Source organism: Clavibacter michiganensis, assembly GCF_016907085.1.
GTDB lineage: Bacteria > Actinomycetota > Actinomycetes > Actinomycetales > Microbacteriaceae > Clavibacter > Clavibacter michiganensis_O.
The window spans coordinates 568,990-625,516 of sequence record NZ_JAFBBJ010000001.1 but is presented as its reverse complement, the minus strand read 5'-3'; the positions used below and the strand labels follow the sequence as shown (position 1 = coordinate 625,516).

The 56,527-nt window shown below is 74.0% G+C and carries 53 protein-coding genes (2 of these 53 running past the window's edge); 21 read left to right on the top strand and 32 right to left on the bottom strand.

Translation table 11 applies throughout. The features are described 5' to 3' along the window. Positions 1 to 64 carry the 5' portion of a radical SAM family heme chaperone HemW gene (gene hemW, locus JOE38_RS02845; RefSeq protein ID WP_204574772.1) on the bottom strand. Its footprint begins 1,160 nt before the window's first position, so 64 of the gene's 1,224 nt are visible here — the first part of the coding sequence; the start codon lies at positions 62 to 64; the stop codon falls past the left edge of the window. A gap of 79 nt (positions 65 to 143) precedes the next feature. On the opposite strand from hemW, the gene JOE38_RS02840 reads away from it, so the two are divergent. After that, on the top strand, positions 144 to 845 hold the full coding sequence (locus JOE38_RS02840; protein ID WP_204574771.1) for an HAD family hydrolase: 702 nt from the start codon (positions 144 to 146) through the stop codon (positions 843 to 845). A gap of 21 nt (positions 846 to 866) precedes the next feature. Here the strand turns inward: JOE38_RS02840 and JOE38_RS02835 are convergent, their stop codons facing one another. Next, positions 867 to 1,520: a DUF1990 family protein gene (locus JOE38_RS02835; RefSeq protein WP_015490238.1), complete on the bottom strand. Its 654-nt coding sequence runs from the start codon at positions 1,518 to 1,520 to the stop codon at positions 867 to 869. A gap of 413 nt (positions 1,521 to 1,933) precedes the next feature. Between JOE38_RS02835 and JOE38_RS02830 the strand changes: the two genes are divergently transcribed. The 3 genes from JOE38_RS02830 (at position 1,934) to JOE38_RS02820 (ending at position 4,646) form a co-directional block, all read left to right on the top strand. Next, positions 1,934 to 2,704 (top strand): hypothetical protein, encoded by a 771-nt coding sequence (locus tag JOE38_RS02830; RefSeq protein WP_204574770.1) that lies wholly within the window; start codon positions 1,934 to 1,936, stop codon positions 2,702 to 2,704. A gap of 91 nt (positions 2,705 to 2,795) precedes the next feature. After that, complete coding sequence (locus JOE38_RS02825; protein WP_204574769.1) at positions 2,796 to 3,566, top strand: hypothetical protein; 771 nt, start codon at positions 2,796 to 2,798, stop codon at positions 3,564 to 3,566. A 261-nt stretch (positions 3,567 to 3,827) separates the two neighbouring features. Continuing rightward, positions 3,828 to 4,646: a hypothetical protein gene (locus JOE38_RS02820; RefSeq protein WP_204574768.1), complete on the top strand. Its 819-nt coding sequence runs from the start codon at positions 3,828 to 3,830 to the stop codon at positions 4,644 to 4,646. Positions 4,647 to 4,677: 31 nt separating this feature from the next. On the opposite strand, the gene lepA is transcribed toward JOE38_RS02820, so the two are convergent. The 3 genes from lepA to JOE38_RS02805 form a co-directional block, all read right to left on the bottom strand. Next, the gene (gene lepA, locus JOE38_RS02815; protein WP_204574767.1) at positions 4,678 to 6,525 is read right to left on the bottom strand and encodes a translation elongation factor 4; all 1,848 of its coding nucleotides are present in this window, start codon (positions 6,523 to 6,525) and stop codon (positions 4,678 to 4,680) included. Positions 6,526 to 6,648: 123 nt separating this feature from the next. Continuing rightward, a complete protein-coding gene (locus JOE38_RS02810) occupies positions 6,649 to 7,626 on the bottom strand; it encodes an epimerase (protein ID WP_204574766.1) in 978 nt (325 codons plus the stop codon). Beyond that, positions 7,623 to 8,882 carry an amidohydrolase gene (locus JOE38_RS02805; protein WP_204574765.1) on the bottom strand — a complete coding sequence of 420 codons (1,260 nt, stop codon included), beginning with the start codon at positions 8,880 to 8,882 and terminating at the stop codon, positions 7,623 to 7,625. The genes JOE38_RS02810 and JOE38_RS02805 overlap by 4 nt, the downstream gene beginning before the upstream one ends. A gap of 104 nt (positions 8,883 to 8,986) precedes the next feature. Here JOE38_RS02805 and JOE38_RS02800 point away from each other — a divergent pair, with 104 nt between their 5' ends. Continuing rightward, a complete protein-coding gene (locus JOE38_RS02800) occupies positions 8,987 to 9,505 on the top strand; it encodes an NUDIX hydrolase (RefSeq protein ID WP_204574764.1) in 519 nt (172 codons plus the stop codon). Positions 9,506 to 9,640: 135 nt separating this feature from the next. Continuing rightward, positions 9,641 to 9,904, top strand: coding sequence for a 30S ribosomal protein S20 (gene rpsT, locus JOE38_RS02795; protein WP_012038238.1), 264 nt, complete (start codon positions 9,641 to 9,643; stop codon positions 9,902 to 9,904). 118 nt (positions 9,905 to 10,022) lie between these two features. On the opposite strand, the gene holA is transcribed toward rpsT, so the two are convergent. The 5 genes from holA to JOE38_RS02770 all read right to left on the bottom strand — a co-directional run bounded on the left by holA (position 10,023) and on the right by JOE38_RS02770 (position 18,133). Further along, on the bottom strand, positions 10,023 to 11,051 hold the full coding sequence (gene holA / locus JOE38_RS02790; RefSeq protein ID WP_204574763.1) for a DNA polymerase III subunit delta: 1,029 nt from the start codon (positions 11,049 to 11,051) through the stop codon (positions 10,023 to 10,025). An 85-nt stretch (positions 11,052 to 11,136) separates the two neighbouring features. Then, entirely contained in the window at positions 11,137 to 12,792 is a 1,656-nt protein-coding gene (locus tag JOE38_RS02785) for a ComEC/Rec2 family competence protein (RefSeq protein ID WP_239544733.1), read from the bottom strand. 80 nt (positions 12,793 to 12,872) lie between these two features. Next, on the bottom strand, positions 12,873 to 13,619 hold the full coding sequence (locus tag JOE38_RS02780; protein ID WP_307838827.1) for a ComEA family DNA-binding protein: 747 nt from the start codon (positions 13,617 to 13,619) through the stop codon (positions 12,873 to 12,875). Positions 13,620 to 13,972: 353 nt separating this feature from the next. Next, positions 13,973 to 16,531, bottom strand: a complete 2,559-nt coding sequence (gene leuS / locus JOE38_RS02775; RefSeq protein WP_204574761.1) for a leucine--tRNA ligase — start codon at positions 16,529 to 16,531, stop codon at positions 13,973 to 13,975. 51 nt (positions 16,532 to 16,582) lie between these two features. After that, positions 16,583 to 18,133 (bottom strand): anthranilate synthase component I family protein, encoded by a 1,551-nt coding sequence (locus JOE38_RS02770; protein WP_204574760.1) that lies wholly within the window; start codon positions 18,131 to 18,133, stop codon positions 16,583 to 16,585. Between the two features lie 53 nt (positions 18,134 to 18,186). Between JOE38_RS02770 and JOE38_RS02765 the strand changes: the two genes are divergently transcribed. Further along, positions 18,187 to 19,005, top strand: coding sequence for an aminotransferase class IV (locus JOE38_RS02765; RefSeq protein ID WP_204574759.1), 819 nt, complete (start codon positions 18,187 to 18,189; stop codon positions 19,003 to 19,005). Positions 19,006 to 19,031: 26 nt separating this feature from the next. Here the strand turns inward: JOE38_RS02765 and cydC are convergent, their stop codons facing one another. From cydC to JOE38_RS02745, 4 genes are read right to left on the bottom strand one after another with little or no spacing between them, the layout of a single operon-like run. Beyond that, on the bottom strand, positions 19,032 to 20,717 hold the full coding sequence (gene cydC, locus JOE38_RS02760) for a thiol reductant ABC exporter subunit CydC (protein WP_204574758.1): 1,686 nt from the start codon (positions 20,715 to 20,717) through the stop codon (positions 19,032 to 19,034). Next, a complete protein-coding gene (gene cydD / locus JOE38_RS02755) occupies positions 20,714 to 22,465 on the bottom strand; it encodes a thiol reductant ABC exporter subunit CydD (protein WP_204574757.1) in 1,752 nt (583 codons plus the stop codon). Before cydD ends, cydC begins: the two co-directional genes overlap by 4 nt. Before the next feature lie 7 nt (positions 22,466 to 22,472). Continuing rightward, positions 22,473 to 23,477, bottom strand: coding sequence for a cytochrome d ubiquinol oxidase subunit II (gene cydB / locus JOE38_RS02750; RefSeq protein WP_204574756.1), 1,005 nt, complete (start codon positions 23,475 to 23,477; stop codon positions 22,473 to 22,475). Continuing rightward, positions 23,477 to 24,889: a cytochrome ubiquinol oxidase subunit I gene (locus tag JOE38_RS02745; RefSeq protein ID WP_204574755.1), complete on the bottom strand. Its 1,413-nt coding sequence runs from the start codon at positions 24,887 to 24,889 to the stop codon at positions 23,477 to 23,479. The genes cydB and JOE38_RS02745 overlap by 1 nt, the downstream gene beginning before the upstream one ends. A gap of 373 nt (positions 24,890 to 25,262) precedes the next feature. On the opposite strand from JOE38_RS02745, the gene JOE38_RS02740 reads away from it, so the two are divergent. Next, positions 25,263 to 25,706 (top strand): hypothetical protein, encoded by a 444-nt coding sequence (locus tag JOE38_RS02740; protein ID WP_204574754.1) that lies wholly within the window; start codon positions 25,263 to 25,265, stop codon positions 25,704 to 25,706. Positions 25,707 to 26,029: 323 nt separating this feature from the next. On the opposite strand, the gene JOE38_RS02735 is transcribed toward JOE38_RS02740, so the two are convergent. Further along, on the bottom strand, positions 26,030 to 26,563 hold the full coding sequence (locus JOE38_RS02735) for a GNAT family N-acetyltransferase (RefSeq protein ID WP_204574753.1): 534 nt from the start codon (positions 26,561 to 26,563) through the stop codon (positions 26,030 to 26,032). A 51-nt stretch (positions 26,564 to 26,614) separates the two neighbouring features. Between JOE38_RS02735 and JOE38_RS02730 the strand changes: the two genes are divergently transcribed. Next, entirely contained in the window at positions 26,615 to 27,085 is a 471-nt protein-coding gene (locus JOE38_RS02730; protein WP_204574752.1) for a GNAT family N-acetyltransferase, read from the top strand. Then, a complete protein-coding gene (locus JOE38_RS02725) occupies positions 27,082 to 27,927 on the top strand; it encodes a UbiA family prenyltransferase (RefSeq protein WP_204574751.1) in 846 nt (281 codons plus the stop codon). Before JOE38_RS02730 ends, JOE38_RS02725 begins: the two co-directional genes overlap by 4 nt. Here the strand turns inward: JOE38_RS02725 and JOE38_RS02720 are convergent. From JOE38_RS02720 to JOE38_RS02685, 8 genes are all read right to left on the bottom strand, one after another. Further along, complete coding sequence (locus JOE38_RS02720; protein WP_204574750.1) at positions 27,920 to 29,110, bottom strand: FAD-dependent oxidoreductase; 1,191 nt, start codon at positions 29,108 to 29,110, stop codon at positions 27,920 to 27,922. The genes JOE38_RS02725 and JOE38_RS02720 overlap by 8 nt on opposite strands. After that, a complete protein-coding gene (locus JOE38_RS02715) occupies positions 29,107 to 29,847 on the bottom strand; it encodes a class I SAM-dependent methyltransferase (protein ID WP_204574749.1) in 741 nt (246 codons plus the stop codon). Before JOE38_RS02715 ends, JOE38_RS02720 begins: the two co-directional genes overlap by 4 nt. Next, a complete protein-coding gene (locus JOE38_RS02710) occupies positions 29,847 to 31,064 on the bottom strand; it encodes a type III polyketide synthase (protein WP_204577114.1) in 1,218 nt (405 codons plus the stop codon). The genes JOE38_RS02715 and JOE38_RS02710 overlap by 1 nt, the downstream gene beginning before the upstream one ends. Continuing rightward, positions 31,061 to 31,510 carry a DUF3618 domain-containing protein gene (locus JOE38_RS02705; protein WP_234424634.1) on the bottom strand — a complete coding sequence of 150 codons (450 nt, stop codon included), beginning with the start codon at positions 31,508 to 31,510 and terminating at the stop codon, positions 31,061 to 31,063. The genes JOE38_RS02710 and JOE38_RS02705 overlap by 4 nt, the downstream gene beginning before the upstream one ends. Before the next feature lie 149 nt (positions 31,511 to 31,659). Then, a complete protein-coding gene (locus tag JOE38_RS02700) occupies positions 31,660 to 32,586 on the bottom strand; it encodes an ABC transporter substrate-binding protein (RefSeq protein ID WP_204574748.1) in 927 nt (308 codons plus the stop codon). Between the two features lie 14 nt (positions 32,587 to 32,600). After that, the gene (locus JOE38_RS02695) at positions 32,601 to 33,326 is read right to left on the bottom strand and encodes an ABC transporter permease (protein ID WP_204574747.1); all 726 of its coding nucleotides are present in this window, start codon (positions 33,324 to 33,326) and stop codon (positions 32,601 to 32,603) included. After that, positions 33,323 to 34,021: an ABC transporter permease gene (locus JOE38_RS02690; protein ID WP_204574746.1), complete on the bottom strand. Its 699-nt coding sequence runs from the start codon at positions 34,019 to 34,021 to the stop codon at positions 33,323 to 33,325. Before JOE38_RS02690 ends, JOE38_RS02695 begins: the two co-directional genes overlap by 4 nt. Then, the gene (locus JOE38_RS02685; RefSeq protein WP_204574745.1) at positions 34,018 to 34,923 is read right to left on the bottom strand and encodes an ABC transporter ATP-binding protein; all 906 of its coding nucleotides are present in this window, start codon (positions 34,921 to 34,923) and stop codon (positions 34,018 to 34,020) included. Before JOE38_RS02685 ends, JOE38_RS02690 begins: the two co-directional genes overlap by 4 nt. Positions 34,924 to 35,114: 191 nt before the next feature. Here JOE38_RS02685 and JOE38_RS02680 point away from each other — a divergent pair, with 191 nt between their 5' ends. Continuing rightward, complete coding sequence (locus JOE38_RS02680) at positions 35,115 to 35,846, top strand: SOS response-associated peptidase (RefSeq protein WP_204574744.1); 732 nt, start codon at positions 35,115 to 35,117, stop codon at positions 35,844 to 35,846. Between the two features lie 37 nt (positions 35,847 to 35,883). After that, positions 35,884 to 36,981 (top strand): App1 family protein, encoded by a 1,098-nt coding sequence (locus tag JOE38_RS02675; RefSeq protein WP_307838826.1) that lies wholly within the window; start codon positions 35,884 to 35,886, stop codon positions 36,979 to 36,981. Between the two features lie 71 nt (positions 36,982 to 37,052). Here the strand turns inward: JOE38_RS02675 and JOE38_RS02670 are convergent, their stop codons facing one another. Beyond that, complete coding sequence (locus JOE38_RS02670; RefSeq protein ID WP_204574743.1) at positions 37,053 to 37,922, bottom strand: aldo/keto reductase; 870 nt, start codon at positions 37,920 to 37,922, stop codon at positions 37,053 to 37,055. Positions 37,923 to 38,175: 253 nt separating this feature from the next. Between JOE38_RS02670 and JOE38_RS02665 the strand changes: the two genes are divergently transcribed. Together JOE38_RS02665 and pnuC are read left to right on the top strand one after the other, a co-directional pair. Then, positions 38,176 to 38,499, top strand: coding sequence for a DUF6504 family protein (locus JOE38_RS02665; RefSeq protein ID WP_204574742.1), 324 nt, complete (start codon positions 38,176 to 38,178; stop codon positions 38,497 to 38,499). A 155-nt stretch (positions 38,500 to 38,654) separates the two neighbouring features. Beyond that, the gene (gene pnuC / locus JOE38_RS02660; protein ID WP_204574741.1) at positions 38,655 to 39,353 is read left to right on the top strand and encodes a nicotinamide riboside transporter PnuC; all 699 of its coding nucleotides are present in this window, start codon (positions 38,655 to 38,657) and stop codon (positions 39,351 to 39,353) included. A gap of 8 nt (positions 39,354 to 39,361) precedes the next feature. On the opposite strand, the gene JOE38_RS02655 is transcribed toward pnuC, so the two are convergent. Then, positions 39,362 to 39,904 carry a GNAT family N-acetyltransferase gene (locus tag JOE38_RS02655; protein ID WP_204574740.1) on the bottom strand — a complete coding sequence of 181 codons (543 nt, stop codon included), beginning with the start codon at positions 39,902 to 39,904 and terminating at the stop codon, positions 39,362 to 39,364. Positions 39,905 to 39,972: 68 nt separating this feature from the next. On the opposite strand from JOE38_RS02655, the gene JOE38_RS02650 reads away from it, so the two are divergent. Further along, positions 39,973 to 40,893 (top strand): LysR family transcriptional regulator, encoded by a 921-nt coding sequence (locus JOE38_RS02650; RefSeq protein WP_204574739.1) that lies wholly within the window; start codon positions 39,973 to 39,975, stop codon positions 40,891 to 40,893. Positions 40,894 to 40,921: 28 nt separating this feature from the next. Here the strand turns inward: JOE38_RS02650 and JOE38_RS02645 are convergent, their stop codons facing one another. From JOE38_RS02645 to JOE38_RS02635, 3 genes are all read right to left on the bottom strand, one after another. After that, positions 40,922 to 42,184 (bottom strand): LCP family protein, encoded by a 1,263-nt coding sequence (locus JOE38_RS02645; RefSeq protein ID WP_204574738.1) that lies wholly within the window; start codon positions 42,182 to 42,184, stop codon positions 40,922 to 40,924. 108 nt (positions 42,185 to 42,292) lie between these two features. Beyond that, positions 42,293 to 43,042 carry a dienelactone hydrolase family protein gene (locus tag JOE38_RS02640; protein ID WP_204574737.1) on the bottom strand — a complete coding sequence of 250 codons (750 nt, stop codon included), beginning with the start codon at positions 43,040 to 43,042 and terminating at the stop codon, positions 42,293 to 42,295. Positions 43,043 to 43,138: 96 nt separating this feature from the next. Next, the gene (locus JOE38_RS02635) at positions 43,139 to 44,506 is read right to left on the bottom strand and encodes a glucose-6-phosphate dehydrogenase (protein ID WP_204574736.1); all 1,368 of its coding nucleotides are present in this window, start codon (positions 44,504 to 44,506) and stop codon (positions 43,139 to 43,141) included. 112 nt (positions 44,507 to 44,618) lie between these two features. Here JOE38_RS02635 and JOE38_RS02630 point away from each other — a divergent pair, with 112 nt between their 5' ends. From JOE38_RS02630 to JOE38_RS02615, 4 genes are all read left to right on the top strand, one after another. After that, positions 44,619 to 48,041, top strand: coding sequence for a DNA polymerase III subunit alpha (locus JOE38_RS02630; protein WP_204574735.1), 3,423 nt, complete (start codon positions 44,619 to 44,621; stop codon positions 48,039 to 48,041). Between the two features lie 55 nt (positions 48,042 to 48,096). Next, positions 48,097 to 49,143, top strand: coding sequence for an FUSC family protein (locus tag JOE38_RS02625; protein WP_204574734.1), 1,047 nt, complete (start codon positions 48,097 to 48,099; stop codon positions 49,141 to 49,143). Beyond that, on the top strand, positions 49,140 to 50,072 hold the full coding sequence (locus JOE38_RS02620) for an alpha/beta hydrolase (RefSeq protein WP_204574733.1): 933 nt from the start codon (positions 49,140 to 49,142) through the stop codon (positions 50,070 to 50,072). The genes JOE38_RS02625 and JOE38_RS02620 overlap by 4 nt, the downstream gene beginning before the upstream one ends. 132 nt (positions 50,073 to 50,204) lie before the next feature. After that, positions 50,205 to 51,212 (top strand): alpha/beta fold hydrolase, encoded by a 1,008-nt coding sequence (locus tag JOE38_RS02615; RefSeq protein WP_307838825.1) that lies wholly within the window; start codon positions 50,205 to 50,207, stop codon positions 51,210 to 51,212. 102 nt (positions 51,213 to 51,314) lie between these two features. On the opposite strand, the gene JOE38_RS02610 is transcribed toward JOE38_RS02615, so the two are convergent. Then, positions 51,315 to 51,881 (bottom strand): YceI family protein, encoded by a 567-nt coding sequence (locus JOE38_RS02610; protein WP_204574731.1) that lies wholly within the window; start codon positions 51,879 to 51,881, stop codon positions 51,315 to 51,317. A gap of 154 nt (positions 51,882 to 52,035) precedes the next feature. Here JOE38_RS02610 and JOE38_RS02605 point away from each other — a divergent pair, with 154 nt between their 5' ends. Beyond that, complete coding sequence (locus JOE38_RS02605; protein ID WP_204574730.1) at positions 52,036 to 53,013, top strand: NAD(P)H-quinone oxidoreductase; 978 nt, start codon at positions 52,036 to 52,038, stop codon at positions 53,011 to 53,013. On the opposite strand, the gene JOE38_RS02600 is transcribed toward JOE38_RS02605, so the two are convergent. From JOE38_RS02600 to JOE38_RS02590, 3 genes are all read right to left on the bottom strand, one after another. Further along, positions 53,010 to 54,425: an MFS transporter gene (locus tag JOE38_RS02600; protein WP_204574729.1), complete on the bottom strand. Its 1,416-nt coding sequence runs from the start codon at positions 54,423 to 54,425 to the stop codon at positions 53,010 to 53,012. The genes JOE38_RS02605 and JOE38_RS02600 overlap by 4 nt on opposite strands. A gap of 31 nt (positions 54,426 to 54,456) precedes the next feature. Then, the gene (locus tag JOE38_RS02595; protein WP_204574728.1) at positions 54,457 to 55,191 is read right to left on the bottom strand and encodes an esterase/lipase family protein; all 735 of its coding nucleotides are present in this window, start codon (positions 55,189 to 55,191) and stop codon (positions 54,457 to 54,459) included. Between the two features lie 68 nt (positions 55,192 to 55,259). After that, the gene (locus tag JOE38_RS02590; protein WP_204574727.1) at positions 55,260 to 56,189 is read right to left on the bottom strand and encodes an alpha/beta fold hydrolase; all 930 of its coding nucleotides are present in this window, start codon (positions 56,187 to 56,189) and stop codon (positions 55,260 to 55,262) included. An 89-nt stretch (positions 56,190 to 56,278) separates the two neighbouring features. On the opposite strand from JOE38_RS02590, the gene JOE38_RS02585 reads away from it, so the two are divergent. Beyond that, on the top strand, positions 56,279 to 56,527 hold the 5' end (the start) of the coding sequence (locus tag JOE38_RS02585) for a histidinol-phosphate transaminase (protein ID WP_204574726.1). Its footprint extends 870 nt past the window's final position; 249 of the gene's 1,119 nt are visible here — the first part of the coding sequence; its start codon is at positions 56,279 to 56,281; its stop codon lies off the right edge, out of view.

Here is a 56,527-nt window from a genome sequence, read left to right as displayed (position 1 = left end):
ACGCCGAGGCGGGGAGCAGGCCGTCGGCGGGGGCGGGATCGGCGAGGGGCAGGGCGGACGGCATCCGTCCATCATCCCCCGGCCGGGAGGCGCCCGGGTCCGCCGCCGGCGGGGGCGGCCCCGTCCTCCGGCAGGATGGGGGCATGACCGACGCCCCCTCGCCCCGGCCCCTGCACGTCCTCTGGGACGTCGACGGCACGCTCCTCCTCAACGGCCCGCGCGCCGGCAGCATGTACCACCGCGCCATCGAGCTCGCCGCGGGCGAGGAGCTCCCGGACCGCACCGTGCACGCGCACGGGAAGACGGACGGCCAGATCATCTGGGAGACGCTCGACCTGTACGGCCTGCCGGAGTCGCTGCACGCGGCGGTCCGCGAGCAGCTCGAGGGCATGTCGCGCGTCGAGCACTACGGCGCGGGCCGGCGCGAGGTGCCGGTCGGCGTGCCGCGGCTCGTCGCCGACGTCGCCGGGCGCGGCTGGGTGAACGCCCTGCTCACCGGGAACTCGCCGCTCCGCGCGCGGTACAAGCTGGACGGCGCAGGGCTCGACGTCGACCTCTTCGACTGGGACGCGTCGTTCTTCGGGCACGAGGCGCGGATCCGCAGCGACCTCACGCGCCGCGCCGCGGAGGCGCTGGCCGGGGCGACCGTCGTGATCATCGGCGACACCCCCGCCGACGGCGTCGCGGCCGAGGCCGCCGGCTTCCCGTTCGTCGCCGTCGCCACGGGCGCCTACGACGTCGCGCAGCTCCGGTCGCCGGACGCGCACGCGGCCGTCGTGGTGCCCGATCTCGCGACGGGCCACGACGAGGTCATGGCGTACCTGGACGGGCTCTCCGCGCGCTGACGCGGCTCGGCGGACGGCGGATCAGGCGGACGCGACCGCCGGGTGCAGCGACCGCAGGTACCGGCGCATGAACACGCCCTGCACGATGCGCAGGACCGGGCTCGCGAGCCGCATCGGCCACGACGCCGGTCGCGAGAAGACACGGAGGGTGAGCCACACGCTGCCGTCGGGCTCCCGGGAGACGAGGAACGCCTCCTCGCCGCTCAGCGGGTGCCCGTGCACCGTGCCGTACGCGAAGCCGACGCGGTCGGTCTCCTGCACGGTGTACACGACGCGGACCGGCGCCTCGGGATGGAACGGGCCGAACGGCATGCGCAGCACGGCCGAGGTCCCCGACGTGATCCATGCGGTGCCGTCGTCGCCGTACAGCGTCTCCCGCGGGCGGTCGACCGGCACCTGGGGCACCCCGTCCTCGTCGAACTCGAGGCCGGTGTAGCCGGGGTCGTCCGGCACCTCCTGCTCGATGCGGGTGACCTCGATGCCGCTGCCGCGCTGCACGCCCCACGTCATGAGGAGGGCGACGGCCTGCTCGAAGCGCTCGTCGCCGCTGCCGAGCCGGGCGCTCGCCTCCGCGGGACGGTAGCCCTCGGGCGGGTAGGTCATGAGGTCGACGGCCTGGGTGCCGCCGACGGAGCCGTACGTGACGGCGGTCGCGGTGTAGGTGCTGCGGCGCATGACGTCAAGACTACGGCGTGTCGCTGCGCGCTCCCCCGACGTGGGCGGGCTCGCCTCATCGCGCCGTGCGGCGCCGCCCGCGACGAGGCCCGCGGAGCACGCTCGCCCCCTGCTCGGGGGTGCCGGACGGCCCCGTCTCATCCGTGCGGATGACGACGAGGGCGGGTCCCTCATCCCCGCGCCGTAGCGCGGATCGAAGCGTTATCCGTCCGTGACCCGGGGTTCTCCTTCGCGCCTCCCGGGGCCGATAGCTTTCAGCCACGGCCGGTCGGACCGGCCCAGGGGAACGTCATCTCGGGTGCACTCGTCCCGGTCCGCATCGCGGTCCGGTCGTCGTACGCGCCTCGATCCGCCGTACCCCCGCATCCACTCCCGCACCTCTCGACCATCGCGTCGACCATCGGAAGGCCATCGTGAACCGCTCCATCCCCGCCCTCGCCATCGCCGGAGCCCTCGTGCTCGGCAGCGCCCTCGTCGCCACGCCGGCGCAGGCGGCACCCGGCGACGGCACCTACTACTCGGTCCCCTTCAGCGGCGACCTCTACACGACCGGCGAGGGCGAGGGGGTCTTCTACCTCCAGATCGCCACCTTCGACGAGTGGGCCTCGGACGGGCTGCCGAAGCCGGTGCCGAGCCGGGTCGCCTACCGCTCCTACACGTGGTCCCCGACGATCTACGCCGACGTGCAGACCGACGCCGCGGCCGCGTCGTTCGCCCTCACGTACGGGCAGTGGCGCGCTGCGGGATCGCCGAAGGCCACCAGCGACCGCCTCGCGGTGGACGGCCAGGCCTTCCGCTACGGATACTCCTCCGAGGTCTTCGTCGGTCAGGGCAGCTACGGCGACGACCTCCCGGTCAACCACAAGCTGACCTTCGCCGAATTCGCTCACCTCGGCTACCCCGCTCCCGACGTCCTGGACTACGCGTTCAGCAAGCTGTCCTGGCTCCCCTCGATCGTCGGCCCCGACACGGGGACGGGCGAGGACGAGGCGCTCGACTTCGCCACCTGGGACTACTACGCCCGTCCCACCCCGCGGATCGTGAAGTCGTTCGACGGCGACAGGTTCTGCCAGGCCGCGGGCTCCGCGGACATCCGCTACGTCGGCATCGCGGCACCGGACGGCGTGAAGCTCGACTTCGGCCAGTGGGTCGCGGCCGGTTCCCCGCAGCCCGCGCGCTGCTGATGCCACCCCGCCACCCCGACACCCCGGTGTCTCCCCCGGCACTCGCGCCATCCGGCCGCATGACCATCAGCTACCCGCCACGAAAGGCATCATGAACCGCACGATCCGCTCCCTCATCGCGGCCGCCGTCGTCTTCGGCAGCGCCGCCGTCGCCCTGCCCGCCCACGCCGCGATCGGCGCCGGGCAGTACTACTCCGTTCCGTACAGCGCCGACCTCTTCGTCGACGTGGACTCCCCCGACGGCCCGACCGTCGTGCCCGCGACCTTCGATGACTGGAAGCAGGACGGTTTCCCGAAGCCGCGGCCCGCCTCCATGGACTACGTGAAGTACACGTGGGACTCGACGATCTTCGCCGACGCCACCGCAGGCCGCGTCACGTTCTCGGCGTACCTCGACTACGCGTCCTGGACGAAGCTGGGTGCGCCGACGCCGCGCACCGACCGTCTCGCCGCGGACTCCACCGTGTACAAGTACCGCGGTTCCGACGAGCTCTTCGTCTCCGCCGGCGTCGCCTTCGCGGACGAGCCCGCCCAGCACAAGCTGACGTTCCCCGAGTATCGCCACCTCGGGTACCCCGCCGTCGTCGGGCCCCAGGAGGAGCCCTACCGCAAGCTGTCGTGGAGCGACAGCATCGTGGGAAGGGAGCTCTACACCGGCCAGGTCGCGCGGATCGACTTCGCGACGTGGACCTACCTCGCGCAGCCCACGCCGCAGGTCGTCGCCTCCTTCGACGGCGACCGATACTGCCAGGCCGCCGGCTCGGCGGACGTCCGCTACTCGGGTCTGGCGGCGCCGGACGGCGTGACCCTCACCTTCGGTCAGTGGGTGGCCGCCGGTTCCCCGCGTCCGACGACCTGCTGACGGACTCCGCCTGCCGGTCGACGCGCCCCCTGCCCCTCGAGGCAGGGGGCGCGTCGTGCACGGCGGGCTCGGACCGACCCACCGGCCAGGTGTCACCCTGACGGCTACGCGATGGACGCCCGTCCGGCCAGCCGTCCAGGTGGTGGTCCGGAAGCACGCGCGGCGGCGGACGGATGCACGCCATGCTCGGACAGGACCGCCTCGCGGTCTTCCGTCTCCACCCGTCTCCCCACCCTCATCCCCATCGCCCGAGAGGCCTCCATGAACCGTTCCCTCACCGCGCTCGCCCTCGTCGGCGCGCTCCTCGTCGGCGGCGCCGTCGCGGCCGCCCCCGCCAGCGCCGCCGAGGCCCGGACACGCTCGTACCACTCCGTGCCGTTCCTCGACGATCTGATCCTCGTCGACGGAGACGGCAACCCGGAGGACACCGTCACCACGATCGCGACGTTCTCGGAGTGGCGAGCCGATGGGTTCCCGGCTCCCACCCGGGAGTCCGCCACGTTCTTCGGATCCACGTGGTCGCCCGTCGTGTACGCCGAGATCGCCCTCCCCGACTATCCCGTCTCGCTGCCGATCAGCTACGGCGAATGGCAGCGCGCCGGTTCCCCGCGCCCCGTCACCACGCGCCTGTCCTCGACGGCCGGCGTGTACAAGTGGGCCTCGTCCAGCGAGGTCTTCTCGAGCATCGCCTCGCTGTCGCGTTCGGTCGGACGCACCGAGTTCACCGACCACAAGCTCACCTTCGACGAGTACCGGCACCTCGGCTCGCCGGCCCTCGCGGAGCAGCCCGGCGAGGGGAACGTCTTCTACGCCAGCTCCTACGTGCGCAAGCTGCCGTGGCTGCCCTCCATCGTGATCGAGGACACGAGGAACGTGCAGGGCGAGCTGCTCTCCTACGACTCGTGGGCCTCGTACGCGTATCCCACGCCCCAGGTCGTGAAGTCGTTCCCCGGGGACCGGTACTGCATGGCAGCCGGATCTCCCGACATCACGTACTCCGGCTACGCGGCGCCCGACGGCGTGAAGATGACCTACTCCCAGTGGGTGGCCGCGGGCTCCCCGCGACCGACGACCTGCTGAGGGCCGCTCCCTCCGCGCACGGAGGGAGGCGCTACTTGGCCTTCTTCTCCGTGTCGCCCGAGAGCGCGGCGATGAACGCCTCCTGGGGGACCTCGACGCGGCCGACCATCTTCATGCGCTTCTTGCCCTCCTTCTGCTTCTCGAGCAGCTTGCGCTTGCGGGTGATGTCGCCGCCGTAGCACTTGGCGAGCACGTCCTTCCGCATGGCGCGGATGGACTCGCGGGCGATGATCCGCGCGCCGATGGCCGCCTGGATCGGCACCTCGAACTGCTGGCGCGGGATGAGCTCGCGGAGGCGGCCCGTCATGAGCACGCCGTAGGCGTACGCCTTGTCGCGGTGCACGATGGCGCTGAACGCGTCGACCTGCTCGCCCTGCAGCAGGATGTCGACCTTCACGAGGTCGGAGTCCTGCGACCCCGCGGGCTCGTAGTCGAGCGACGCGTAGCCGGCCGTCTTGCTCTTGAGGTTGTCGAAGAAGTCGAACACGATCTCGCCGAGCGGCATCGTGTAGCGGATCTCCACCCGGTCCTCGCCGAGGTACTCCATGCCGAGCAGGATCCCGCGCCGCGACTGGCACAGCTCCATGATCGTGCCGACGCAGTCCTTGGGCGCGAGGATCGCGGCCTTCACGACGGGCTCGGAGACGCTGACGATCTTGCCGCCGGGGAACTCGCTCGGGTTGGTGACGGTGACCGTCTTCTTGTCCTCGCTCGTGACCTCGTAGATCACCGACGGAGCGGTGGTGATGAGGTCGAGGCCGAACTCGCGCGAGAGGCGCTCGGTGATGATCTCGAGGTGCAGGAGCCCGAGGAACCCGCAGCGGAAGCCGAAGCCCAGCGCGACCGAGGTCTCGGGCTCGTAGACGAGCGCCGCATCGGAGAGCTTGAGCTTGTCGAGCGCGTCGCGGAGGTCGGGGTAGTCGGATCCGTCGATCGGGTAGAGGCCCGAGAAGACCATGGGCAGCGGCTCGGTGTAGCCGGGCAGCGCCTCCGTCGCGGGGCGCGCGGCCGTCGTGACGGTGTCGCCGACCTTCGACTGGCGCACGTCCTTCACGCCCGTGATGAGGTAGCCGACCTCGCCGACCCCGAGGCCGTCGGACGGCGTGGGCTCGGGCGAGCTGACGCCGATCTCGAGGATCTCGTGGGTGGCGCGCGTCGACATCATCGAGATCTTCTCTCGCGGGCTGAGCTTGCCGTCGATCATGCGGACGTAGGTGACCACGCCGCGGTAGGCGTCGTAGACCGAGTCGAAGATCATGGCGCGCGCGGCGGCGTCGGGGTCGCCTACGGGCGCGGGGATGGTGCGCGAGACGCGGTCGAGGAGGTCCTCGACGCCGGCGCCCGTCTTGCCGGAGACGCGCAGCACGTCGGACGGGTCGCCGCCGATGAGCGAGGCGAGCTCGGCGGCGTACTTGTCGGGATCCGCCGCGGGCAGGTCGATCTTGTTGAGCACCGGGATGATCGTCAGGTCGTTCTCGAGCGCGAGGTAGAGGTTCGCGAGCGTCTGCGCCTCGATGCCCTGCGCCGCGTCGACGAGGAGGATGGCGCCCTCGCATGCGGCGAGCGAGCGGGAGACCTCGTAGGAGAAGTCGACGTGGCCCGGGGTGTCGATCATGTTCAGGGCGTACGTCTGCCCGTCCAGCTCCCAGGGCATGCGCACGGCCTGGCTCTTGATCGTGATGCCGCGCTCGCGCTCGATGTCCATGCGGTCGAGGTACTGGGCGCGCATGGAGCGCGAGTCGACCACGCCCGTCATCTGCAGCATGCGGTCGGCCAGCGTGGACTTGCCGTGGTCGATGTGGGCGATGATGCAGAAGTTGCGGATGGACGCGGGGTCGGTCGCGGCGGGCCGGAGGGCCTTCGTTGCTAGGGGGCTCACGCGTTCCTTACGGGTCTCTTCGGTGGAGCGGAACCACGATCATCCCATGGGACGCCCGCCTGGCCGCCCGCCGGGGCATCCCCGCGGCGCGCAGCCGGCCGGCCAGAGCGCGCCGCGGGACGGTCAGCGGCGGACGATGTCGTCGACCGCCGCGTCGAGCTCCGGCCAGCGGAAGCGGTATCCCGCGGCCTCGAGCGTCTCCGGGACGACCCAGCGGCTCTTGAGGACGAGCTCCGGCTCGGTGCGGAACAGCCACATGCCGACCTCGAGCATCCACCGGTTCGCGGCGAGCCCGACGGGCATGCCGACGGCGCGGCGGAGGACCTTCATCAGCCGGCGGTTCGTGACGGGCGCGGGGCTCGACGCGTTGACCGGGCCCTCAAGCGACGGGGTGTCGCGCACGAAGCGGATGATGCCGACGAGGTCGTCGATGTGCAGCCAGCTGAAGACCTGGCGTCCCTTCGTCGGCTGGAAGACGTGGTGCGCGCCGGCGCGGATCCGGGACGGGCGTCCGGGGAACCGGCCGTCGAGCTGCGGGCCGCCGAGGCCGAAGCGCGCGAGGCCGAGCAGGGGCTGGAGCGCGCCGTCGCGGCCGAGCACGATCGCGATCCGGAGCGCCACGCGGCGGGTGGCGGGCAGCTCGGGCGCGAAGAACGCCCGCTCCCACGCCCGGCCCACCGACGGCGAGAAGTCGTCGCCGAGCTCCCCCGTCGACTCGGTCTGCGGGCGGTCGGTCGCGTGCCGGTAGACGGTGGCGGTCGAGGCGTTGATCCAGACCGGCACGGGCCGCGCGCTGTCCGCGACGGCGCGCGCGAGCTCGCCGGTCGTCTCGACGCGCGAGCGCAGGATCTCCCGGCGGTTCGCCACGCCGTAGCGGCAGTTCACGCTCTTGCCGGCCAGGTTCACGAGGAGGTCGGCACCGTCGACGATGCGGCGGATCCCGTCCTCATCGCCCCAGCGCGCATCCGCGCCGGACCGGCCGATCGTGAGCACGCGGTAGCCCTCGTCGGCGAGCTCGCGCACGAGCACCTGCCCGATGAAGCCGGACGCGCCCGCGACGACGGCCGTGCGCGGGGCGGCCGCCCCCGATGCGCCGCTCATGCGCCGAAGCGCGTGCCGCGCTCGACCGTGGTCCCCGTGCCGCCGGCCCAGGTGTAGACCGTGTCGCCGCCGATGATGACGTGCTCGGCGCGGGACTGGACGTCGAGCGGGTCGCCCGACCAGATGACGACGTCGGCGTCGAGGCCGGGGGTGAGCGCGCCGACGCGGTGGTCGAGGCGGAGGATCGCGGCGGGGTTCGCCGTGATGGCGCGGATCGCGATGTCGGCGGGCAGGCCGTCCTTCACCGCGAAGGACGCCTGGTGCACGAGGAAGTCGATGGGCACGACGGGCGCGTCGGTCGTGATCGCGACGAGGACCCCGGCGCGGTGCAGCGCGGCGAGGTTCGCGACGGCGCGGTCGCGCAGCTCGACCTTGGAGCGCGAGGTGATCATCGGACCGAAGATCACCGGGATGCCGCGCTCGGCCAGCACGTCCGCGATCTTGTCGCCCTCGGTGCCGTGGTTGACGACGAGGCGGTAGCCGAACTCGTCGGCCAGGCGGATCGCGGTGGCGATGTCGTCGTGGCGGTGCGTGTGCTGGTCCCAGGCGAGCTCGCCGTCGAGGACGCGGACGAGGGTCTCCTTGCCGAGGTCGCGGGAGAAGGGCTTGCCCTCCTTCTCGGCGTGGTCGCGGGCGGCGCGGTAGTCCTCGGCGTCGCGGAAGGCGCGGCGGATGACCATCGCGACGCCCAGGCGCGTCGACGGCGTGCGGTCCTTGGCGCCGTAGACGCGCTTCGGGTTCTCGCCGAGCGCGCTCTTGACGCTCACCGAGTCGCTGACGAGCTGCTCGTCGATCGTGCGGCCGCCCCACGACTTGATCGCGACCGACTGGCCGCCGATCGGGTTGCCGGAGCCGGGCTTCACGACGATGGTCGTGACGCCGCCCTTGAGCGCGTCCCGGAAGCCCTCGTCGTCGATGTCGATGGCGTCGATCGCGCGCACCGAGCTCATGTCGGGGTCGGTCATCTCGTTGGTGTCGTTGCCCGCGGGGCCGTTGGCCTCCTCGTGGATGCCGACGTGGCCGTGCGCCTCGACGAAGCCGGGGAGCACCCAGCGACCGCTCGCGTCGATGACGGTCGCTCCCTCGGGCACCTCGACGTCGGTGCCCTGGCCGACCGCGGCCACGAGGCCGTCGCGGAGGAGGACGGTGCCACCCGGGATCGGGGCGCCGTCGACGGGGACGACGTGGCCGCCGACGATCGCGGTGACGGAGGAGGCGGAGGCGCGGACGGGTGCGGTGCTGTCGGAGAGGGGCATGCTCCGAGCCTAGGACGCGGGCGGGACGGGGCGGGCGGCGCGGGGCGTGCGCCGCTCCTCCGCGGCCGCCGGAGGGCGTCGCGGTGTGTCGGTACGCTCGCGGGATGGGCATCCCCGACTTCATCGTCTCCCTCCGCGAGCGGATCGGCACCGCTCCCCTCTGGCTCTCGGGCGTCACCGCGGTGATCCTGGACGGCCCGCGCGTCCTCCTCGTCCGACGCAGCGACACCGGCGAGTGGGCGCCCGTGACGGGGATCCTCGATCCCGGCGAGGAGCCGGCCGTGGCCGCCTCGCGCGAGGCCGAGGAGGAGACCGGCGTGACCGTGGAGGTGCAGCGGCTGGTCGCGGTGGGGACGACGGGCGAGGTCACCTACCCGAACGGCGACCGCGCGAGCTACCTCGACCTCACCTTCCGCTGCCGCTACGTCTCGGGCGAGGCGCGCGTCAACGACGACGAGTCGCTCGAGGTGGCGTGGTGGCCGGTGGACGCGCTGCCGGACATGTCCGCCGACTTCCGCGCGCGGATCCGGAACGCGCTCGACGACGAGCCCGAGACCCGCTTCGTGCGTCCCGGCGACGACCTCCCCCGCCACGACCGCGACGCGCGGGGCCCCGCGGCCTGATTTCCGGGCCCGGACCTGGTATCGTCGCCTGTTGGCTTGCGTGTGATCCTCCCCGATCACGCGGTATCGCCGCAGGCGCCCTCTCTCGCTGAGCGGCAACTCATACGACGACAATTCGAACGGAAGACATAACACGTGGCAAACATCAAGTCGCAGATCAAGCGCATCGGCACCAACAAGAAGGCCCAGGAGCGCAACAAGGCCGTCAAGAGCGAGCTGAAGACGGCCATCCGCTCCGTCAAGACCGCCATCACCGCGGGCGACAAGGACGCGGCCGTCAAGGCCGTCAGCCTCGCCGGCAAGAAGCTCGACAAGGCCGCCAGCAAGGGCGTCATCCACAAGAACCAGGCCGCGAACCGCAAGGGCGCGATCGCCAAGCAGGTCGCCAAGATCGGCTGACCTCCCCTGGTGTGACGACGGGCCCCGCGCATCGCGCGGGGCCCGTCGTCGTATCCGGGGCGGGTCGCGTCGTCGCGTGCAGGGGCGGAGCGGGTCGGCGGGCGTGGTGGACCCGGCGTCAGTCCCGGCCGCGGGAGGCGACGGTGCGCACCATGCGCTCGAGCGAGTAGACGGGGTCGCGTCCGCCGCCCTTGACCTGCGCGTCCGCCTCGGCGAGGGCCTCGATGGCCCGCCCGAGACCCGCGTCGTCCCACAGCTGCAGGTCGCGCCGAGCGCGGTCGACCTGCCACGGCGCCATGCCCAGCTTCGACGCCAGCTGGCCCGAGGCTCCCGAGACGCCCGACACCTTCGCCATGGTGCGGATCTTCATGGCGAAGGCGGCGATGAGGGGCACCGGGTCCGCGCCCGAGGTGAGCGCGTGCCGGAGCAGCACCAGCGCTTCGCCGCTGCGGCCGGCGATCGCGGAGTCCGCGACCGCGAAGGAGTTGATCTCGACGCGCCCGCCGTAGTACTGGTCGACGGTGACCTCGGTGATCTCGTGGGCGGTGTCGGAGATGAGCTGCTGGCACGCCGAGGCGAGCTCGCTCACGTCGTCCTGGAACGCCGCGACGAGCTGCCGCACGGCGCCCGGCGTGATGGAGCGCTTCGCCGCGCGGAACTCGGCGACGGCGAAGTCGTGCTTCTCGCTGTCCTTCTTGAGCTCCGCGCACACGATCTCGATGCCGCCGCCGGTGCCCGCGCGCACGGCGTCGAGCAGCTTCTTGCCGCGCACTCCCCCGGCGTGGCGGAGCACCACGTAGGTGTCGTCGGCCGGCGAGTCGAGGTAGGCCACGGCGTCGAGCAGGAACTGGTCGGAGCACTTCTCCACGTTGACGACGCGGATGAGCCGCGGCTCCGCGAAGAGGGACGGGCTCGCCAGCGTGATGAGCTCCCCCGGCGCGTAGGAGTCGGCCTCGATGTCGGAGACCTCGATGCGGGGGTCCTCCGCCGTGAGGATGTCGCGGAGGCGTCGCATCGCCCGGTCGGCGAGGAGGGCCTCGGTGCCGGACACGAGGACGATGGGCGCCGGCCGCACCGCGTCCCACGGGAGCTGCGGGATGGCCGCGGAGGGCTTCGCGGCCGTGCTGCGGGACGTCCTGGTCGCCATGCGGGTCCTTCCGGGAGGTGCGGGGTGCGGGGTGCGGGGGTGCGGGATCGTCTGCCGGGCGAGCCGGCGGTCGGGCGGCTCCAGGTTAGCCGTCGGGTGCGACGTCGCCCGGCCCGGTGACGGCGGCCGGAGGGTGCGGGGGTGCCGTCGGTCGGCCGAGCGCGACCACCGCGACGACCAGGGCGATCGCGACCGCGAGGGCGATGACGCCGGCCGGCCCCGCCGCCCACGGCACACGGCCCGCCGGGAGGCGGGACGTGACGGAGGCGACCGCGGCGATCCAGGATGCGGGCAGCCACGCGAGCCGCAGCACGAGGACGCCCGCCGACGGCCACACCGGGAGGACGACGCACGCGACGAGCCCGCCGATGGTGGCGGGCGCGGCGGCGGGCTCGGCGAGCACGTTGGCGAGCACGCCGTGCACGGGTAGGCCGGGTTGCAGCACGAGGAGCACCGGCTGGCACGCCACCTGCGCGGCGACGGGGATCGCCAGCGCCTCGGCCAGGCGGCGCGGCACGCGGCGCGACAGGCGGTCCGCGAGCGGGGGCGCCAGCACGAGGAGCCCGGCGGTCGCCAGCACGCTCAGGGCGAAGCCGAGGTCGCGCGCGAGCCAGGGATCCCCCGTGAGCAGGATGACCACGGCCACGGAGAGGGCGGGCAGGCCGCGGGAGGGCCGGCCGGACGCGGTGGAGACGATGAGCACGGCGGCCATGACGGCGGCGCGCAGCACGCTGGGCTGCGGGGTCACCAGGATCACGAACGCGCCGAGCGCCGCCAGCGCCGCGACCGCCCGCGCCGGTCGTCGGAGCCCGACCGCGGCCGCCAGCGTGAGCACGAGCCCCACGATCACCGCGCAGTTCGCCCCCGAGACCGCCGTGAGGTGCGTGAGCGAGCTGTCCTTCATGGTCTGCGCGAGGGCGGGCGTCACCGCCGACACGTCCCCGATCGCGAGCCCGGGCAGCAGCTGCGCCCCGGGTCCGCGGAGGTGGGACGCGGCGTCGGCGAGGCCGGAGCGGAGGTCGTCGGCGATGCCGAGCGGGCCGACGGGACCGCCTGGGGGCTCGGGGGCGCCGCGCGCGAGGAGGAGGTACGCCGCGCGATCACCCGGATCCCCGGGCCGGACGGCGGCGCTCAGACGCACGACGGCGCCCACGCCCGGGCGCCCGCGCCCGGATCCGTCGCCTCGGTCGCCGGCGCCCGTGGCGAAGATCACGACGGGCACCGGCGCCGGCAGCTGCACGTCGTCGTCGGTCCGTCCGCGCGCCTCGCGGCCGACGTGGATGGAGATGAGGTGGGCGACGATCCGCACCCGGTCGGGGCGCCCGGAGCCGCTCCCGGAGCGCGAGGCGACCGGGGCAGGGGGCTCGTCGACGACGGCGTCCGCGACCACCATGCCGTCCGCGTGCACGGCGATCTCCAGGATCCGCGGGTGGCGCGACGGCTCCCGCGCCGCCGCGGCGCCGAGGAGCATGGCCGTCACCCCGGCGGCGACCGCGAGCGCGGCCGCACCGCTGCGCACGGGCGAGGCCGACGCCTCCGCTCCGCGCCGTAAGCGGCGCGGTCCGGCGTGGGCTGATCCCGTCGCGGCGGCACGCGCCCGCGCGCGGACGGCCGATCGGACGGCGATCCCGGCGGAGACCACCGCCAGCGACGCGGCGGCGACGGCCGACGGCGCGGACGCACCGCGGATGCCGATCGCGACCGCCGTGGTCGTCCAGCCGACGGCTGCGGGGATCGCCAAGCGGAGATCGACGTGCGGCGCCGCGCCCGACGACCCTCGCGACGGTCTGCCCGAGCGGCCGGCGGCTCCTGACCTGCGGGTCACACGCGCACCAGCGGCGTGAGCGACGCGAGAGTGCGATCGCCGATGCCCGGGACCCGCCCCAGGTCGGCCACACGCGCGAAGCGACCGTGCGCGGATCGCCACGCGATGATGCGCGCGGCGAGGGACGGGCCGACGCGCGGGAGCGTCTCGAGCTGCTCCGCCGTGGCGGTGTTGAGGTCGACCGGCGCGGATGGGCTCGCGCTCCCGGCGACGCCGCCGGCCGAACCCGCCGGTGCGGCCGAGGCTGTCGGCGCCTCCCCCTGACGCGGGACGACGAGCTGCTCGCCGTCGGAGAGGACGCGCGCGAGGTTCACCCCCGCGGTGTCCGCCCCGGCGGCGAAGCCGTGCGCGGCGGCGAGGGCGTCGACGACGCGGCTCCCCGGCGCGAGGGGGTAGAGGCCCGGGGAGGCGACCGCGCCGACCACGTGCACGTAGATGGGCGTCCGTGCGCCGTCCGCGGATCCGGAGCCCCCGCCGTCCGCGTCGCCCGCGCCGGCTGCGTCCTCGTCCCCGGCGGCTGCGTCCTCGTCCCCGGCGTCGCCGGCCGCATCACCGTGCGCGGGCTCGTCCGACGCGTCGACACCCGTGCCCGCGTGCGCGGCGGAGCTCGGACGCGCGGCGGCGGGCGCCGTCGGGGAGGCCTCGCCGGCCGACTGGACGGCGGTGACGAGGATCGTCACCACGAGCGCGGCGCCGACCAGCACGGCCGCCGCCCCGACGCCGACGCGCAGTCGGACGCGCACCCGCTGACCGGGCAGCGGACGCGCGTCGGCGGGGGCGCGGGGCGCCAGGACGACGTCGGCCGGATCCCCGTCGACAGGTTCTCGCCATGACGGCGCTGCCTGCGAGGGCCACGCCGAGTCGGGCTCCTCCCCGCCGTCAGCCCATCCCGGCTGCTCGGCGGCGCCGGGGCCTGGGCCGGGACGGGGACGGCGGAGGGGGCGCATGCGGGCAACGTAGGCGGAGGTCAGCGACCCGCGGCCCGCGCGGCACGGTCCTGGGGATCGCGGACGCGGATCCGCCCTGGGATGGAGCGAGGGCGGCCCGTCGCCGGACCGCCCTCGTCTCACCGCGACGTCGTGTCGCTGTCCGCCCCTCAGGGAGCGGGCGTGGTGGTGATGCTCACGATCTTCGGCGCGCGGACGATGACCTTGTCGATCGTGCGTCCGGCGGTGGACCGCTTGACGCCCGCGGTCTCGCGCGCGAGCGCCTCGAGCTCGTCGGCGCCGATCTTCGCGTCGACCTCGAGCTTGTCGCGCACCTTGCCGTCGACCTGCACGACGGCCGTGACCGTGTTCACGACGAGCAGGTTGCGGTCGGCCTTGCGCCAGCCCGCGAACGCGACCGAGCCCTCGCGGCCGAGGCGCTTCCACATGTCCTCCGCCGTGTACGGCGCGAACAGGCTGAGCGCGATGGCGACGACCTCCGTCGCCTCCCGCACGGCCGCGTCGCCGCCGCCCGGACCCTGGTCGATGGTCTTGCGGATGGCGTTGACGAGCTCCATGGTGCGCGCGATGACGACGTTGAACTTGAAGGCCTCGAGCATGCCGGGCGCCTCCGCGAGGAAGCGGTGGGTGACGCGGCGGAGCGCCTCGTCCCCCGTCTTCCACTCGACCTCGGGCGCGCTCGTGACGTCGCCCGTGAGGCGCCACGCGCGCGCCAGGAACTTCGCGGAGCCCGACGGGGAGACGTCCTCCCAGTCGATGTCGTCCTCCGGCGGGCCGGCGAACGCCATGGTCAGGCGGATGGCGTCGACGCCGTGCCGGTCGATCTCGCTCCCGAGGTCGACCCCGCCCTTGCTCTTCGACATCTTGCTGCCGCCGGAGAGCACCATGCCCTGGTTGAGCAGCGCGCTGAACGGCTCGGTGAAGGTGACGTAGCCGAGGTCGAACAGGACCTTGGTGATGAAGCGCGAGTACAGCAGGTGCAGGATCGCGTGCTCCACGCCGCCCACGTACTGGTCGACGGGCGCCCAGCGGTCGGCGTCGGCCGGGTCGAACGCCTTGGTGGCGTCATTCGGCGACAGGAAGCGGAGCCAGTACCAGGAGCTGTCCATGAACGTGTCCATGGTGTCGGGGTCGCGCGTGGCCGGGCTGCCGTCCACCGGGCTCGGCACGTTCGACCACTCCGTGGCGGCGGCGAGCGGCGACTTGCCCTTCGGCGTGAGGTCGAGGCCCTCGGTGTCCGGCAGGCGGACGGGCAGCTGGTCTTCCGGCACCCGGATCTCGTTGCCCTCGGCGTCGTAGACGATGGGGATGGGCGTGCCCCAGAAGCGCTGGCGCGAGATGAGCCAGTCGCGCAGGCGGTAGCTCTTGGCGGCGCGCCCGCGGCCCTCCGCCTCCAGCTGCTCGATGACGCGCTTGATGGCCGGCTGCTTGCTCAGGCCGTTCAGCGACCCGGAGTTGATGAGGCGGCCCTCGCCGGGGAGCGCCACGCCCGTGCGACCGGGCAGCACCTCCTCGAGGTCGGGCAGCTCGCCGTCCTCGGGGATGATGCGGATCGCGCCCGTGACGGGCTGCGTCGTGTCGACGACGACGCGCACGGGCAGGTCGAAGGCGCGCGCGAAGTCGAGGTCGCGCTGGTCGTGCGCGGGGACGGCCATGACCGCGCCCGTGCCGTAGTCGGCGAGCACGTAGTCGGCGGCCCAGACGGGGATCCGCTCGCCGTTGACCGGGTTGATCGCCGTGCGGCCGAGCGGGATGCCGGTCTTCGGGCGGTCGGTGGTGGAGCGCTCGATCTCGTTGAGGCGCTGCGTGCGCTCGAGGTAGCCGCGGAAATCCTCGCGGACCTCCTCCGACGCGCCCTCGACGAGCTCCGCGGCCAGGTCGCTGTCGGGCGCGACGACCATGAAGGTCGCGCCGTGCAGCGTGTCCGGGCGCGTGGTGAAGACCGTGACGGGCTCGTCGCGCCCCTCGACGACGAAGTCGACCTCGGCGCCGATCGACCGGCCGATCCAGTTGCGCTGCATGCTGAGCACCTTGGCGGGCCACGTGCCCTCGAGCTGGTTGAGGTCGTCGACGAGGCGGTCGGCGTAGTCGGTGATGCGCAGGTACCACTGCGTGAGCTTCTTCTTGACGACGACGGCGCCGGAGCGGTCGGACGTGCCGTCCGGCAGGACCTGCTCGTTGGCGAGCACGGTCTGGTCCACCGGGTCCCAGTTGACCCAGCTGTCCTTGCGGTAGGCGAGGCCCTTCTCGTGCATCTTGAGGAACAGCCACTGGTTCCACTGGTAGTACTCGGGGTCGCTCGTGTGGAGCTCGCGCTCCCAGTCGAAGGAGAGGCCGTAGCGCTTCATCGACTGCTTCTGCGTCTCGATGTTGGCGTAGGTCCACTCGCGCGGGTCGACCCCGCGCTTGATCGCGGCGTTCTCCGCGGGCAGGCCGAAGGAGTCCCAGCCGATGGGGTGCAGCACGTTGAAGCCCTGCTGGCGCCAGTAGCGCGCGACCGCGTCGCCGAGCGCGAAGGCCTCCGCGTGGCCCATGTGGAGGTCGCCCGAGGGGTACGGGAACATGTCGAGGATGTACTTGCGCGGGCGGCTGTCGCTCGCGTCCGGCGTGCGGAACGGCTGCTCGCGCTCCCACACCTCCGACCACTCCGCCTCGATGGCGTGGAAGTCGTAGGTGTCGCCGGGGGTGTCGGGTGTCTCGTGTGCCAAGGGCGCTCTCGATTCGATGCGGGGGTCGCGGCCGTGAAGGCCTCGACAAGACTAGTGAACGCGCGGGTGCGGTCCCGAACCGGTGGGAGGGGCCGCCGCTCGGGCCGGATCGGGCGCGCTGGGGAGGGGCGGATGCGGCGCGGTGCGTCCGCCGCGCGGCGATTCCACGCGACCCGCGCGGACGGCCGCCAGGAGCGGCGCCGCCTTCACGCGCACCTCATCGAGCTCCTCCTCGGGGACGGACAGCGCCGTGATCCCGCCGCCGGCGCCGACCGTCGCGCGGCCGTCCGTGACGACGACCGAGCGGATCACCATGGCGAGGTCGGCGCGGCCGTCGTCGCCGAACCAGCCGAACGCGCCCGCGTAGACGCCGCGCGGGCCGCGCTCGAGCGCATGCAGGATGCCGACGGCCGCGGACTTCGGCGCGCCCGTCATGGATCCTGCCGGGAACAGCGCCCGCACCGCGTCGACGGCGGAGACGCCGGGCGCGAGCTCCCCCTCGACGCGGCTGACGAGCTGGTGCACCTGCGCGTAGGCCTCCACGGCGAACAGGCTCGTGACGCGGACGGATCCGAGCACGCACACGCGGCTGAGGTCGTTGCGCATGAGGTCGACGATCATGACGTTCTCCGCGCGCTCCTTCTCGCTCGCGAGGAGGTCGGCGCGCGCCCGCGCGTCGGCGGCGGGATCTGCGTGGCGGGGCCGCGTGCCCTTGATGGGCAGGGTGCGGAGCGTGCCGCCCGCGTCAACCTCCACGAACCGTTCGGGCGACGCGCTGACGAGCACCGTGCCGCCGATGCGCAGGAAGGCGCCGTGGTGGGTGGGGCTGAGGGCGCGGAGGGCGACATGGACGCGGACCGGATCCACGACGCCCGGGACGGCCGCGCTGTTGGTGAGGCACAGCTGGTAGGCGTCGCCGCGGCGGATGGACTCCTGGCAGGAGCGGATGAGGTCGAGGTAGGCGTCGTCGTCGTGGCGCCACAGCGGCGGCAGGTCGGCGTGGGCGTGGGCGTCGGAAGCCTCGGCGGGCTGGACGGGACGTGCCCCGGCCGATGCCGCGCGGGCGAGCACCTCCTCGACGGCGCACGGCCACGGATCACCCGCGCGCGCGACGGCCCAGACCTCCCCCGCCGCGTGGTCGAAGGCGAGGAGGCGGTCGACGCGCATGGCGGCGGCCGGGACGGGACGCGCGGCGTCGGCGTCGGCGTCGACCACGGCGGTGACCGGTGCGTGGTGGAGGGGGACGGTCTCCGTCCAGGCGTCGTGCGGGATCCAGCCGACGAGGCCCAGCCGGAAGGCCAGGCCGTCGGGGAGGGCGTCGTGGTCGTCGGCGTCGCGCGCGGAGGGCGGCACCGCGGACGGCAGGGCCGACGCGGGCAGCAGCTCCGCCAGCCCGGCGAAGACGCCGCGCGGCCACTCCACGGTCGTGCCGGCGGACGCCGCGAGGTAGCTCCAGCCCTCCCCCGCGGAGTCGTCGACCCAGGCGACGTCGCCGGCCGACTCCGCGGCGAAGAGCGCGAGGAAGACCGCCTCGGGCTCGTGCCAGCCGCCCAGCCGCCTGCCGACGACCGGCCGACCGGCGCGCGCGTCGCCCTCGTGCATGGTCGGCCTCCCGGTGTCGTGAGCGCACCCGGCGGCCGCCTAGCCTCAAGGGTATGAGTTCCGAGACGAGCCTCCGGTGGACCGCGGCGGGCTGGGCGGCGGGCACCGCGGATCCGGCCGGTGGAGGGGTCGAGGAGGCGCGGCCCGCCGGCCACCGGGTGCTCGCGGCCGACTCGTTCCTCGTCGACGGGGGCCGCGTGCTCGCGCTCGACGTCCATCGCCAGCGGTTCCTCGCGTCGCTGCGGCTGCAGTCCGCTGCCGTGCCGGATCCCGCGGCCTTCCTCGACGCCGCCGTGGCGGCGCTGCCGCGCGACGGCGCGTGGTTCCCGCGCGTGGAGGCGCTCCGCGGGCCGGACGGCGACGTCGCGCGGCTCCTCATCCGGCCCGCACCGGAGCGCACGGCGTCGGTGGTGCTCCGCGACCACGACGGGCCGGACCCGCGAACGATGCCGCGCGTCAAGGGACCGGACCTCCACGCGCTCGGCGCCCTGCGCAGCCGCGCGTCCCGGTACGGCGCGGGCGAGGCCGTGATCCTCGCGGACGACGGCACGATCGTGGAGGGCGCCTACAGCGCGATCCTGTGGTGGCACGGCGACGCCCTCGCGGTCGTCGAGGGCGACGTGCCCCGGATCCCGAGCGTCACCGAGCGCAGCATCGTCGCGCTGTCCACGGCCCTCGGCGTCGACGTGCTGCACGAGCGGGCGCGGCCCGCCGACCTCGACGGCCGCGAGGTGTGGGCCGTCAGCGCGCTGCACGGGATCCGCCTGGTGCGCGGCTGGATCGACGGCCCCGCCGTCGCGGCCGAGCCCGGCCGGGTGCGCGCCTGGCGCACGCGCCTCGACGCGCTGCGGCGCGAGCTGCCCGCGGCCTGACGACGGCGCGACGACTGGCCGGCGCGTCAGCCCGTCCGGACGCCGTCGCCGGCGACCCGCAGCTCGACCGTCCGGTCGACGAGGTCGCCCGGCACCTCCGTGTGCGTGAGCAGGAGCACCCCGCGCCCACGATCGCGCGCGGCCGTGAGCACGTCGCGCAGGACGGCGCGAGCCTGATCCGCGTCCACGTCGGCCGTCGGCTCGTCGAGGACGAGCACCGGGAAGTCGGCGAGCAGAGCGCGTGCCAGGGCGATCCGCTGGGCCTGCCCGCCGGAGACGAGGGCTCCGCGGTCGCCGACGCGCGCGTCGAGGCCGCCCCGCTCGGCCGTCCAGCCGGCGAGACCCACGCGCGCGAGGACGCCCACGAGCTCGTCGTCGGTCGCGTCCTCGCGCGCGAAGAGCAGGTTCTGCCGGATGCTCGCGTCGAAGAGGTGCGGCGCCTGCTCGCAGACGCCCACGATCCTCCGCACGGCCGACGGCGCCATCGACCGCGCGTCCCGGCCGTCCAGCTCGTAGGCGCCGCGCGACTCGAGGAAGCGGGCGAGGGCGGCCGCGAGCGAGGACTTCCCGGATCCGCTCGGGCCGATAACGACGACCGTCTCCCCCGGCCGCACCACCAGCGACACGGGCGCGAGGGCGTCCTCGTCGGCTCCCGGCCAGCGCGCGACGAGGTCCCGCACCTCGAGCGTCGTGCCCGCGGGCGCCGCGGCGGGGACGGGCTCGGCGTCGGCGTCGGCCGGCTCCCGCGGGATCTCGTCGGGCACCGTCGCCGGCACGACGCGGGCCACGCGCTCCGCGCTCGTGCGCACGCGCCGCCACGCCTGGACCGCGAGCGGCACGGCCGTGGCCTGCTCGACCAACGCGAGCGGCACGAGCGCGGCCAGCGCGAGCCAGGCGGGATCCAGCGCGCCGGACGCGAGCCCCGGCGCGCCCTGCAGCACGGTCCAGCCGGCGACCGCGCCCGTGCCGGCGAGCACGACGCCCGTGGTGACGCCCGCCGCTGCGGCGCTGCGCAGCTGCGCGCGCCGCAGGTCGGTCGCGGCCCGGTCGATCGCGGCGAGACGCGCGTCCACGGCCCCGAACGCGGTCAGCACGTCGAGGCCGCCGACGAGGTCGAGCACGAGGTCCTGCAGCCGCGCGCGGAGCGGCGCGATCCGCGTCTCGGCGTGCCCGGCGAGCGCGGTGGTCGCGCCGATCCCGACGGCGAGCGCGACCACGAGCACGACGGCGAGCGCGATCCCCGCCGCGGGCATCACCGCCGACACGACGGCGACGCTCGCCGCCTGCACGAGCACCGACACCGCGAGCGGCTGCACCACGCGCAGCGGGAGGTCCTGGAGCCGGTCGACGTCGCCCACGAGCCGGGTGAGGAGGTCGCCGCGGCGCGTGTCACGGAGGCCGGCGGGCGCGAACGGGAGGAGGCGCTCGAAGACGCCCACGCGCAGCGTCGCCAGGGCGCGGAACGCCGCGTCGTGGCTCGTGATGCGCTCGAGGTAGCGGAACGCGGCGCGCCCGAGCGCGAAGGCGCGGACCCCGACGATCGCCATGCCGAGGAACAGGATCGGCGGCTGCTCGGACGCGCGCGTGATGAGCCAGGCCGAGGTCGCGAGGAGCGCGACCGCGCCGGTGGCGCTCGCGAGGCCCGCGAGGAGACCGGGCAGCGCGCGGCGCGCCGGCGGCTGCGCGAGCCGGAGGACGTCGTCGCGGTTCACGGCGCCACCTGCGCGCGCCAGGCGGGCTCCGGGGTGACGCGGGCGGGAGCGACGCGGCCGGCGCCGACCGGCGATGCGACGGCACCCGGTGCTCCGTCCTCGCCTGATGCCCCGCCCAGCCGCAGCTCCGCGTCCGCGGCCCGCACGAGCGCGCCGCGGTGGGTGACGACCACGACCGCGCGCCCCTGGTCGGCGAGCACGCGGATCCCCGCGGCGAGCCGTTCCTCGGTCGCGGCGTCGAGCGCGGAGCTCGGCTCGTCGAGGAGGACGAGCGGGCAGTCGAGGGCGAGCGCACGGTGCACGGCGCGCGCGACGGCGACCCGCTGCGCCTGCCCGCCCGAGAGCCCCTGCCCGCCGACGCCGAGGACGAGGTCGGGGTCGACGCCGTCGGCCGCCGCGAGCGCGAGCGCGCGTCGGACGAGCGCGTCGTCGGGATGAGCGACGCCCAGAGCCACGTTCTCGCGCACCGTCCCCGCGACGAGCCCCGGCCGCTGTCCCGCCCACGCGATCTCCGTGGTGGCCGGCGGACGCGGGGAGGACGCGTCGTCGTCGATCCAGCCGACGGCCCCGCGCGCGGGCAGCTGCCCGAGGATCACCTCGAGGAGCGAGGACTTGCCGACGCCGCTCGGCCCGGTGACGGCCGTGACGCGGCCGCGCGGGAAGGTCGCGTGGAGCTCCGCCAGCACGGGACGGTCGCCGCGGGAGACGGACAGGTCGCGGACCACGAGCGCGTCGCCCGCGGGACCCGTCGCGGCAGCCGTCCCTGCCCGGACGCCCGGAGCGGCGCGCGTCGCGCGCTCCTCCTCGAGGATCCCGAGCACGTCGTCGGCGGCCGCGACCCCCTCGGCGGCGGCGTGGAACTGCACGCCCACCTGCCGGATCGGCAGGAACGCCTCGGGCGCGAGCAGCAGCACGAAGAGGCCCACCCCGAGGTCCAGCTGCCCGCCGATGAGGCGCACGCCCACCGACACCGCCACGAGCGCGACCGACAGCGACGCCGCGAGCTCGAGCACGAAGCCGGAGAGGAACGAGATCCGGAGCACGCGCATGGTCTCGACGCGGTACTCCTCCGTCACCCGGCGGATGCGCGCGGTCTGCCGTCGGGCCCGTCCGAAGACCAGGAGCGTGGACAGCCCGTCGACCACGTCGAGGAAGCCCGACGCGAGCTCCGTGAGGCGCGACCACTGCCGCCGCTGCACCTCCTGGGTGGCCCAGCCGACGAGCACCATGAACACCGGGATGACGGGCAGCGTCACGAGCACGGTGACGCCCGTCAGCGGGTCGGACAGGAAGAGCACCACCACGACGATCGGCGTCGCGAGCGCCGTGAGGATCAGCTGGGGCACGTAGCGCGCGAAGTAGGGGTCGAGCGCGTCGAGCCCGGGGCCGACGATCGTCGCGAGGCGCCCGCGGCTGCGTGCCGCGGTCCAGGCGGGGCCGAGGTCGGCGATCGCCCGGAGCGCGCGCCGGCGCAGCTCGGCGGTGACCTGCGCGGCACCGCGCGCGCCGGCGACGTCCAGGAGCCAGGCCGCGGCGCCGCGCACGACGGCGGATCCGATCGCGAGCGCGAGCACGGGCAGGAGCTCGGACTCCTGCGCGCCGGCGATCGCCCGCACGACGAGCTGCGTGAGCGACCAGCAGAAGGCGACGAGCGCCGCGGTCTGCACGACGCCGACCAGGGCGCCGACGGCGAGCATCGTGCGGGCGGACGCGGAGTGCCGCAGCAGCCGCGGATCCAGGGGCTTCACGGCGCCCCTAGTGCGCGGCCTGGGCGATCACGGCGCGCGTGATGCGCTTCCGGAACACCCAGTACGTCCACGCCTGGTACGCGAGGATCAGCGGCAGCGCGAACCCGGCAGCCCACGTCATGATCGTGAGCGTGTACGGCGACGACGACGCGTTCTCGAGCGTGAGGCCGAACGCCGGATCGTTCGACGCCGGCATCACGTACGGGTGCAGCGCCGTGAAGAGGCTGGCGACCGCGAGGGCGATGGTGGCGGCGAGCAGCCCGAACGCCCAACGCTCGCGACCCCGCGCGTTCGCGAGGTACGAGCCGACGAGCGCGACGGCCGCGAGAGCGGAGACGAGCCCCGACAGCGCCGACCCGTGCGCGAGCGTCGTCCAGACGAGGAACGCCGCCGCGACCACGATGGTGACGGCTCCCACGCGCAGGGAGAGCAGGCGGGCGCGGGCGCGGATGGGACCGTCGGTCTTGAGCGCCGCGAACTGCAGGCCGTTGACGAGGAACAGCGACAGCGTCGTGAGCCCGCCGAGGAGCGCGTACGGGTTCAGCAGGTCGAGCGTGGATCCCATGTAGTCGTGGTTCCGGTCCATCGGCACGCCGCGCACAACGTTCGCGAACACGACGCCCCAGAGGAACGACGGCACGACCGAGCCCACGACGATCATCGCGTCGAACCACCCGCGCCACCGGTCGGACGCCCCCTGGTGCCGGAACTCGAACGAGACGCCGCGGAGGATCAGCGTGATGAGGATCGCGACGAGCAGCAGGTAGAACCCGCTGAACATCGTCGCGTACCACTCGGGGAACGCCGCGAAGAGCGCGGCGCCCGCGACGATGAGCCACGTCTCGTTGAGGTCCCAGACCGGCCCGATGGTGTTGATGAGGACGCGGCGGTCGGTGTCGTCCTTCGCGAGGAACGGCAGGCTCATCCCCACGCCGAAGTCGAAGCCGTCGAGCACGAAGTAGCCGACGAAGAGGAAGGCGATGACGCCGAACCAGATGGTGGGGAGGTCCATCAGTACACGCTCGCTTCCCGCACGACCTCGCCCGTGACGGGGTCCGGCTCCTGCTCGGCCTCGGGCCCCTTCTGCGCCGCCTTCAGGATGAGGCGGAACTCGACCACCGCGAGCGACCCGTAGACCACGGTGAACGCGACGAGCGAGAGGAGCACCTGGATCCCGGTGACGTTCGGCGAGACCGCGGACGAGGTCTGCAGCAGGCTGAACACGATCCATGGCTGGCGGCCCATCTCCGTGAAGATCCAGCCGACGGTCATGGCGAGCAGCGGCAGCGGGGCGGCCCAGATGGCGACCTTCCATATCCACGGACGCGTGATGGCCCGGCCGCGGCGGGTGAACCAGAGGCCCGCGACCGCGACGCCGATGGCCGCCATGCCGAAGCCCATCATCCAGCGGAACGCCCAGTAGGTGACCCAGATGGTGGGCGTGTAGTCGCCGGGGCCGTAGCTGGCCACGTACTGCGCTTGCAGGTCGTTGATCCCCTGCACCGTGCCGTCGAGCGTGTGCGTGGAGAGGAACGACAGCAGGTACGGGATCCGGATGGAGAACAGCTCGCTCGACCCGTCGGGCGTGCCCCACGTGAAGAGGGAGAACGAGGCGGCGGCGCCGGACGACGTGTCGTAGTGCGCCTCGGCGGCCGCCATCTTCATGGGCTGCGTCTGCACCATGGCGAGGCCGAGCTGGTCGCCGGAGAGGATCGTGAGCGCGCCGGAGACGACCATGAACCACATGCCGAAGCGCAGGGCCGGCATCATCGTCTCGAGGTGCTGGTTGCGGGACAGGTGCCAGGCCGCGACCGAGATGATCACGGCGGCGGCGCACATGAAGGCCGCGAAGATCGTGTGCGGGAAGGCGGCGAGGGCGACCTTGTTGGTGAGGAGCGCCCAGATGTCGGTGAGCTCCGCGCGTCCCCTGGCCTCGTCGATGCGGTAGCCCACCGGGTTCTGCATGAACGCGTTGGCCGCGAGGATGAAGTAGGCCGACAGGATCGACGCGATCGAGACCACCCAGATCGACGCGAGGTGCAGCTTCTTCGGCAGCTTGTCCCAGCCGAAGATCCAGACGCCGATGAACGACGCCTCGAGGAAGAACGCCAGCAGGCCCTCGAGCGCGAGCGGGGCGCCGAACACGTCGCCGACGAAGCGGGAGTACTCCGACCAGTTCATGCCGAACTGGAACTCCTGCACGATGCCGGTGACGGTGCCCATCGCGAAGTTGATGAGGAAGATCCTCCCGAAGAACCGCGTGAGCCGCAGGTAGTGCTGCTTGCCCGTGCGGACCCACGCCGTCTGGTAGAGCGCGCAGACGAAGGCCATGCCGATCGTGAGCGGCACGAAGAGGAAGTGGTAGACGGTCGTGAGGCCGAACTGCCAGCGGGAGAGGACGAGCGGGTCGAGGAGCTCGTTCACTCGGGGCGACCGCTCTGGCAGCCGGAGCGGGTGTCTGCGGGGACGGGGTGCGGTGTCATGGCGACCGGATGCGCTTCCTGTGGAGGGCGGATCATGCGGGGTGAGGCTCCATCGCGACGCCACGATTCTACGACTTGTAGACGATCGGCGCGAGCCCGGCGCGCGGATCCCGGCCGCGTCGCGTTGGCCGGCCGGCGGCGCGCGCGACACCGGGCGTTCACCCGGCCGGGCGAGGGTCGGATCACGCACCCGGATCGGCGTCGACCCGGTGCGCCCACGCGCGGGGCCGGCACCGGCACCGCACCATCCGTCGGCACCCGGATCCGGCACCGCACCCACCCGCACCGCGCACGTCGACCGAAGGGCCGCCGCCATGACCTCCCCCGCTCCCGCATCGCCCGCGTCCGACCGTCTCGGGTCCGCGACCGGCATGCCCGCCGCCGGCGCCCCCGCCTCCGCGTTCGTCGCCCTGCTGGTCGCCGACGGCGCGCGCCTCACCGGACGGGTCGCCGACGCGGCCGACCGCCTCGCGTCCGGCGCGCCCGCCGAGCGCTACGACGCGCGGACGGCGTCGGCCGAGGACGCCCTCGTCGTCGCCCTCGCGCTCGTGGCGGGCGGGCTCGACGTGCGCGACGCCGCGCAGCACGCCGTCGACGGGGATCCCGCGCCCGTCATCCAGGCGCTGCACTCGCTGGCCGGTCGCGGCGGCGTGGAGCCGTACCTGCTCCGCAACGGCCTGACGGTCGACCAGTTCCACGCGCTGCGCGACGCCGTCGTCGCGGGCGGATGGCGCGAGCTGGACGAGTCCCAGGACTGATCCGACGGGGGTCGCCGCCCCCATCGCCGAGCACGCCCCTCTTTCTGGGGCCATCCTCCTGTGTCCGCATAAATGAGGACCCGGCTAGAGTCGTTCACGAGCGCACGGCCCTTACCCCCCCCTTGGGCCATGCGCTCGCAACCCGACGAGCACGTCCGTCCACTCCCCCCGGACCGGACGTCTCCCGGACCACGGAGATCACCCGTCCCCCGAAGGACCGTGATCCCCGGAGAGGCCCGGCACCCGTGGCGTTCCCGCGCCCCGTGCCGGGCCTCTCGATCGTCCGCCACTCGATCGTCCGCCGTGCGGATGGCGCCGCGGGATCAGCTCGCCGGGTCGCCGTCCGCCTCGTGCTGCTCGTCGTCGTCGACCAGCGGCAGGTGCAGGATCGCGAGGTCGAGCGGCCGGCCGAACTTCCAGCCGATGCCGGGCAGCAGCCCCACCCGCCGGAAGCCGAGCCGCTCGTGCAGCCGGATGGATCCCGTGTTGCCGGCCTCGATGTCCGCGAACACGGCGCGCTTCCCGGCCGCCCGCGCGTGCTCGACGACCGCCTCCACCAGCGCGCGGCCGATGCCCTGCCCCTGGAAGGCGTCCCCGACGTAGACCGAGTCCTCCACGGAGAAGCGGTAGCCGGACATGCGCCGCCAGGGCCCGTAGGTGCCGTAGCCCGCGAACGCGCCGTCGACCTCGGCCACGAGGATCGGGTCGCCCGCCTCCGTCGTCTCCCGGAACCACTCCTCGCGCTCGGCGCGGTCGACCGGCTCCTCCGTCCAGAGGGCGGTGCCGGTGAGGATCGCGTCGTTGCGGATCTCCAGCAGGTCGTCGATGTCACGGGGCTCGGCGGGGCGGATCCTCATGCCAGCAGGGTAGTGGAGCGGTCGGCGGGCGCCGTGCGGCAGGATCGACGCATGGACCTCACCATCTCGCGGGTCGCGTGGGACGACGCCGCGGCGACCTCCCTCCGCGCCGCCCAGCGCGCCGAGCTCGACCTCCGCTACGGCGGCGACACGGAGCCGGGCACGAAGCCCACGGCCGCCGACATGGCCGCCTTCCTCGTGGCGCGCGACGCGGACGGGACGCCCGTCGGCTGCGGCGGGATCCGGCCGCTCGGCGACCGCGGCGACGGGACGCCGTGGGCGGAGCTCAAGCGCATGTACGTGGTGCCCGCCGCCCGTGGCACGGGCGTCGCGACGGCCGTCCTCCGCGCCCTCGAGGAGACGGCCCGCGAGCTCGGAGTGGTCGACCTGGTGCTGGAGACGGGCCCGGAGCAGCCCGACGCCATGCGGTTCTACGTCCGCGAGGGCTGGACGGAGATCCCCCGCTTCGGCGCCTACGCCGACTCCGAGGGGTCGCGCTGCTACGCGCTGACGCTCGCGTGATCCGCCGGCTCCGCCTCCTCGCCCTCTCCTCGCACCCCGGGCCGACGGCCACCGTCACGGTGCTGGCCGCGGTGCTCGCGGTCGCGCTCGGCTACGGCGTCGGGCGCGTCGTCGCGGTGGCGCTGGCCGTGCTCCTCGGGCAGCTGTCCATCGGGCTCTCCAACGACTGGATCGACGCCGATCGCGACCGCAGCGTCGCGCGCGCGGACAAGCCCGTCGCGCGCGGCGAGGTCACGGTCGGCCAGGTGCGCGCGGCGGCCCTCGTCACGGCGGCCGCGTGCGGCGTGGCGTCGGCCGCGCTCGGGCCCGCCTTCCTCCTCGCGCACGGCGTGCTCGTGGGCGCCGGCTGGGCCTACAACGCCGGACTCAAGCGGACCGCCTGGAGCGTCGTGCCGTTCGTCGTGGCATTCGGGATCCTGCCGACGGTGGTGGCCCTCGGCGGCGCGGATCCGGTGCCCGCGGCCGCGTGGGCCGTGGCGACCGGCGCGGTGCTCGGCGTCTCCATCCACTTCACCAACGTCCTCCCCGACCTCGAGGACGACGCGCGCACCGGTGTGCGCGGCCTGCCGCACCGGCTCGGGCGCGTGCCGTCCGGCCTCGTGGCGTTCGGGGCGCTCGCGCTCGGTGCCGTCGTCGTCGCGGTCGGTCCCGTGCTCGCGGACCCCGCGCACGCGGTGACGCCGCTCGCGGTCGCCGGGCTCGTCGTCACCCTTGGCATCGCCGCGTGGGGCGCCGTGCGCGTCGTGACCCGGCCGCCCGGCCGCCTGCTGTTCCAGCTGATCATGGCGGCGTCGCTGCTGCTCGTCGCCCAGCTCGCGCTGAACGCGACCCGCCTCACCTGACGCGCGCGCCCGCGTCCCGGCCCATGGCGTAGACGGAGGCGAGACCGGCGGCGGCGGGTGAGGCGAGCACCGCGCGCAGCCCCGCATCGCGCACGATCCGCGTGAGCCCGCGGACGGGACGCCCGAGCGCCGTGTTGATCTCCGACTGCACGGCCGCGCGGCGCGCGCTGGCGAGCCGGTCGCGCTCCCAGCGGGCGAGGCGCGCGGGATCCGGCACGCCGCGGCGCGCGCGCACGGCGTCGACGAGGATCGGCGCGAGGGCGTCCGCGTCGAGCCAGCCGAGGTTCATCCCCTGCCCGCCGATGGGGCTGATCTCGTGGGCCGCGTCGCCGATCAGGATGCCGCGTCCGGCGACCATGCGGCGCGCGAGGCGGCGGCGCACGCCGAAGCCGCTGACCGGATCCAGCTCCGCCGCCGCCACGACGTGCCCGGTTCGCTCCCCCACCGCACGGGCGATGGCGGTCGCGGGATCCCCGTCGCGCTCCCCCGCGCGGATGCCGACGACGAACCGCCGCCGGCCGCCCGGCAGCGGGAAGGACTCGACGACGCCGTCCGGGTGCAGCGTGACGACGGCGTCGTCCCCTCCGTCGGTGCGATCGGGCGCGTCGCCCATGAGGAAGCGGTCGTGCAGCGGGCGCTCGTCGACGCCGATCCCGAGGATCCCGCGGACGGCGCCGCGCGTCCCGTCCGCGCCGATCACGAGGGATGCGGTCACCTCCACGGCGGCCCCGGACGCGTCGCGCCCGGTCGCCCGGACGACGCCGCCCGGCAGCTCCTCGGGATCGGCGTCGAGCCCCGTGAGCGTCACCCCGCGACGGAGCGCGTCGGGCGTGAGCCCGACCAGGCAGCGGGTGAGGATCGCCTCCGTGCGCCACTGAGGCAGCGCGGCCACGTAGGGGTGCGTGGGCGACACCCCGGCGAACGAGACGCGTCCGAGCTCCCCGCGGGGGCCCATCGCGATGCCCGTGCGGACCAGGACCGCCTCGGCGACCATCTCGCGCGCGACGCCGAGCCGGTCGAACGCGTCGAGCGAGGGCGCGTGGATCCCGATGGCCCGCGACAGCATCGCCGGCGTCGGCCGCGCCTCCCACACGCGCACGTCGAGGCCGGCCTGCGCGAGGAGCGCGGCGAGGTGGATCCCCACGGGCCCGCCGCCCACGACGAGCGCGTCGACGCGCGTCATCGGCCCGCGCGGTCAGCGCGGTCGGCGGGGTCCGCGGGGTGCGTGCCGCCCGCGGCCGGGTCGCGCACCACGAGCACGCGGAACGGCACGGCGCCCTCGACTCGCCAGCCCGCCGGCACGCGGAGGGCGAGCTCCACAGGCGTCCAGCTCCGGCGGATCGACCGGAGCCCGTCGACGTGCACGAACGAGCCGCGCGCCACGAGCCGGGACGCGGGCCCGTAGAGGGCGTAGGCGAGCCGGCCGCGCGCGATGTCGCTGTGGATCGCGCGCGGGGCGAGCGCGGCCGAGTCGGCGAGCAGGGCGTCGAAGGAGTGGGCGTCGAGGTGGTGGAGCACGTGGTTGCTCGTCACGAGGTCGAACCGGCGACCCGCGGCCACGAGCTCCGCGCTCGACGCGGGGAGGAACGCGACGTCGGCGTCCCGCGGGCGCGCACCGGCGAAGGCCGCGGCCCGCGGATCCGGGTCGATGCCCGTGACGCGCAGCCGCAGCCCGTCGCGCCGGGCCCACCGGGCGAGGGCGAGCGGCACGTCGCCGCCGCCCGAGCCGATGTCGAGGAGCGTCGTCTCCCGGTCGGCGGACAGCAGCGTGCGGATGCGGGACCGGTAGACCCCGCGCCAGCCGGCGACCACCCGGTTGACGATCCCGAACCGCGCGTAGGTGCGGTCGAGGGCCGCGGGATCGCAGTCCGGGTCGTCCATGAGCTCGGTGAGCTCGGTGTCGCGCCGGGCCAGGTCCATCAGGCGGTCCGGCGGGTCATGAGCGCCGTCTCGACCGTGAGGCCGGGACCGAACGCCATGGCGCACACCCGTCCCGCGCCGGGGCCGGACGCCGCGATCGGCGCGGACTCGGCGACATCGGGACGGCCGGGCACGTCGGCCGGCGGCGTCCGGTGCAGGATCCGCCTGAGCACGAACAGCACCGTCGCGCTCGACATGTTGCCCACCTCCGCGAGCGTCGACCGCGAGGCCTGGAGCTGCGCGGGCGCGAGCGCCAGCCGGTCCTCCACCCGGTCAAGGATGCTGCGGCCGCCGGGGTGGATCGCCCAGTCCTCGATGGCGGCCGGGGCGACGCCGTCGAGCGCGGGCACCTGCGCCCACAGCGGCTCGAGCGCGCCGGTGATGTGCTCGTCGATGATCTTCGGCACGTAGCTCGACAGGATCATGTCGAAGCCCTGGTCGCCGATGGTCCACGCCATGTCGTCCTCGCCCACGGGCGTGAGGACGGTCTCGAACGCCTCGAGGTCGAGCACGGTGGATCCGGCGGGCGCGGGCCGCGCCGTGACGACGGCCGCCGCTGCCCCGTCCCCGAAGACCGACGAGGCGACGATCGAGTCCGCGTCGTTCGACGAGTGCAGGTGCAGCGAGCAGAGCTCCACGCACACCACGAGGACGACGGCGTCCGGGTCGGCGGCGCAGAACTGGGCGGCCATGCGCAGCGCCGGGAACGCGCCGTAGCAGCCCATGAAGCCGAGGTGGAAGCGCTGGGTCGACGCGCCGAGCCCGAGGCCGCGCACGACCTGGTAGTCGGGTCCGGGCGCGTAGAAGCCCGTGCAGGACACGGTGACGACGTGCGTGACGTCGGCCGCCTCGATCCCCGCGGCCTCGTCGACCGCCTGCCGCGCCGCGCCGAGCAGCAGGGCGGGGGCCTCGCGGATGTACGTGTCGTTGCGCGCGCCGGTGCCCGGGGTGAGGATCCGCCCGCTCGTCCGGTCGTAGAAGACGGGATCGCCGTCGACCGCGACGGGTGCGTCCGCGCCCGCCATGCCCGGCGCGGTGCCGAGCTCGCCGATCACCGTGTGCCGCGTGCCGATCCCCGACGCGTTGAAGGCCGCCGACACGAGCCGGGTCCCGAGCCGCCCGAGCTCGGGCTGGCTGCCGAAGAGGTCGCGCACGCCGTCCTGCGCGAGGACGGTCGGCGGCACGGCCGTGGCGATCGAGCGGATGGAGGCGATCAGCGTCGGCCGCCGGAGACGACGGCCGCGCCCACCGCGAGCACGACGGCGACGGCGCCCGCGCCGATCGACGCGGCGACGGCCGGGTCCTTCTTCGTGAACGCGCGCGTGCGGCGCGAGAGGTCCCGGCCGGTCGTGCGGACGCGCGTCGTGACGTCGTCGCGGATGGCGCGGGCGCGGGCCGAGGCGTCGGCCTTCAGCTCGGAGGCGCGGGCCGGCACGTCGAGCGCGGTCTCGAGCTCCCGCACGGTGCGCGCGAGCTCGTCGCGTCCTGCCTGGATGTCGCGCTTCAGCTCCTCGGGGCTGCGCTTGGGCGCGGGCGGGATGTTCGCGCCCTCGCCGTGCGGCGCCGACTCGGCGACCGTCTTGTGCTTGCGGACCTCGCGGGCGACCGTGGTCACCGCGCCGAGGACGCTGACCTCGCCGGTCGGGGACTTCTTCTTGGCCATGCGCGGGCTCCTGCCATCGGGGAAGTACTTGTGGTGGATCCATCATGCTCCGTCGTGCCCGGGCCGGGCACCCACGGACGGCGCGAGGGGCCGGCGCTCGCGCGTCGACCCCTCGCGGGTGCCGGGCGTCGCCGCCCGGTCGCCGCCTCCTAGAAGAGGGCCTTCTCCTTCAGCCAGTCGGCGGCGATCGCGGCCGGCTCGGCCTTCTCGTCGCCCTGGTTGCGGCGGTTCATCTCGGTGAGGTCGTCGGTGGTCAGCGCGGCCGACACCTTGTCGAGGATCGCGGTGACGTCGGGGTTCATCTTCGCGGTGTTCACGAGCGGCACGACGTTCTGCGCCTTGATGAGGTTCTCGGGGTCCTTCAGCGTCACGAACCCGTTGTCGAGGATCGACGGCGTGGTCGAGTAGATGTTCGCCATGTCGACCTGGCCGTCGAGCAGGGCCTTGACGGTGTTGGGGCCGCCCTGGTCCTCGATCGTGACGAGGCTCGCGTCGATGCCGTACGTGCCCGTGAGCCCGCGGATCCCGTACTCGCGGTCGGTCAGCACCGCGCCGCCGCCCACGCGGACGGTCTTGCCCTTGAGGTCGGAGAGGCTCGTGACGCCGTTCGTCTCCGAGTACTCCTTAGTGACGTTGTACGAGTCCTTGTCCTCGGCGGGCGACTCGTCGAGCACCTCGAAGCCGTCCGGCAGCGCGTCGCCGAGGGCGGAGTAGACGTCGTCGCTGGAGGTCGCGGTCGAGTCGGTGTCGTAGGCCGCGAGCAGGTTGCCCGTGTACTCGGGGATGAGGTCGATGGACCCCTCCTCGAGCGCCTTGAGGTAGACCTCGCGCTCGCCGATCTGCAGGTTGCGCGTGACCTTCACGTCGTTGGCCTCGAGGGCCTGCGCGTAGACCTCGGCGAGGATGACGTTCTCGCCGAAGGCCGCGGAGCCGACGGAGATGGTGTCGGTGGGCGCGGCGGAGGCCGAGCTGCCCGAGGTGTCGAGGGGGTCGCCGGACGAGCAGCCGGCGAGGGCCATCGCGGTGCCCAGCGCGACGGTGCCGACGAGGAGCCGGCGGGTGATGCTGTGGGTCATGTGCTGTGTTCCTTTCAGGGAGTGGTGCTGACCGCGGGCCTCGACGAGGTCCGCGGTGAGTCGGGGGTGCGCCCGGACGCGGCGACGACGCCGCGGGGGACGACGGCGCGCTGCACGATCGCGAAGACCGCGTCCACGACGAGGGCGAGCACGGTGACGAGGACCGCCGACGCCAGGAGCAGGGGGAAGTTCCGCGTGGTCAGGCCGGTGAAGATGTCGCGGCCGAGTCCGCCCAGCCCGAGGTAGGCGCCGAGCGTGACGGTGCTGATGACCTGGAGGGTCGCCGCGCGGAAGCCGCTGATCATGAGCGGCAGCGCGAGCGGGATCTCGACACGACCCAGGATCTGCGTCTCGGTCATCCCCACGGCGCGCGCCGCGTCGATCGCCGAGCGGTCCACGGCCTGCACGCCGGAGTAGACGCCCGCCAGCAGCGGTGGGATGCCGAGGAGCGAGAACGTCAGGATCGGCCCGGTGAGGCCGATGCCGAAGAGGAGGCCGAGCAGGACCAGGACGCCGAGGGTGGGCAGCGCGCGGAGACCGCCCGAGAAGGCGACGGCCACGTTGCGCCCGCGGCCGGTGTGCCCGATGTAGAGGCCAGCGGGCACGGCGATGACGGCGGCGACGCCCATCGCGAGGGCGGTGTACCCGAGGTGCTCCAGCAGGCGTGTGCCGTACCCGGTGGGGCCCGCCCACCGTGACGCGTCGAGGAGGAGGGCGAATGCCTCGGCGAAGAGGTTCACGAGGCGCTCGCATCCGTGACGAGCGCGGCGCGCCGGGCCGACCGCGTGCGAGCGCGCAGGGACGGTTGGGTCGACCAGGGCATGAGGAGCCTCCCGGCCAGCAGGAGGATGAGGTCGAAGACGAGCGCGATCACGACGATGCCCACGATTCCGGTGATGATCTCCGTGTAGAACTGGCGCCGGTACCCGCTGAGGATCATGGTCCCGAGGCTCAGGATCCCCGACAGCGAACCGACCGTGACCATGCTCACGGTGCTCACGGAGACGACCCGCAGTCCGGCGAGGAGCACGGGGCCCGCGAGCGGCAGCTCGACCCGCCAGAAGCGCGCCCACCCGGCGTACCCCATCGCCGTCGCGGACTGCTTGACGTCCTCCGAGACCGAGGCGAGCGCGTCCGAGGTGATGCGGATCATCAGCGCCACGGCGTACACGGTGAGGGCGACCACGACGTTGCGGGGATCGAGGATGTTGGTGCCGATGATCGCCGGCATCGCGAGCAGGAGCGCGATCGACGGGATCGTGTAGAGCGCTCCGCCGACGGTGAGCAGGGCGCCACGGGTGCGCCGGTACCGGTTGGCGAGCCAGCCGAGCGGCAGCGAGATGACGAGCCCGAGGAGGACGGGCGGCGCCGCCAGCGCGACGTGGGCGACGGCCAGGTCGAGCACCGTGCCGAAGTTGGCGATGACCCAGTTCACGCGGGTCCCGCACCCTGCGCCGGGGCACCGGGGGCGTGCGCGGCCCCCGCCTCGGTCGGAGCGGATGCGGATCGGGCGGCGGCGCGCCCCTCGTCGTCGAGCACGCCCACGAGCCGGCCGTCGCGGTCGACGAGCACCTGGCCCGTGCCGGTGTCTTCGACGTGCAGCGCGCGCTTGCCCTTGTCGGCGCCCACGAAGTCGCGGACGAAGTCGTTCGCCGGGTTCGAGAGGATCTCCTGCGGCGTGCCCTGCTGGGCGATGCGGCCGCCCTTCTCGAGGATCACGACCTGGTCGCCGAGCAGGAACGCCTCGTCGATGTCGTGCGTCACGAAGACGACGGTCTTGTCGAGCTCGGTGCGCAGGCGGATGAGCTCCTGCTGCAGGTCGTCGCGCACGAGCGGGTCGACGGCGCCGAACGGCTCGTCCATGAGCAGGATGTTCGGGTCCACAGCGAGGCCACGGGCGACGCCGACGCGCTGCTGCTGGCCGCCGGAGAGCTGCGACGGGTAGCGGTCGGCCATCGAGCGGTCGAGGCCCACGGTGTCCATGAGCTTGAGGGCGCCCTCGCGCGCCGTGCGCTTGTCGACGCCCGTGAGGCGCGGCACGGTCGCGATGTTGTCGACGACCTTGCGGTGCGGCAGGAGGCCGGAGTTCTGCATCACGTAGCCGATGCTGCGGCGCAGCTTCACGGCGTCCTGGGTGGCGATGTCGGTGCCGTCGATCTCGATGCGGCCCGAGGTGGGGTCCACCATCCGGTTGATCATGCGCATGAGGGTCGTCTTGCCGCAGCCCGAGGATCCCACGAGGACCGTCGTGGTCTGCGAGGGGACGACGAGGCTGAAGTCCTCGATCGCGAGCGTGCCGTCCGGGTACTGCTTGCGGACGTGGTGGAACTCGATCATGGGTGGCTCATTCCTCGTATGCGCTACGAATCGACACTTGCCAGGTCCTCCAGCGAACCATGCCGGCGCCGGAACGGCCGCACCGGGTCGTCCCCTGTCGCCACTTCGTAACAAATGGGGCTCCAGCGGACAGTCCCCGGATGCCGCGCGCACGTCGGTCGGCGTCGGACGCGTCCGCCAGGATGGAGGGCATGACGCGCATCCTCGCCCGGGCCACGACCGCCGACGACCTGGTCGGGCTGCTCGACGTGGATCACGCGGGCGACGCCGTGCCCGGGCCGTCCTGGCGCATCGTCCCCGGCCAGCGCGTGGCGGTCCTGGTCGACACGCTGCCGCGCCGCGCGGAGGGCGACACCGAGGACCAGGTGCCCGTGCGGCGCCTCGAGTCGGCGCGCTGGGGCCTCGTCCCCGCGGGATCCCCGGGGCCGGACCAGGGCCCGCCGCTCGCGGAGGTCCCCGCGGAGCAGCTCGCCTCCCGGCCGGAGCTCCTGCAGGCGCTCGTGTCCCGGCGCGCGGCGGTCCCGGTGTCGGGCTACTACGAGCACCACGAGACCGACGACGGACTGCGCACCCCGTACCTCGTCGGCGCCGGCGAGGGCACCGTGCTCCTCGCGGCGCTGTACGAGTGGTGGCGGGATCCGTCGCGCGCGGCCGACGACCCGGCCCGCTGGGTGCTGAGCTGTGCGGTGCTCACCCGTCCGTCGGCCGGCACGGTGGAGGCGCTCGCGGAGCGCATGCCCGTGGTGCTCTCGCCCGACGTCGTCGAGGAGTGGCTCGACCCCACGGCCGAGGGCTCCCCCGACCTGCTGCGGGCCGTCGCCGCGCAGGCGGAGGACGTGATCGAGGAGCTCGCGATGGACGAGGTCGGGCCCGGGATCGACCAGGGCGCGCCGGACACGGCGGAGCTCGCCCGGCCCGTGTGACGACGGGCCGGCTCCCCGCGTCTGGTTGACTGGGCGCGTGGCCCCCTCCTCGAAGAAGAAGAAGCACGCGACCCGCACGCTCCTCGAGTCACCGGCCGCCGCCCCCGTGCTGCACCGGGCGGCGCGCATCGAGGACCGCATCCACGAGATCCGCGAGGGCCGGGCCCGGAAGCGGGGGCTGAAGCCCACCGTCATCCCCTACGCCGGCTACGGATCCGTGCGCTGGGTCCGCGTCCTCTGCCGCGTCCTCCTCACCGACCCGAAGAGCAAGCGCGCGCTGGCCGGCGACAAGGTCGTCCGCGGCTGGCGGAGCTTCACGAGCGTGCCGCTCACCGACGTCGACGTCGTCGTCGAGATCGACGGGATCGAGCACCACGTGCGGGCTGACCGCGGCGGCGTCGTCGACCAGGTCGTCGAGGCGAACCTGCCGAGCGGCTGGCACACGATCCGGATCCGGTCAGAGGGGTCGGAGACCGTCGAGGCGCCCGTCTTCATCGTGGGCGACGACGTGCGCACCGGGATCCTCAGCGACATCGACGACACCGTCATGGTCACCGCGCTCCCCCGGCCGTTCCTCGCCGCCTGGAACACGTTCGTGCTCGACGAGCACGCGCGGACGCCCACCCCCGGCATGGCCGTGCTCTACGAGCGCCTGCGCCTGCAGCACGAGGGCGCGCCCGTCCTGTACCTCTCGACGGGGGCGTGGAACGTCGCCCCGACGCTCACGCGGTTCCTGTCGCGCAACCTGTACCCGCCGGGTCCGATCCTCCTCACCGACTGGGGCCCCACCGTCGACCGCTGGTTCCGCAGCGGCATGGAGCACAAACGCAACAACCTGCGACGCCTCGCGGAGGAGTTCCCGCACGTGAAGTGGATCCTCGCGGGCGACGACGGCCAGCACGACGAGCTGCTCTACGGCGAGTTCGCCGAGCAGCACCCCGGCAACGTCGAGGTCGTCCTCATCCGGCAGCTCTCGGCGGGCGAGGCCGTGCTCGCGGGCGGACGGGCGAAGGCGGAGAAGCGCGCCCTCGACAGCCCGATCCCGTGGGTCTACGCCCCGGACGGCGCGAGCCTCCTCGCCCAACTCGACGACCTCGGGCTCGCCGACGACTCGGGCACCCGCATCGGCACCTAGCCGGACGCCGCCGGGAACGACGGAGGGCCCCGCAGGATCGCTCCTGCGGGGCCCTCGTGCGTGCGGGTGGATCAGACGGCGTCGGTGAGCGCCTGGAACTCGTCGTCGGTGAGCTCGATGCCCGCCGCGGCGATGTTGTCCTCGACGTGCCCGACCGACTTGGTGCCGGGGATCGGCAGCATCACGGGCGAGCGGCGCAGGAGCCACGCGAGCGCGAGCTGCGAGGCGCGCGCGTCGTGCTGCTTCGCGAGGGCGTCGAGCGGGCCGCCGTCCTTCGCGAGCTCGCCGGTCGCGAGCGGGAACCACGGGATGAACGCGAGGCCCTCGGCCTCGGCGTAGTCGAGCAGCGGCTCGGCGTCGCGCTTGGCGAGGTTGAAGAGGTTCTGCACCGAGACGATCTCGGCGATCTCGCGCGCGGCCTTCACGTCGTCGACCTGCACCTCGGAGAGCCCGATGTGGCGGATCTTGCCCTCGGACTGCAGGTCCTTGAGCACGCCGATCTGGTCGGCGAGCGGCACCGCCGGGTCGATGCGGTGCAGCTGGTAGAGGTCGATGCGCTCGAGGCCCAGGTGGCGCAGGCTCAGCTCCAGCTGCTGGCGCAGGTACTCGGGGCGGCCGACGGGCTGCCAGTCGCCGGGCCCGGGGCGCGTGAGCCCGCCCTTGGTCGCGATGACGACGTCGTCGGCGTACGGGTGGAGCGCCTCCTTGAGGAGCTCCTCGGCCACGAACGGGCCGTAGGAGTCGGCGGTGTCGAAGAACGTGACGCCGAGCTCGGCGGCGCGGCGGATGACGCGGACGGCCTCGGCGGGGTCCTCGGGGGCGCCCCAGACGCCCTCGCCGGTCAGCTGCATGGTGCCGTAGCCGAGCCGGACGACGGGCAGGTCGCCGCCGATGGTGAACGTGCCGGATGCCTCGGCAGGACGGGTGGTGGTGTCGGTCATGTGGACCCTCCTCGGGTGTCGATGACGAGGGGGCGTCTGCCGCCCTCGGGACCCTGGTGCCAACGCGCCGACCCGCCGATCCATGCCCGATGCGCGTGATCCGGACACGACCCTCAGCCTCCGGTCGAGGGTGAGGCGGATCCGCCCGCTCCCCTCGTGGATGTCGGCGGGCGTTCCTACACTCGGATCAGACGTTCGAACATCCGTTCGAACGCGGGAGCGCGGCCGGCGCGACGGGCGAGAGGAGCGGCACATGCGGATCGACGAGGACGTGGAGGTCGAGCTCTCGGACGACGGCTCGCCGTTGCGCTTCACCTGGCGGGGCGTGGTCTACGGGGTGGTGAGCTCGCCCGAGCGGTGGATCGCGCGGGTCGACTGGTGGCAGCGCACGGGCCGCGCGCCCCGCGGCGCGAGCGCCCACCTGCTCGAGCTGCGCATGTGGCGCGTCGAGGCCGTGCCGCTCACCACGGGCGCGCGCCGGGTCGACGGCTCGTTCGACCTGAGCGTCGACGCGCGCGGCCGCTGGTCGCTCGTCACCGCGTCCGACGAGGAGCTCGACGTGCGCCTGTTCGCCTGAGGCCGCCTCGGTGCCCGAAGCCGCCTCGGCACCGGCTGCCGACCCCGGGCGGGTCCGGGGAATAGCCGAGGGCATGCGCGCCTTCACCCCATCGGCGCCGCGCACGGCGTCCCGCACGCAGGTCACCCGGACCGCGGCGCACGGAGGGATCCCGCATGGCGGCACTCGAGTGGCTGTTCGACGCGCAGCTCCGCATCGGCGACCAGACCATCCTCTGGCGCGAGATCGTCGGCAACCTCTTCGGCCTCGCCAGCGCGCTCGGCGGCATGCGCCGCAAGGTCTGGGCGTGGCCCGTCGGCATCGTCGGCAACGTGCTCCTCTTCACCGTCTTCCTCGGCGCCGTCTTCGGCACGCCGAACCCCGTGAACCTCCTCGGCCAGGCCGGCCGCCAGGTCATGTTCATCGCCGTCTCGGTCTACGGCTGGTACCGCTGGCAGCAGGCCAGGCACGGCGGTGCGCCCGTCGTCCCGCAGTGGGCGTCCGGTCGCGAGCGGATCCTGCTCGTGGTCGCGCTCGTCGGCGGCACCGCCATCCTCACGCCCGTCTTCCGCGCGCTCGGCTCCTACGAGCCCGTGTGGGCCGACGCCTGGATCTTCGTCGGCTCGCTCCTCGCCACCTACGGCATGGCCAAGGGCTGGGTCGAGTTCTGGCTGATCTGGGTGGCGGTCGACCTCGTCGGCGTGCCGCTGCTCGTGAGCGCCGGCTACTACGCGTCCGCCTTCATGTACGTCTTCTACGGCGCCTTCACGCTCACGGGCTTCTTCGTCTGGATGCGCGCCCGCGGCACCGGGGCCCCCGCGGTGGAGACGGCCTTCCCGGATCCGCGCGTCGTCGAGGCCCCCGCCGAGCGCTGACGAACGCGTCAGTCGCGCTCGGCACCGGGCCCGTCGCCGAGGTCGTGCCGCATGAACACGCTGGCCCGCGCGTAGGGCATGTGCCCGACCTCCGCGGGCGGCACGTGCCGGAACCCGACGCTCTCGTAGAGGTGGACGGCGGCGGGCAGGTCGACGCTGCTGCCGAGCACCACGGCTCCCGCTCCCCGTCGTCGTGCCTCGTCGAGGGCGGCGAGGAGCAGCTTCCGGCCGGTCCCCCGCCCGCGGACGGACGCGTCGACCGCCATCTTCGCGAGCTCCCACAGGCCGTCGCCCTCGGGGATCAGGGCCACGCATCCCACGACGCGGTCCCCGTCGCGGGCGAGGAGCACCGCGCCGCCGCGGTCGACGACCTGGCCGCGCGGGTCGGCGAGCACGCGCTCGTCGTCGGGCTCGAGCGCGAACAGCGTCGTGATCCAGGCCTCGTTCAAGGCGCGGAAGGCGCGGGCGTCGGCGTCGTCGACGAGCGGCGAGATCCCGATCGGGGCGGATGCGGATGCGGATGCGGACGGGCTCTCGGCGTGCGTGCTCATGGATCCAGCATCGCCGCCGACCAGGACGGTGTCCAATATGGAAGACGTCGCTCCGATAGCGTTCGTGAATGGATCTCGACCTCCGCCTCGTCCGCTCCTTCCTCGCCGTCGCCGACGAGCGTCACTTCGGCCGGGCGGCGGAGCAGCTCGGCATCGCCCAGCCGGTGCTCTCGCAGCAGGTGCAGCGCCTCGAGCGCCGGCTCGGCGTGGCGCTGCTCGTCCGCACCTCCCGGAGCGTCGCCGTCACGCCGGCGGGCGCCGCGCTGAGGGAGCGCGGGCGCGCGCTGCTCCGGCAGGCCGAGGCCGGGCTCGACGAGGTGGCGCGCATCGCCCGCGGGGATGCGGGGCGGCTCGACCTCGGCATGGTGCACTCGACCGTCGCGATCCCGGCGGAGCGGACCGGGCCCGTGGAGAGCATCCGGCGCTTCCGCGCGCTCCACCCGGACGTCGAGGTGCGGGTGCGCGAGGGCTTCACGGTCGACCTGATGCAGGCGCTGGTCCGGGGCGAGCTCGACGTCGCGATCGTGCGCGACCCGGATCCGGCCGACGGCGTCGACCTCGTGGAGGTCCTCACCGAGCCGTTCACGGCGGTCGTGCCGGCCGCGCATGCGCTGGCCGCCCTGCCCGCGGTGGACGCGGCCCTCCTCGCCGACGAGCCCTTCGTGTTCCCGCCGCGACGCGCGAGCGACGACGCCTACGCGCGGAACCTCGAGCCCGTCACCGAGCGGGGCCGGATCGTGCGGGTGGTCCAGGAGGGGTCGACGTGGACCATGATCATCCACCTCGTGGGGGCGGGACTCGGCGTGACGATCGCCCCGCGGAGCGCGACGGTCGGCGCGCCGGACACGGTCCGCGTCGTCCCGCTCCGGGACTCGCACGCGACCTCGACGGTGCACGTCGCGACGCGCGCCGACGATCCGAACCCCGTCGTGCGGGCGTTCCTCGCGGCGCGCGCGACGGCGGCCACCCCGGATCCGGCCTCGCGCTGACGGTCGACGCCCGGGCGGTGGCGCCGGGTCAGCCCTGGCCGTTGGAGCAGGTGCTCTGCGCGGCGGTCTGGCCGGTGATGCTCGGGTCGAGCACCTCGGCCGTCGCGGTGGGCGGCGTCGTCGGCGTCGAGCCGTCGGCCGGCGGCGCGGTCGTGGCCGGCGGCGTCGTGGTGCCCTCGGCGGGCACGCTGCCGGACTCGTCGGACGCCGCGGCCTGGCCGAGCGAGAAGTCCGCGTCGGAGGCGAGGAGGCCCATGAGCTGCGCGGCGGCCGCCTCGTCCGGCTGGACCCGTCCGTTGGCCAGCACGGTGCCCGGGTACTGCAGGAACACGACGTCGTCGAGCGGGATGTCCTTGAAGGTCAGCCCCACCGAGACGAGCGTGTCGAGGTCGGCGAGCGACGTGGACAGCTGCATGTTGTCGACCACGGCGCGGGCGATGCCGTAGAGCTTGGCGGGGTTGGTGAGGGTGTCGGTGCTCTTGATCGTGCGCACGAGCGCGCTCAGGAACACCTGCTGGTTGCCGATGCGCGAGATGTCGCTGCCGTCGCCGACGCCGTAGCGGGTGCGGAGGAACTGCACGGCCTCCTTGCCCTGGAGCGGGTGGATCCCGGGATCCAGCGACAGGTCGGTCTTCTTGTCGTAGATGCCGTTCGCCACGCAGACCTCGACGCCGCCGACCGCGTTCGACATCTCCACCACGCCGTTGAACTGCACGACGCCGCCGTAGGGGATGTCGAGCCCGGTGAGGCCCTCGACCATGCGGACGGTGCACTCGAAGCCGCCGCGGGACAGCGACTCGTTGAGCTGGGCGCGCGAGCTGGCGGCGTACTTCGTGCCGTCCGGCCCCTCGCACTCCGGGATCGGCACGAGCATGTCGCGCGGGAAGGAGATGACCGTGGCGCGGCTGCTGTCCTCGCTGATGTGGAGCAGCATCGTCACGTCGTTGAGCGAGGCCGTGCCCACGTCCTTCGCGGCGCCGTAGCCGTCGCCCTGGCCGGCGCGGCTGTCGCTGCCGACGATGAGGATGTTGGCGCCGCCGTCGATGCCGCCGAGCGAGGGCGGCATCGTCTGGCCGCCCGAGATGTCGACCGTGTTGTCGGCGACGGTGCGGGAGAGGTCCACGAAGACGATGGTCAGCAGCGATGCGGCGGCCGCGAACGCGACCGCGGCGACCATGCCGACGCCCTTCATGACCGCGCGTCCGGCGCTCGGGGTCCGGAGGCGGCCGTGTCGCGCGATGCCGCGGACGCGCGCCCGGTCGGCGCGAGTCCTCTGGGGGGCGTGCTGCATGGGTGGATCTCTCGTCGCCGGGCGGGGAGTGCCGGGCGCGGGCACCCGGATCCTCCACAGGCTAGCCGAGGCCGGTGGAGAATCCCGTCGGCGCGCAGGGTCGATGCGCTACGCGCCCGCGTGCTCCCGGTCGCGCAGGTGGGCGTCCAGGAACGCGTCGATCCGGCGCCATGCGTCCGCCGCGGACGCGGGCTCGGGCCCCATGCCCACCGCGCGCAGCACCGGCCGGAGCGGCCGGGGACCCATCTCGGCGTCGTTGAGGAAGGAGTGCCCGGCGGCCGGGTACTCCCGCACGTCGTGCGCGATGCCGTGCGCCTCGAGGGCGGCTTCCAGGCGGTCGGCGGATCCCGCGAGCTGCCGGTCGCGTCCGCCGTAGCTCGCGACGATCGGGCACGCGCCGTCGAGCACCCCGTCGAGGTCCTCGGGGAGCATCCCGTAGTTGACGCTCGAGGCGTCGAAGCCGCGGGAGGCCGCGGCCAGGGCGAACCCGCCGCCCATGCAGAAGCCGATGACGCCCACGCGGCCCGTGCAGTCGGCGCGGGCGAGGAGCGCCCGGCGGGCGGACTCGACGTCGACGAACGCGCGTCCCTCCCCCGCCGCGAGCGTGCGGAAGGTCGCGACCAGGCAGCGGCGCGCGCCGCCGGCCGAGAAGAGATCGGGCATGAGCGCGAGGAAGCCGGCCTCGGCGAGGCGCTCGGCCTGGCGGCGCATCACGTCGGTGACGCCGAAGGCCTCGTGCACCACGACGACCGCGGGCCACGGGCCCTCGCCCGCCGGCACCGCCAGCACGCCGTGCAGGCCGGGCGACGCCTCGGGCGAGGCCGCGGGCAGGGGGATCTCGGTGAGGGTCACGGGCATGCCCTCACGCTAGGACGCGACGAGGGCGCCGCCGCCGGGAGGCGACGACGCCCAGGGAGCCGTCATGCGGGAGGCCGGCGCGGGCGGCGCGGGCGGTCAGCGCCAGGCGGTCGGCCCCGCGGATCCGGCGCGGTACTCGGCCATGGGCACGCGGTCGCCCTTCCAGGCGCGCATGACCGGCGCGACGATGCGCCAGCACCGCTCGGCCACGTCGCCGCGGACCGAGAGGCGCGGGTCGCCGGCGAGGATGCCGTCGAGCACCTCGCCGTACGGGGTGAGCTCGGGCTCGGCGAACTCCGCGCGGAACGTGGACTGCGTGAGCGTGAAGGGCTCGCCCGTGCCGTCCATGGTGACCTCGAGCGAGATGCCGTCGGGCTTGAGGTCGATGATGAGGCGGTCCGGCCGCGCGGAGCCGTGGAGGCCCCGCGGCAGGTGCGCCACGGGCTTGAAGGTGACGATGATGCGCTTCGACGCCTCCTTGAGGGCCTTGCCCGAGCGGAGGCGGAACGGCACGCCCGCCCAGCGCGCGTTGGCGACGCCGAACGTGACCTCGGCGAGCGTCTCCGTCTCGTTGGCCGGATCGACCCCCTCCTCCTTGGCGTAGGCGGGGATGCGCGTGCCGTCCACCGTGGCGCCCGTGTAGCGGGCCCGGCGGCTGTGGGCGATGGGGTCGTTGTCCCAGACCTCGGTGGCGCGGAGGACCGAGGCGATGTTCGAGCGCAGGTCGTCCGGGTCGATGCTCGCGGGCGGCTCCATCGCGAACACCGCGAGCACCTGCAGCAGGTGGCTCTGGATCATGTCGACGAGCGCGCCCGACTTGTCGTAGTAGGCGGCGCGGCCCTCGAGGGCGAGCGTCTCGTCGTAGAGGATCTCGACCTTCTCGATGTCCCTGGCGCTCCACACCGACTCGAAGAAGCGGTTGGCGAAGCGCAGCGAGACGAGGTTGAGCACCGTGGAGAGGCCGAGGAAGTGGTCGGTGCGGTGGATGCGGTCCTCCGGCACGAGCTTCAGCAGCTGGCGGTTGAGCTGGGCGGCGCTGCGGCTGTTCGAGCCGAACGGCTTCTCGAGCGCCAGCGTGGTGCCCTCCGGCAGGTCGAGCTTCGCGAGCTGCTCGCACACCGCGATGGAGATGGCCGGCGGCAGCGCGAAGTAGAGGGCCGGCGCGCCCTCGCACGCCTCGAGGATGCGCTTCAGGTCGTCGAGGTCGGTGGGGTCGGCCTGGATGTACTTGGTGGACGAGACGATGCCCGCCGCCCGGCGTCCCGTGGCGTCCACCGAGTCGAACGCGGTCTTGACCGTCTTCGTCCACTCCTGCGGCGTGCGGGCGCTCCGGCCGGTGCCGATGAGCTGGATCCGCCGCCCCCGATCGCTCGCCACGAGGCTGCCGAGACCCGGCAGCAGGAGGCGTTCCGTGAGGTCGCCGCTGGCGCCGAGGATGACGAGGGTGGAGGGTTCGCTGGTCATCCTCCGAGACTACGGGTCGCGGCTGCCGGGCAGCCGACCTACACTGGGCGAGTCGAACATCCGTTCGAACATCGCGCCCGGGCGGCGCGTGCGGACATCGAGGGAGGCGCGCGTGAGCTTCACCCACCTGCACGTCGCGTCCGCCTTCTCCGCCCACTTCGGCACCTCGGCGCCCGAGGCGCTCGTCGACCGGGTCGCGTCCGAGGGCGCGTCGGCCGCGGCCATCACCGACCGCGACGGGCTGTACGGCGCCGTCCGCCACATCCGCCGCTCCCTCGCCGCCGGGGTCTCCCCCGTGGTCGGCGCGGAGCTCGGGCTCTCGGGCGAGCACCCGGGCCGGATCACGGTGCTCGCGCACGGCGGCACGCGCGGCCAGGGCTGGGCGGCGCTCAGCCGCCTCATCAGCGCGAGCCACGGGCGCGGCACGGCCAGGAGCACCGCCCGGAGCGCCCAGACCGGCATCGCGCGCACCCGGCCGCCCGCGTTCCTGCTCGGCGAGGAGGGGCCCGTCGGCACCGTCATGCTCGGGCCCGACTCGGACGTCGGCCGCGCCGTCGCGGCCGGCGACCACGCGCTCGCGTCCCGCCACCTGGCCGAGTGGGCCCGGCTCCTGCCCGGCGCGGTCGTCGTCGAGGTGGTCTGCCACTTCACCGAGCCCGGCGAGTCCGCCAGCCTCCGGCACGCCGCCCGCATGCTCGAGCTCGCCGACGCCCACCGCATCCCCGCCGTGCTCACCAACGCCGTGCGCTACCTCGAGCCCGACGACGCGCTCACGGGCGACGTGCTCGACTCCGCGGGCACGCTCCGGCCGCTCGGGTCGTTCCGCCCGCAGCCCAACGGCCAGGCGTGGCTGAAGACCCCGGCCGAGATGCAGGAGATCGCGCGCGAGATCGCGGGCGCATCGTCGCTCGACCGCCGCGCGGGCGAGGCGCTGCTGCGCGCCACCGAGGAGCTGGCCGACCGCTGCCGGCTGGATCCCGACGCCGACCTCGCCTGGCGGAAGCCGAAGCTGCCGGAGAAGTCCGTCATCGGGGTCACGGGCGATCCGGACGAGGCGCTCTGGCGGAAGGCCGAGGCCGGCGTCACCGAGCGGTTCGGGCACGTCGACGAGGCCATGCGGCAGCGCGTGCTCGCCCGGATGCGCACCGAGCTCACGACCATCACGGGCTTCGGCTTCGCCACCTACTTCCTCACCGTAGCCGACGTGTGCGCGCTCATGCGGGACATGGGCGTGCGCAACCAGGCGCGGGGATCCGGCGCGGGCAGCCTCGTCAACTACCTGCTGCGCATCTCCAACGTGGATCCGCTCGAGCACGACCTGCTGTTCGAGCGCTTCCTCGGCAAGGTGCGCTCGACGCTGCCGGACATCGACATCGACGTGGAGTCCGCGCGCCGGCACGAGGTCTACCACCGCGTGTTCGAGAAGTACGGGAGCAACCGGGTCACCCTGCTGTCGATGCAGAACACCTACCGGGCCCGCGGCGCCGCGCGCGACGCCGGGCTCGCGCTCGACCTCGACGAGCAGCAGATCGACTTCATCGCCAAGAACATCTGGCGCTTCAACGCGCGCGAGTTCCGGGCGGTGCTCGAGACGAAGCCGGAGCTCAAGCCCATCGCCGACCTCGTGCGCGACGACCCGAGCATCGACCTGCTGGTCGACCTCACGGAGCGGCTCGACCGGCTCCCCCGGCACATCTCCATGCACCCGTGCGGCGTGATCCTCGGCGACTCCGACCTGCTCAGCACGAGCCCGGTGCAGCCGAGCGGCATGGGCCTGCCGATGAGCCAGTTCGACAAGGACGACATCGACGACATGGGGCTGCTCAAGCTCGACATCCTCGGGGTGCGGATGCAGAGCACGATGGCGTACGCGCTGGACGAGATCCACCGCATCCACGGCACGCGCTCGGCGGTCGCGGGCGGCATCCCGGTGGACGCGCGCTACGTGCACCGCGATGGCCGCATCGAGCTCGACGAGATCCCGCACGACGACGAGGAGACCTTCGCCGCCATCCGCACCACGCACACGCTCGGCATGTTCCAGATCGAGTCGCCCGGGCAGCGCGAGCTCATCGGCAAGATGCAGCCCGACGTCTACGAGGACCTCATCGCCGACATCTCGCTGTTCCGGCCGGGGCCCATGAAGGGCAACATGGTCGCGCCGTTCCTCGACACGAAGCACGGCATCACCCGCCCCGACTACCTGCACCCGCGGTTCGCGCCGTTCCTCGCGCCCACCTTCGGCGTCGTCATCTACCACGAGCAGGTCATCCGGATCTTCGCCGACTGCATGCAGGTCTCCCTCGCGGAGGCCGACGAGCTGCGCCGCAACATGGAGCGCATGGACACGGTGGTCGAGCAGGCGTTCCGGGAGCGCACGTCCCTGCACGTCGACGGGCGCACGGGCCGGCGCCCCTTCTCGGACGCCGACGTCGAGCGCATCTGGAAGGCGCTCAAGGGCTTCGGCTCGTTCGGGTTCTGCAAGGCGCACGGCGCCGCGTTCGCGCTGCCCACCTGGCAGAGCGCGTGGTTGAAGACGCACTACCCGGCGGAGTTCCTCGCGGGGATCCTCACGCACGACCCCGGCATGTACCCCAAGCGCCTGCTCCTCACCGAGGCCAGGCGGATGGGCGTGCCCGTGCTGCCGCTCGACGTGAACCGGTCCACCGGCGTCTACCGCGTGGAGCGCGTCGCGGGCGAGGGGACGACCGGGCGCACGCGCATCGGCGAGCTGGGGATCCGGCTGTCGCTGCAGGACGTGCACGGCATGAGCCAGGCGGAGCTGGAGCGCATCGAGCGGGGCCAGCCCTACGACTCCATCAGCGACTTCTACGCCAAGGCGCAGCCGTCGCGCGCGCTGCTCGAGCGGCTCGCCGCGGTGGGCGCGCTCGACTCGCTCGCGACGTCCGACGAGGACGCCGCCGCCCGCGGTGCCGCGTCGCGCGGCGACGTGATGGCGTTCGCGCGGCGGCTCACGGCGCGCGCGGCCCGGCCCGCGGATCCGGCCGGCCAGCTGCCGCTCTTCGTCGACGACCGCGACCTCATCCCGCGCGGCTCGCCCGACCCCGACGGCCGCGCGCGCGTCGCCGCCGAGCTCGACATCCTGCAGATGGAGGTCACCGAGCACGTGCTGGAGAGCTACCGGCCCATGCTCGACGAGCTCGGCGTGATCCCGGCGAGCCAGCTGCTCGAGGTGCGCAGCGGATCCGAGGTGGTGGTCGCGGGGATCCGCATCGCCACGCAGACGCCGCCCATGCGCAGCGGCAAGCGCGTGGTCTTCATCAGCCTCGACGACGGCACGGGCTGCTCCGACTCCACCTTCTTCGACGAGGCGCAGCAGAAGGCCGGGCCCATGCTCTTCGGCACGCGGCTGCTCGTCATCCGGGGGCGCACGCGGCGCACGGGCGAGCGGGGCGTCTCCATCCAGGCGGAGGACGCGTGGGACCTCAAGGAGATGTGGGCGCGCTGGCAGGACGCGAGGCGGCAGGCCGGCGGGGGCGACGGCGGGATGGACGACGCGGCCCAGGTGGCTTGAGGCCGCCCGCCCGCGGGATGATGGGGGCACCCGATACCGCAGCCGGAGGCCGCACGTGCGCATCACCACGACCGTCCGCACGACCACGCGCATCCCGTTCGTCCAGGTGGTCAAGACCAGCGTCGCGGCGATCATCGCCTGGTTCGTCTGCATCGCCCTGCTGCCCGCGCAGCTGCCCATCTTCGCCACCATCGCGGCGCTGCTCGTGGTGCAGCCGAGCATCAACCAGACCTTCGGCAAGGCGGTCGAGCGCAGCCTCGGCGTGATCACGGGCGTGCTGCTCGCGCTCGGGCTCGGGCTGGCGCTCGGCACCTCGAGCGGCGTGGTGCTCCTCGCGGTCGTCGTCGCGGTGCTGGTGGGCTGGGTGTTCCGGCTGACGCCCGGGTCGAGCACGCAGATCCCCATCAGCGCGATGCTCGTGCTCGCCATCGGCCAGCTCTCGCCGGTGTACGCGGTCGACCGCATCGTGGAGACCGTCCTCGGCGCGGCCATCGGCGTGGTCGTCAACATCGTGATCGCGCCGCCCGTGCTGCACGAGGCGAGCCGACGCGCGGTCATCGGCCTCGCGGGCGATTGCGCCGCGGCCCTCGACCGGCTGGCGGGCGCGCTGTCCGAGCCCGTCGATCGCGCGGAGCTCGACCGCATGCTCACCCGCGCGCGCGAGCTCCGGCCGCGGCACACGAAGGCCGTCGCCGAGGTCGACAGGGGCCTCGAGAGCCTCACCCTCAACCCCCTCCGGCGGCGGCATCGCGCGCTGCTCGAGGCCGACCGCGAGCTCCTCGCGACGCTCACCGTCCTCGTCAACCGCGTGGTGGGCATGACGCGCGCCGTGCACGACCGCTACGACCCGTCGCTCGCCGAGGAGCCCGTGGTGCGCGGGATCGCGACCGAGCTGACGCGCGCCGCCCACGACGTGCGGCTCCTCGCCGAGCACGCGCTGCCGGGCGACGGCCGCGCCGACGGGACCGACCCGCGCGAGGAGCCCGCGCTCACGGCGCCGCTCGTGGTGCTGCAGCCGAGCGAGGAGCACTGGATCCTCATCGGCTCGCTCCTGGAGGACATCCGCCGCATCCGCTCGGAGATCATCGGCGGCGCCGAGTGACCCGGCCCCTGCCCGGCTACAGCCCGCTCGAGCTCGACCCGGATCCGGCCGCCTCCGGCCTCGTGCGCGGCAGCACGCGCACCGGGCTCGGCGTCGTGCGGCACCACCACGTGCAGGTGCGCGGATCGGACACCGCGACGGTGCTGCTGCACGGCGCCGCCGGATCGTGGACCACGTGGACGCCGCTCATCCGCACCGCGCGCGACGCCGCCGTCCCGTTCGCCGACGTGGTCGCGATCGACCTGCCCGGCTGGGGCGGCTCCGCGCTCGACGCGACCGACGACGAGGCGACGGTGGACGCCATCGCCGACGCCGTCCGCGCGGTCGTCGACGGCCTCGGGTACGTGCGGTGGCGGCTCGTCGGCCACTCGATGGGCGGGTTCATCGCGCTGCACCTGGCCGCGCGCGACCCCGCCCGCGCCGTCTCCGTCGCGCTCGTCTCGCCCACGACGTACTCGGTCATCGCGAGCGTCGCGCATCCCGTGCGGGAGTTCCGCCTCATCCCGGGCTTCACGATGATGCTCGGCGTGATGCGCACCATGCGCCGGCTCGGCCGCCCCGGCACGGCGCTCATCCGCGGCGTCGGCCGCATCCGGCTCATGCGCGCGATCGCGCTGCCGCTCTTCGCGCACGGCTGGCACGTGCGCCGGTCGATCGTCGACGCCATCGCGACCGAGGCCCGGCCCCGCGCGTTCTCGCTCGCCGCGGAGGTCACGCGCGGCTACGACGCCGACGGGCTCTGGTCGCGCATCGCCTGCCCGGTGGTCGCGGTGCGCGGCGACGACGACGTGTTCGTCTCCCCGGACGACCTCGACCTCCTGGCCCGCGCGGTGCCCTCGCTCCGGTCCGCGGTGATCCCCGACGCCGGGCACTTCGCGCACGTCGAGCGCCCGCTCGAGACGCTGCGGGCGCTCGGCCTCCTCGCCTGAGCCCTCCGGGACGCCGGGTCCGCGCGCGACCGCCGACGGACGCGCGGGATGGTGCGCTGGGGAGGGGGCCCACGGACCGACGCCGCCGTCGGAGACCCTGTGCGGATCCCCGCCCCGTCCCGGAGGTCATCCGTGCGCGTCCCCCATCCCTCCTCCCCTCGTCCCCTGCCGCGCCGGACGGGGCTCGCCGCGCGCGACACCGGGCGGAGTCCTCGGGCGGCGGACGGCTACAGCCCCTACGAGCTCGACGCCGACCCCCGGGGATGCGGCCTGGTCGCCGGGACGACGGCGACGCCGACCGGGACGGTCCGGCACCACCACGCTCCGCGGCGTCGTTCCGGGACGGCCACCGTCCTCCTCCACGGCGCGGCCGGGTCGTGGACCACCTGGACGCCCGCCCTCCGCGCGGCCCGGGATGCGGGCGCGCCGCTCGAGGACGTGGTGGCGATCGACCTGCCCGGCTGGGGCGGGTCCCCGGCCGGGGACGGCGACGGGGAGCTCGCCCTGGAGGCGGTGGCCGACGCCGTGATCCGGGTGCTCGACGAGCTGGGGTACGACGGATCCCGCCTCGTGGGGCACTCGATGGGCGGCTTCCTCGCCCTCCACCTGGCCGCCCGGCATCCGGGTCGCGTGCGGTCCGTGGCCCTGGTGTCGCCCACCGTGTACACCGTCATGGACAGCGCGGCGCATCCGATCCGACGGTTCGACGTGCTCCCCGGCTTCAGCATGATGCTCGGCGCGATGCACGTGACGCGGCTCCTCGGCCCCGCCGGTCTCGCGTACGTCCGGTTCCTCCATCGCACGGGCGTCCTGCGCCAGCTCACCCGTCCCCTGTTCGCGCACGGTGGGCGGGTGGGCGGGTCGGTCATCGCGGCGCTGGCCGACGAGGTGCGGCCGCGCGCCTTCCTGCGGGCATCGGGGATCGCCGCCGCCTATCCCGCCGGCGAGCTGTGGCCGCGGATCACGTGCCCCGTCGCCGCGGTGCGGGGAAGCAGGGACGTCTTCGTCGCGCCGGGCGACCTGGCCCGCTTGGCGCGCGACCTCCCGGATGCATCCCCCGCGGTGGTCCACGACGCCGGCCACTTCGCGCACGTCGAGCGCCCGCTCGAGACGCTGCGGGCGCTCGGCCTCGTCCCCTGAGGCGCGCCCCGGGCACGACGACGCCCCCGGTCCATGCGATGGAACGGGGGCGTCGGGTCCGCGTGACGCGGAGGCGGCCGGACGGATGCCGGCCGGTGCGCGCTAGGCCGCGGGGGTCGCGAGGACCGCCTGGATGTCGAGCGTGATCGTGACCTTGTCGCCGAGCAGCACGCCGCCGGTCTCGAGGGCCGCGTTGTAGGTGAGGCCGAAGTCCTCGCGGTTGATGACCGTGGTGGCCGTCGCGCCGAACTTGGTCTGGCCGTAGGGGTCGCCGCCGAAGCCGCCGAACTCGACGTCGAACGTGACGGGCTTGGTGACGCCGCGGACGGTGAGCTCGCCGTCGACCTTCGCGTCGCCGTCCTTCTCGACGCGCACGGCGGTCGAGACGAAGTCGATGGTGGGGTGGTTCTCGGCGTCGAAGAAGTCGTTGGTGCGGAGGTGCTGGTCGCGGTTCGGCTCGTTGGTGTCGATCGAGGCGATGGTCGCGTGCGCCTTGACGGAGCTCTGCTCGGGGGTGGCACCCGTGACGATCTCGGCGTCGAAGTCCTTGAACGTGCCCTTGACCTTGCTGATCATGATGTGGCGGATGCTGAAGCCGATCGACGAGTGCGTCTTGTCGATGGTCCAGGTGCCGGCGATGTATCCGGGGACGGTGCTGGTGTCGCTCATGTGCGTGCCTTTCGTACAGGGGTCATGGGTGCGGGCCGACGGCCTCGAAGGTATGCAAGCGCATGGATCTCAGTCCTATTCCCGGATTCAGTTGCGAGTTCATGTACTTCTTGGGGCGGCCGGAAGCGGGCCGCGGCGTGCGTACCGTGGCGGGATGCGCGCGATCACCTTCCCCTCCCCCGGCTCCCCCGACGTCCTCTCCCTCAGCGAGCTGCCGGATCCGGTGCCCGGTCCCGGCGAGGTCCTGATCCGCGTGGCCGCCGCCGGAGTCAACCGCGCGGACCTCAGCCAGCGCGAGGGCGCGTACCCGCCGCCCGCGGGAGCGCCGACGCACCTCGGGCTCGAGGTGTCCGGGACGGTCGAGGCGGTCGGCCCGGGTGCGACGCGCTGGAGCGTCGGCGACCGGGTGTGCGCCCTCCTCGCCGGCGGCGGCTACGCCGAGCTCGTCGCGGTCGACGAGCGCCACGTCCTCCCGGTCCCCGACGCGCTCGACCTCGTCGAGGCGGCGGGCCTGCCCGAGGTGGTCGCGACAGTGTGGTCGAACGTCGTGCTCGACGCGGGCCTCGCACCGGGCGAGACCCTGCTCGTGCACGGCGGGTCGAGCGGCATCGGCACCATGGCGATCCAGCTGGCCACCCGGCTCGGCGCGCGCGTGGCCGTGACCGCCGGCAGTCCGGCGAAGCTCGAGGCCTGCCGGGCGCTCGGCGCGGAGATCCTCATCGACTACCGCGAGCAGGACTTCGTCGTGGCGCTCCTCGAGGCGACCGGCGGCCGTGGCGCCGACGTGATCCTCGACGCGATCGGCGGCGACTACATCGACCGCGACATCCGCGCCCTCGCGCGCGACGGCCGGATCATGGTCATCGGCGCGCAGAGCGGCGCGCCCACGAGCATCGCGCTGGGCCAGCTGATGGCCCGCCGCGGGCGGATCTGGGGCACGACGCTCCGGGCCCGGGATGCCGACGACAAGGCGCGCATCATCGACGCGATCCGGGCCGACGTGTGGCCGGACGTGGCCGACGGATCCGTGCGGCCGGTCGTCGACCGCGTCTTCCCGCTCGCCGATGCGGCCGCCGCGCACGCCCACGTCGCGTCGTCGCAGCACGTGGGCAAGGTGCTGCTGGCGGTCTAGCCCGCCGCCTCGTCGGCGCGCGCGGCGTGGCGGGACCGGATCCCCACGAGCGACACCAGCCCGCCCGTCACGAGCAGCGCCGCCGTCACGAGCACCACGCGGTGGAACGCCGCGACGTCGAGGTCGGGCCCCGCGACCAGCCCGATCGCGGCGATCGCGACGAGCCCGGCCACGCGCGACACGGCGTTGTTGACCGCGGACGCGATGCCCGCCTGCGCCGACGGCACGGCCTCGAGGATCGTCGCGGTCAGCGGCGCGACCGTCATCGACAGGCCCAGGCCGAAGACGAGGATGCCCGGCAGGAGCTGCCCCCAGTAGTCCACCGGCTCGGCGACGCGCAGCATCAGCAGATACCCGCCGCCCGCGACGATCGGCCCCGTGCCCATGAGGAGCCGTGGCCCGATCCGCCCGGCCAGCGCCCCGAAGCGCGTGGACAGCAGCAGCATGATCACCGTGGTCGGCACGAGCGCGAACCCCGCGGCGGTCGCCGACAGGCCGCCGGTCTGCTGCAGGAAGACCGCGATCACGAAGCCGCCGAGCGAGAGCGCGCCGTAGATCCCGACGGTCGCGATGTTGCCGACGAGGAAGTCCCGCTCGCGGAAGAGCGCGAGCGGCAGCATCGGGTGCGGCGTGCGGCGCTCGCGCACCACGAAGAGCGCGAGGCACGCCACGCCGACCACGAGGCTGCCGACCACGAGCGGGTGCCCGATCCCGAGGCGCGACTGCTCGATGAGCGCGAAGACGGGCCCACCGATCCCGAGGGCGCCGAGCACCGCGCCCGGCACGTCCACGCGCGTGCCGTCCGCGACGGGGGCGTCGTGCGGGAGCCGCGCGAGGAGCACGAGGGTCACGGCGATGGGCAGAACGTTGATCCCGAACACGAGCCGCCAGTCGAGCGCGTCGACGAGGACGCCGCCGAGGACCGGGCCGACGAGCATCGCCGTGCCGGTCCACGCGGTCCACGAGCCGATGGCCTTCGCCTGCGCGGGGCCGCGGAAGGCCTGCGCGATGAGAGCGAGCGAGCTCGGCACGAGCAGCGCGCCGGCCGCGCCCTGGGCGGCGCGCGCGGCGATGAGGATCCCGGCGCTCGGCGCGATCGCGCACACGAGCGACGTGACGCCGAAGCCGACGAGCCCCCAGCGGAGCACGCGCACGCGGCCGAACGCGTCCGAGAGCGAGCCGGCCAGCAGGATCAGCGCGCCGAGGGTGATGAGGTACGCGTCCACGACCCACTGCTGCACCACGAGGCCGCCGCCGAGGTCCTCGCCGATGGCGGGCAGCGCGACGTTGACGACCGTGCCGTCGAGGAACGCGACGAAGGAGGCGAGGACGGCGACGACGAGCACCGTGCGGCCGCGGCCGTCGCCGGTGCCGGTGCCGTCCGCGGGGGTCGCGGCGGCGGAGTCGGGCATGTGCCCAGTATGCGCCGCGCCCGGAGCGGGATCAGGCCGGCGGCCAGGCCGACGTCCCGGCCCGGTCGATCGCGGCCTCCACCCGGCGGAGCACGTCCTCGTCCCCCATGATCCGGAAGTGGCCCGATGCCGCCACGCGCTCGTCCGTCGCGCCGTCGAGCGAGCTGCCGCCGGGGATGTGCGGGTCGAACCGCGCGAAGACGCTCGTGATCCGCGCGTTGACCTCCCGCGAGCGGCCGAGCTCCACGAGCGCGGCGTTCCGCGGCGAGAAGTCGCGGATGCTGCGCACGGGGATGAGCCGCGCGTACGAGGATCCGCCGAAGGGCGCGTTGATGGCGACCATGGCGCGGATCCGCCGGTCCGGGTCCCCGAACGCCATGAGGTGCTTGCCGATGAGGCCGCCCTTGCTGTGCGCCACGATGACGACGTCGCGCAGGTCCTCGGCCTCGAGGTACGCGCGGGCCCGGCGCGACATCTCAGCGATGCGGCCCACGTTCGCGCCGAGCGCGCCGACCACGTGCACGCCGTGCCCGCGCGCGTGCAGCCGCCGGATGATCGGGAGCATGAACTGCCAGCGCTCGTAGACCCCGGGCAGCACGAGGATCGTCGGCCGGTCGTCGCGGCCGTCCTCGAAGGAGCGGGCGTCGTCGCGGGAGAGCGTGGCCGCGGCCTGCCAGCGGAGGACGTACGCGTAGTCGAGCGCCCAGTCGAGCGCCTTCCGCAGGAGCGTGAGCGGCGGGAGCGGGTCGGGTCCGGCGGCGGTCACCCGTCCATCCTGCCCGGGCGCGGGGCGCGCGACCGGCCCGCGGGGCGCGCGACCGTCGGTCCCGTGCCTCAGCGGGTCGCGGCATGCTCCACGATCGCGCGGGCGACGCCGAGCGGATCCGTGTACATGACGACGTGCGGGCCGCGGGCGACCCGGTACGTCCCGCGCGGGATCCGCTCGGCGAGGTCGCGCGCGAAGGGGCGGTCGACCACGGCGTCCCGGTCGCCCACGATGACGAGCGTCCGCGCGCGGATGCGCGGCGCCCGCTCCTCGATCGCGTCGTCGATGAGGTGCGGCAGCTGGCGGAGGTAGTACGGGATCCCGCAGCGCAGGAAGTAGTCGCCCAGCACCACGGCGTTCGCGAGCAGCGGCTCGCGGAGCGTGTCGACCGTGAGCGCGAGCGCCGCCCGCACGAGGCCGCGCGTGCGCGGCGGGAGCGTCGGCGCGACCAGCACGATGCGGTCGGCGACCTCGGGGTGGTCGACGGCGAGCCGCGCGACGATCTGCGTCCCCATCGAGTGGCCGACGACCACGGGGTCGACGAGCCCGTGCATGCGGATCACCGCGGCCACGACCTCCGCGTGGTCGTCGAGCGTCACGTCCCGCCGGACCCGCGGCGACTCGCCGTAGCCCGGCAGGTCGACCGCGTACACGTCGCCGTGCTCGGCGAGGAACGCGGCCACGGGGTGGAAGTACCGCGAGGAGACGCCGATCCCGTGCACGAGCACGAAGGACGGGCGGGCGGGCGCCGGTCCCGACGAGTCGACGCCGGAGGGCGCGCCCGACGGGATGCGGCCCGCGTTCGCGCCCGGCGACCGGAACACCTTGATCGCGATCCGGAAGCCGAGGACGGTGCGGCGCTCCACGTCGTGCTCGACGGGGATCGCGCGGGAGCCGTAGCGGCGGGAGAGCAGGAGCCAGCGCGGCGGCGAGGACTCGGTGCGGTGCACGTCCCCTGGCCGCCGGACGCGGGTGAGCCGGGCGAGGGGGGAGCGCATCCGTCGACCCTAGTCGCCCGGCCGGCGTGCGCCGTCGGCCGGCCGGCGCCGATGGGAGGATGGAGGCCCGACGACTCCCGAGGAGACCCATGAGCCCCGCCTGGTCCGAGACCACCCTCGCCGACCTGCCCCTCCGCGACGGGATCCGCGGCGAGGAGCCCTACGGAGCACCGCAGCTCGACGTGCCGGTGCTCCTCAACGTGAACGAGAACCCGTACCCGCTGCCCGAGGCGGTCGCGGTCGCCGTGAGCGAGGCCGTGCTCGAGGCCGCGCGCGGGCTCAACCGCTACCCGGACCGCGAGTTCCTCGAGCTCCGCACCGAGCTCGCTGACTACCTC

Coding starts and splice junctions, on each gene's coding strand:
- JOE38_RS02715 (WP_204574749.1), bottom strand. CDS start 29,847: ATGGACCTGGCCCGGCGCGACACCGAGCTCACCGAGCTCATGGACGAC.
- JOE38_RS02655 (WP_204574740.1), bottom strand. CDS start 39,904: ATGAGCACGCACGCCGAGAGCCCGTCCGCATCCGCATCCGCATCCGCC.
- JOE38_RS02835 (WP_015490238.1), bottom strand. CDS start 1,520: ATGCGCCGCAGCACCTACACCGCGACCGCCGTCACGTACGGCTCCGTC.
- JOE38_RS02805 (WP_204574765.1), bottom strand. CDS start 8,882: ATGCCCCTCTCCGACAGCACCGCACCCGTCCGCGCCTCCGCCTCCTCC.
- JOE38_RS02650 (WP_204574739.1), top strand. CDS start 39,973: ATGGATCTCGACCTCCGCCTCGTCCGCTCCTTCCTCGCCGTCGCCGAC.
- JOE38_RS02680 (WP_204574744.1), top strand. CDS start 35,115: ATGACGCGCATCCTCGCCCGGGCCACGACCGCCGACGACCTGGTCGGG.
- JOE38_RS02600 (WP_204574729.1), bottom strand. CDS start 54,425: ATGCCCGACTCCGCCGCCGCGACCCCCGCGGACGGCACCGGCACCGGC.
- JOE38_RS02810 (WP_204574766.1), bottom strand. CDS start 7,626: ATGAGCGGCGCATCGGGGGCGGCCGCCCCGCGCACGGCCGTCGTCGCG.
- pnuC (WP_204574741.1), top strand. CDS start 38,655: ATGGCGGCACTCGAGTGGCTGTTCGACGCGCAGCTCCGCATCGGCGAC.
- JOE38_RS02635 (WP_204574736.1), bottom strand. CDS start 44,506: ATGACCAGCGAACCCTCCACCCTCGTCATCCTCGGCGCCAGCGGCGAC.
- JOE38_RS02720 (WP_204574750.1), bottom strand. CDS start 29,110: ATGACGCGCGTCGACGCGCTCGTCGTGGGCGGCGGGCCCGTGGGGATC.
- JOE38_RS02765 (WP_204574759.1), top strand. CDS start 18,187: ATGAGTTCCGAGACGAGCCTCCGGTGGACCGCGGCGGGCTGGGCGGCG.
- JOE38_RS02770 (WP_204574760.1), bottom strand. CDS start 18,133: ATGCACGAGGGCGACGCGCGCGCCGGTCGGCCGGTCGTCGGCAGGCGG.
- JOE38_RS02705 (WP_234424634.1), bottom strand. CDS start 31,510: ATGGCCAAGAAGAAGTCCCCGACCGGCGAGGTCAGCGTCCTCGGCGCG.
- JOE38_RS02645 (WP_204574738.1), bottom strand. CDS start 42,184: ATGCAGCACGCCCCCCAGAGGACTCGCGCCGACCGGGCGCGCGTCCGC.
- JOE38_RS02840 (WP_204574771.1), top strand. CDS start 144: ATGACCGACGCCCCCTCGCCCCGGCCCCTGCACGTCCTCTGGGACGTC.
- JOE38_RS02700 (WP_204574748.1), bottom strand. CDS start 32,586: ATGACCCACAGCATCACCCGCCGGCTCCTCGTCGGCACCGTCGCGCTG.
- JOE38_RS02825 (WP_204574769.1), top strand. CDS start 2,796: ATGAACCGCACGATCCGCTCCCTCATCGCGGCCGCCGTCGTCTTCGGC.
- JOE38_RS02740 (WP_204574754.1), top strand. CDS start 25,263: ATGACCTCCCCCGCTCCCGCATCGCCCGCGTCCGACCGTCTCGGGTCC.
- JOE38_RS02730 (WP_204574752.1), top strand. CDS start 26,615: ATGGACCTCACCATCTCGCGGGTCGCGTGGGACGACGCCGCGGCGACC.
- JOE38_RS02800 (WP_204574764.1), top strand. CDS start 8,987: ATGGGCATCCCCGACTTCATCGTCTCCCTCCGCGAGCGGATCGGCACC.
- JOE38_RS02590 (WP_204574727.1), bottom strand. CDS start 56,189: ATGCGCTCCCCCCTCGCCCGGCTCACCCGCGTCCGGCGGCCAGGGGAC.
- holA (WP_204574763.1), bottom strand. CDS start 11,051: ATGGCGACCAGGACGTCCCGCAGCACGGCCGCGAAGCCCTCCGCGGCC.
- JOE38_RS02640 (WP_204574737.1), bottom strand. CDS start 43,042: ATGCCCGTGACCCTCACCGAGATCCCCCTGCCCGCGGCCTCGCCCGAG.
- JOE38_RS02820 (WP_204574768.1), top strand. CDS start 3,828: ATGAACCGTTCCCTCACCGCGCTCGCCCTCGTCGGCGCGCTCCTCGTC.
- JOE38_RS02605 (WP_204574730.1), top strand. CDS start 52,036: ATGCGCGCGATCACCTTCCCCTCCCCCGGCTCCCCCGACGTCCTCTCC.
- JOE38_RS02610 (WP_204574731.1), bottom strand. CDS start 51,881: ATGAGCGACACCAGCACCGTCCCCGGATACATCGCCGGCACCTGGACC.
- JOE38_RS02735 (WP_204574753.1), bottom strand. CDS start 26,563: ATGAGGATCCGCCCCGCCGAGCCCCGTGACATCGACGACCTGCTGGAG.
- cydB (WP_204574756.1), bottom strand. CDS start 23,477: ATGGACCTCCCCACCATCTGGTTCGGCGTCATCGCCTTCCTCTTCGTC.
- JOE38_RS02685 (WP_204574745.1), bottom strand. CDS start 34,923: ATGATCGAGTTCCACCACGTCCGCAAGCAGTACCCGGACGGCACGCTC.
- JOE38_RS02665 (WP_204574742.1), top strand. CDS start 38,176: ATGCGGATCGACGAGGACGTGGAGGTCGAGCTCTCGGACGACGGCTCG.
- JOE38_RS02670 (WP_204574743.1), bottom strand. CDS start 37,922: ATGACCGACACCACCACCCGTCCTGCCGAGGCATCCGGCACGTTCACC.